The organism is uncultured Alteromonas sp., assembly GCF_963976965.1.
Lineage (GTDB): Bacteria > Pseudomonadota > Gammaproteobacteria > Enterobacterales > Alteromonadaceae > Alteromonas > Alteromonas naphthalenivorans.
On sequence record NZ_CAXBMP010000005.1, the window covers coordinates 115343 to 173013 of the forward strand.

Here is a 57671-nt window from a genome sequence, read left to right on the forward strand (position 1 = left end):
ACTTGCATGAAGTCTTGTTAGGTGAGCTTACCGAGCAGCTATCGTTTACCTCCGACGTTTTCAACAACACATTAAATTTAAGTGATGACACGGGTGCTTTACTCGACGCGCTATCGGTACGCGCGGCATCGGTATCAAAACTAGAACCTATTGCAGCTAACTTACCTTGGCTTTATGACGAGTTGATGCAAGTCGTGAACTCTCCGGCTTTTAGAAGACGAGACTCCAAAGGTAGGGTAATCGTGGTGGAAACTTTCAGAACGGCACTTAGCTTCTTAGGCATTGAGAATTTACGCCTGCTTATTCCTTCTCTTATTGTAAAACGTGCCATGCCTCAGGTAACCGACCCGTACCCTTGCATTAAACTTAAACTCACTCAGTTTGCGCACGGCACGGCGGTATCCGCTAGGCACCTCGCGCCGCACTATAAGCTTAACCCGGTTCAGGCTTATAGTTTTGGTATGCTCAGTCAATTAGGTCGCTGTGCCATCATCCGCTTGTACTTCAAGTTGTTTGATAAGGTGCAGCTTCACCTATTGACCGAAAGCCAAAAAGACAAAGAGCGCATGCGTCATGAAGCTTTATTAAAGCTGGCACCATCGGCGAATTACCTAATTGCATTACAAGATGAATATGCTGATGCATTATCCGCCGACCTTATTGAAAACATGATGTTGAAACGCTTATTTATTGGTGATGCGATGCGTCAATGTGCCAACAGAGAGCCCTGTGAAGTAGGCTCCATGTCTAAGCTTCTACATCAAGCTCGCACCTATTCGAAGGTAAGAATGCTGCATCAATCACGTATGGTTGAAGTGGCAGAGGTAAAACCAATGATTAAAGAACAAGAATATCCATCAGGTGCATTGGAAAAACTAAGATCTGTTGATATTTTCACCCTTCCTTTATCAAGGGAGGAAGAAAACAGCTAATTTTTTGTGGATATTCATGCAAATTAGCCAAATATCTCCTTTTACCCTCATTTGACCCACGCCAGATCAACGCGCTCTGGCTGTGAGATTACACACCTAATTCACCTTTTAATTACACTATTCCTAAACAATATGGCTTAGTAGTAAATAGTTATTCACTTTTCCTGCAAATTAAGCCAGAGTCCTTGTATATAAAGGGCTGCAGCCATTCACAAACAAGACAACTCCTTAAAAAAATGGCATACTCTCCGGTAATTTCGTTTATTTTTCCGCCTGCTCGAGGTCTATTGTACCGACACGGGCGCTTAAAACAGAGGTAACAAAAATGACAGTAACTCGCGCAACGTTTGATGAAGTGATGGTGCCTAACTACAATCCTGCGGGCATGGTACCCGTACGCGGAGAAGGTTCGCGTGTATGGGATCAAGATGGTGCTGAGTACATCGACTTCGCTGGCGGTATTGCCGTGAACGTACTAGGTCATTGTCACCCTGAACTCGTTAAGGCGCTTAACGAACAAGGCAGTAAGTTGTGGCACTTGAGTAACGTATTCACCAATGAGCCAGCCCTTCGCTTAGCCTCTAAACTGGTCAATGCCACGTTTGCAGAGAAAGTGTACTTTGCTAACTCAGGCGCAGAAGCCAATGAAGCCGCATTAAAATTAGCACGTCGTTTCGCATTAGATAACTACGGTGAAGATAAAAACCAAATTATTGCCTTCAACAAAGGGTTCCACGGCCGTACTTTCTTTACCGTAACCGTTGGCGGACAGGCCGCATATTCAGATGGTTTTGGTCCTAAGCCTGGTGCTGTTGAGCATTGCGACTATAACGATTTAGCCGCTTTCGAAGCATTAATCTCAGACAACACATGTGCCGTTATGATGGAACCCCTTCAAGGCGAAGGCGGAATCATCTCTCCTGATATTGAATTTATCAAAGGCGTGCGTGAGTTGTGTGATAAGCACAATGCCTTGCTCATTTTTGATGAAGTGCAATCGGGTGTTGGCCGTACTGGTCACCTGTATGCCTATATGGGCTTAGATGTGACACCTGACATTTTAACTACCGCAAAATCGTTAGGCGGTGGCTTCCCTATTGGCGCTATGCTAACAACTACTGACATTGCCGCGCATTTAAAAGCAGGTACGCATGGAAGTACCTACGGCGGTAATCCACTAGCCTGCGCTGTAGCTGAAAAAGCCTTTGATATTGTTAACCAGCCTGAAGTACTTGAAGGCGTGCTACACAAAGAAGCCTTGTATCGTGAGCTTTTAACAGCCATCAACGACAAGTACGAGGTATTTTCTGAAGTACGTGGGCAAGGTATGTTGCTTGGCTGCGCGTTAAACGAAAAATACCAAGGCCGCGCTCGCGACTTTATGATGGCCGCAACAAAAGAACACCTTATGTGTTTAATTGCTGGCGCTAACGTTATTCGTTTTGCTCCTTCTTTGGTTATTCCTGATGAAGATATTAAAGAAGGTCTAGCCCGCTTTGAACGTGCCGTTGCCGCTGTTGTGAACGCCGAATAAACGCCAATTTAGCGAGTAGCGAACATGAATATAATTCGCCCTATTACACAAGCTGATTACCAGGCTTTGTACGACATTGCAGTAGAATCAGGTATTGGGTTTACCTCGTTGCCGGTTAACGATGATCTGCTGCATAGAAAAGTCGACCGTGCGCAAGAAGCTTTCACCAAAGCTAACGTGACCCAACCCGGTGATGAGTCGTACCTGTTTGTAATGGAAGATACGACCACCGGCGAAGTAGTGGGCACTTCAGGTATTGAAGCAGCCGTAGGCATTGATGATGCGTTTTACCACTATCACTTGAGTAAAGTGGTACATGCCTCTCGCGAGCTAAACATTCACAATACGGTTGAAATTCTAACCTTCTGTAATGACTACACGGGTGTTACTGAGATATGTACGCTGTTCTTAAGGGAGCAGGCGCGTGGAGGCATCAACGGGCGTTTTTTATCGAAAGTGCGCTTCTTGTTTATGATGGAGCATCGTGAACGCTTCTCTGAAACGATTATTGCCGAAATGCGTGGTGTAAGTGATGAAGAAGGCCGTTCGCCTTTTTGGGAATGGCTTGAAACCCACTTTTTCTCAATGGACTTTCCTACTGCCGACTACTTAACCGGTATTGGTAATAAGGTGTTTATTGCAGAACTGATGCCTAAATATCCTATTTACGTCAATCTATTAAGTAAAGAAGCACAAGCGGTTATTGGTCAGGTTCATGACAAAACCCGCCCTGCCCTGCAACTGCTAGAAGGCGAAGGCTTTAGTTGTCGCGGTTACGTCGATATTTTTGATGCAGGTCCTACGGTAGAGGCCAATCTCAGTCATATCCGAACGGCACAGTCTAGCTTAAAAATGCCAATTGTCATTGATGATGCGGCGGCCGCACAAGGCCAAACCCACTACATCATCAACACCTCTGTTGCAGACTTTCGCGCGGTAGCCACCGAAATAGGGGTTAACGAAGAGCAAAATATTGCCGTGCTTTCACGTCAAGCGGCAGCCGCTCTGAATGTGCAAGAGGGCGACCATGTTCGTCTTGCACCTGTAAAGTTCAGAGACTAATTGAAGGACACTTTTTTATGTTACATACACACTTTATCGACGGTCAATGGGTGACCGGTGAAGGGCACAACCTAGCCTCAATCGACCCCGCTAAAAACCAAGTTATTTGGGAAGGTAAGTCAGCCTCTCCTAGTCAAATTGACTTAGCAGTGAAAGCCGCTCGTGCCGCTGCCCCTGCATGGGGAATGATGACGGTTGAAGAACGTTTAAGCATTATTAAGGTATACGGCGAAAAGCTAGGCGAAGCGAAAGCGCACCTAGCTAAAGTGATGGCAAAAGAAACCGGCAAACCTGAGTGGGAAACGGCCACAGAAGTGGGCGCCATGATGGGTAAAATTGCTATTTCTGAAAAAGCATATTTCGAACGTACCGGCAATGTGGAAAACCCTATGCCTGTAGGTAAAGCCTTCATTCGCCATAAAGCCCATGGTGTTGTAGCCGTATTCGGCCCGTATAATTTCCCTGGTCACTTACCCAATGGTCACATTGTACCTGCGCTTATTGCAGGTAATACCGTGGTATTTAAACCAAGCGACTTGACCCCTATGGTTGCCGAAGAAATGGTTAAACTATGGGAACAAGCAGGCTTACCAGCTGGCGTACTAAATTTAGTACAAGGTGAAGTTGAAACCGGTAAAGCGCTAGCGTCACACAATGGTATTGATGGGTTATTCTTTACCGGAAGTTCACGTACGGGCAAAATTTTACACGAACAGTTTGCGGGTCATCCAGGTAAAATTTTGGCCCTTGAAATGGGCGGAAATAATCCGTTAATAGTGAAAGACGTAGCCGATATTGATGGTGCGGTTCACGATATCGTGCAGTCGGCCTTTATTACGTCGGGACAACGCTGCACCTGTGCACGCCGTTTGTTTTTGCCTGCCAATGCACAAGGTGATGCCACATTAGCCCGTCTTCTTGAAGTCACTAAAAACATCAAAATTGATGACTATGACGCAGAAGATCAGCCTTTCATGGGCGCAATGATTTCAGCCAATGCTGCAGCATCTATGGTTAAAGCGCAGCAAGAACTTGAAGCTCTAGGCGGCAAGGTGTTGTTGCGATTAGAACAGCCTGATCCCCAAAAGGGTTTCGCCACCCCAGGTATTATTGATGTCACTGACATGCTATCTAAATTGCCTGATGAAGAGCACTTCGGCCCATTGCTTAAGGTTATTCGCTACACCGACTTTGATAGTGCAATTGAAGAGGCGAACAATACCAGCTTTGGCTTATCAGCAGGATTGCTAGCTGATAACGAAGAAGACTACCGTTACTTTTTTGCACGTATTCGTGCAGGCATTGTTAACTGGAATCGCCCTATTACGGGTGCAAGCAGTGCAGCACCGTTTGGTGGCATTGGTGAAAGTGGAAACCATCGCGCCAGTGCATTTTATGCCGCCGATTATTGCGCATTCCCTGTCGCCTCGGTAGAGCTTGAAAAAGTGACCTTGCCGGGCAAGTTAAGCCCTGGCCTAACACTTTAAATAAACCAATACAGACAAAGCCGCTATCAATAGCGGCTTTATTTATAGGACACACCCCATGCATAACAATATCGATACGCTCTTTGCCAATATGTGGGACGATTATGTTGCAATTACCCCTTCAGCTCACAAAATTCATGCCCTGCTTGCGGATGAAGAAAGCACAAATAACATTGTTAACGACCATGTTGCTTTTAGAACCTTTGCATTAGATAAAACTGCGCTTGAAAAATTGGCCGCTCACTTTCTTGCCCTCGGATATACCGAAATGGGTAATTATAATTTCGAAGCGAAGAAGCTAACCGCCAAGCATTTCGAACACCCTGATGACACAAAACCAAAAGTCTTCATCAGCGAGTTGAGAGTGAACGAACTGTCCGACAATACGCAGGCCATAATTCAAAAGCTTGTAGCGCAAATGGATGCCAATGTCGTGACTGCTGATAACTTCCTTTATTCAGGCCGTCACTGGGATATCAGCAAAGCCGATTACGATGCTCTGCTCAATGAATCAGAATATGCAGCGTGGTTAGCGGCATGGGGATTTCGCGCTAATCACTTCACAGTTAGCGTGAATCATTTAGGGCAAACTGATGAGCTTTCAGATGTAAACGCGCGCCTTAAAGAAGCCGGTTTTGTGCTAAACACCTCTGGCGGCGAAATAAAAGGCGGGCCTGAGGTCTTCTTAGCGCAGTCGTCTACTATGGCCGATCGGGCTCCTGTGAATTTTTCTGATGAGACCGCTGCCATTCCAAGTTGTTTCTACGAATTTGCTCAGCGCTATAACATGCCTAATGGCAAACGCTACCAAGGCTTTGTGGCAGCTTCCGCAGATAAGATATTTGAAAGCACTAACGCCAGTTAACGTTTTGATGCGTTGAATCGGCGCAGTCTGAACAAAAAAGAATTTAAATGCGATGAATAAAGGGGCGAAAGCCCTTTTATTTTCTGCTAGGGAACGTATCTGACACGTTTGTGTGCCTTGCAAGGAACTGATCATAAGGCATAGGTTTATCGAAATAAAAACCCTGCATGAGGTTCACGTCAGCATTTTCCATAAAGGGTAAGTAAGACTCCTGCTCTACCCCTTCCACCACAATTTCAATCTGCAACCTATTGAGCATGGCCACCAAACCACAGAAAAGCGCATTCGCTTTACTGTTGTTATGGATATCCTTAACCAAGCTCCTGTCCACTTTAACGACTTCAAAATGAAAGTTTCGAAGGTAACTTAAGGAAGAAAAGCCACTGCCAAAATCGTCAAGTGAAAGGCGGAAGCCAACTTCACGCAGACTATTTAGCGCGGCAAGCGCGGCTTTTTCATCACGGATAAAAATAGACTCGGTGAGTTCAAGTTCAATCATGTTGGTTCGCACCGAACTATCATTACAAATTTTCGTGGCTTGGGCGGGGAAATCGGTGTCTAGCATTTGGTTAACACTGATATTAATTGAAAGCGGAATGCTCTCCCCTTGCTGCGCTTCCATCATAGCAATGTAGTCACATGCAGCTTCCAGCGCTTGCACGCCAATCTGGCGGTCAAGGTCGTGCGCTTCAGCGATGGGGATAAATACCAGAGGAGGTACAACACCGTGCAAACCAGATATCCACCTGCAAAGCACTTCTCCGCCTTTCAAATTGCCCTGTAAGTCATACTTGCCTTGAATATAATAATCGAGCAAGTTATTTTCGATAGCTTTACGCAAGTCGTTAACCATACTGACCTGTTGCGACATTCTCTCATAAAGCCCATCCTCATAGACATTCACTTGGCCTTTACCAAGTTTTTTGGCGTGATACATTGCCGCATCTGCGCATTGTACAACGCCTTCAATACTGTCATTGTGTTCGGGAAATTTGGCAATACCGATACTTGCGGACAGTTTCAATTCGACCTTTTTAGTTACCACAACATCTTCTTCGATGAGCCGAATGAGCGCTTCGGATTTCTCCACCGCCCATTCAATATTTTGTCTTGAAAGTACCGCAATAAACTCATCGCCTCCCCACCGCGCCACATCACCAAACGGACCAAATGAAGCGGTTAGCAATGCGGCAACACGCTGAAGCTCAACATCGCCTTTCTCATGACCCGCGGTATCATTAATCGCCTTGAAACCATCAAGGTCGATGAACACGACTAAAAAGTCGCCGTGGCTGTCGAAAAGTTGTTGGAAAATATCACGCAGGGCGCTGCGATTATTTAACCCAGTTAATTCATCGTACAGGGCAAGTTGCTTTAACCGAGCTTCATTGCGTTTGCGTTCACTAATATCCCGCATAGTGGCAATAAGCGATGATGAGGCTTCTAGGTAATTGTCAAACACCGATACGGATATATCAACCGCGGTATTCTCCCCCACTCTGGGTACAATAACAGACTCAAACCTAAGCTGTTTTTTATGCTCCAAGCTATTGGTATTTACCTTTTCACCCTTCAACAAATCATTAAGATTAAGATTGATACAGGCCATTTTATCTGGCGCACCCACCAGCTTCACAAACGCCTCATTGCATTCGTTTATGCTTAAGCTAGGAGATAATACCAACATGGGTTCGCGAGAATTCGCAAAGGCTGATGCCATGAGTTGAAAGGATTGCTCTGCTTCCCTTTGCTGCGTTATATCTCTCGTGGTTCCCACTATTTGTAAGGCTTCACCACTACTACCACGCTTAAGTACACGCCCTCTTAGGCGCACCCACTGCAACTGGCCTTGTATGCTCATACGAAAGGAAAGTTCTATGCGTTCGCGCCCACCATGAAGCGCCATCGACCATTGAAACTGTAAGTTTTCCAAGTCACCTTCATGCACTAACGCCATTAAGTCGATTGGGGTTCCGGACCAGGTAGACTCACTTTCTGAATTAAGTGAAAACGCACGAATATCAATGATGTCGTGGCTCGCCTGCCAATCCCAAAACGACTCTTGCGATGCCCATAATGCGAGTTCTAACTTTTTCTGGGATTGCTGACTGAAAAGGAGTGAATTGTATAGCTCGTCAGCTTTTAGCAACAGCAAGGATTCTGCATTTTCTCTTGCTGTTTTTTCACGCTGAAGCCGCCTTTCTAAGCTTTTTAATTTTTCTTCTAGAGGATCTAGATCGGCGCCCACCGGCTACACAACCTGAATACTAAATTCGTAAGTATGAGGGAATGACATTTGATGAGTTTCGCGTTCTAGCGTGCAATCGAAGTACGCAGCTGCTGCATCCATCAACCCTTCAGCAAGGGGATACAATTCTCGTTCCGAGAAGTAGCGCAAGCGCATACTATTATCGGTTCTAGATATAACGGTAAACCTAGGCAAATCAGCATCTGGATAGAGTTTGCGCACTTGAACATGAATGTCACCATCAAGGTGTTCTAGCAACTGTAAAATGTCTTTCGTGTCTGCAAGTACATTGCCATGTACTGCCGCTAGCTTACCAAAAAGATAAACCCCAAAATCGTACAGCAGTTCATTAACCGACTTACCGGTTTTCGCGGTAAGGATAGTTAATATTTTCTGCATTTCTTCAAAAGGGTAATAGCCGACCGCAGTATAGGCTCCATCATTTGTTAACTCAGCTTCAACAATCACTTCGTCAGCAAATTCAGGCGATACCTTTTCTTCTAGCATGTCTATGAGCGAAGTAAATACAATCCCTAACATACGGTCTCCTTATACAGTTAATAATAGTGTAGTTCAGTCACACCCAACGACAACCATTGTTTAGGAAATATCATTCTCTTGGGCGTCTGAACTATCGTCACTTGAAGCGCTTTGATTTTGCACCACTTCAACACTATCCACCCGCTGTAAACCTCGAGGTAACTTGTTTCCTCTTCGTCCTCGCTCTCCATAATAGTGTTCTAAATCTGAAGCAGACAAGGTCATATTACGTTTACCCGCGGTCACTTTTAATGAAGCGCCATCAGGCACTACCGCCAATACAGTCACAAACTCTTCGCGGGATTGCGCTTTGGCACCAGGAATATTAATCAGCTTATTCCCTTTTCCTTTACCTAGGCTTGGCAAGTCTTTAAGTGGGAACAGCAACATACGCCCCTCGTTCGAGATGGTTAAACACCAATCTGACTCAGGGTTAGTGACAGGTTTAGGCTTCATTACCTTGGCGGCCTTTGGCAAAGAAAGATATGCTTTCCCCGCCTTATTTTTGCTCACCATATCTTTGAATGTGCCTACGAAGCCGTAGCCAGCATCGGAGCCAACCAAAAACTTAGCCTCGTCGGATGCCATAATAACGTGTTCAAACGACTCACCACCTACCAAGGCAAAACGCCCTGTCAGCGGTTCCCCCTGACTCCGCGCCGATGGCAATCCATGGGCATCACAGGAGAAAGTACGTCCCGAGGTATCCATGAATACCGCAGGTTGATTACTTTTCCCTTCTGCACTTGATAGATAGCCATCACCCGCTTTGTAGCTTAATCCCTCTGCATCAATGTCATGACCTTTGGCGCAACGTGCCCACCCTTTTTCTGATAACACCACGGTAACTGATTCAGCTGGCACGAGTTCTTTTTCAGACAATGCTTTCGCTTCGCCACGCTCAACAATGGGTGAACGTCTATCATCACCATACTTTTCAGCATCGGCGAGAATTTCTTTCTTGATCAGGGTTTTTAAGCGGCGATCTGAGCCTAGCAAGGTTTGCAGTTTGTCACGCTCTGCAGCCAACTCGTCTTGCTCGCCCTTAATTTTCATTTCTTCAAGCTTGGCTAAATGACGAAGCTTTAATTCTAGTATTGCTTCTGCCTGCTTATCGCTAAGCGAGAACCGCGAGATTAACTCTTGCTTGGGTTTTTCGTAGGTACGGATAATCTCGATAACTTCATCGATATTCAAAAAGGCAATGAGCAAGCCTTCTAAAATATGTAAACGAGCCAGCACTTTGTCTAATCGGTACTGAAGACGACGGGTAACGGTCTCTTTTCGGTAAACCAACCATTCAGATAGGATAGTTCGAAGATCTTTAACCTTAGGACGACCATCCAAACCAATCATGTTTAGGTTTACGCGATAGTTCTTTTCTAAATCGGTAGTCGCAAACAAATGCTGCATTAACTGGGCAGTATCGATACGGTTTGAACGCGGCGTAATAATTAATCGGGTAGGGTTTTCGTGATCTGACTCGTCGCGTAAATCGCTAACCATTGGCAGCTTTTTAGCCTGCATCTGCCCTGCGATTTGCTCTAAAATTTTACCACCTGATGCCTGGTGAGGCAGCGCAGTAACAACAATATCGCCATTTTCTTCGTGGAACACCGCACGCATTTTAATTGAGCCGCGGCCGGTTTCGTAAAGTTTACGAATATCAGCTTTAGGCGTAATAACTTCAGCTTCGGTAGGATAATCTGGCCCATTAACGTGCTCTAGCACATCGCTAAGCTCTGCTTTGCTGTTGTCGAGCAACATGGCACAGGCATAAGCCAATTCACGCACATTATGTGGTGGAATATCTGTTGCCATACCCACAGCAATACCGGTAACGCCATTAAGCAAGATATGCGGCAAACGAGCGGGTAGCACACAAGGCTCTTCTAATGTGCCATCGAAATTGGGGGTCCAATCGACGGTGCCTTGACCTAATTCATCCAATAAAACTTCTGAAAAACGAGAAAGTTTAGCCTCGGTATATCGCATGGCAGCGAAAGATTTAGGGTCGTCTGGCGCTCCCCAGTTTCCTTGCCCATCTACCAAGGGGTAGCGATAAGAAAAGGGCTGCGCCATCAATACCATGGCTTCATAACACGCGGAATCTCCATGAGGATGAAACTTACCTAATACATCCCCTACCGTTCTAGCTGATTTTTTGTACTTAGCATTAGCGCTCAGTCCCAAGTCAGACATGGCGTATATAATGCGTCGTTGTACGGGCTTTAGGCCGTCAGCAATATGAGGTAGGGCACGGTCCATGATGACGTACATGGAATAGTTTAAGTAAGCGTCTTCGGTAAAGCGCCTTAAAGGCAGTTGTTCTACACCGTCGCGGTTAATAATAATCTCGTCGCTCATGATAATTTTTTCGTTTTGTTATTTTCACAATACAGCGTTAATGCCAAGCATTTAGTTTATTTAAACAGGTAGCAGCGTTAACGAACGGCGTGTTTATGTGGAAGTGTTTACCCACAAAATAGGACTTTTTATTAAGCCTTCAATGTTTCTATTGTGGGGCAAACTAGGGGCTAGTGCAATAATCACTATTAGGTTAACTCAGTATAGCGATAGACGTAAATGCCTCAATCTTTTGTACAATTGTCCGCCAGAGTGGTTTAATAAGAATAGAAGAAGATTAAGAAGCTATTCAGGATGTATTTGTTTCGAATTTTTACACTGCTGTGCGCATTACTTTGGCTTATCGCCCCTCAATCAACACACGCTCAGCATATTGAGCAACTTTTCGATGAAGATGCTTCTTTAGACCTCTCCGACTCCCTGTACTATTTATACGAAACCAATCTGCCACTCACAATAAACGATGTGAGTAGACGGCGCAGCGACTTTCGAATGCATCCCTATAGTAATCCCAATTTTGGATTCAGAGATAAAGGAATGTGGTTATTAACGTCATTTTCCAACGTGTCAAACCAAGAGAACTGGGTATTTTCTATCAATTTTAGCCAACTCGACAAAGTCGATTTCTATTTGGTTAAAAATGGAGAAGTATTGCAGCAAAGCCATCAGGGGAAATCTCAAAAAGAGCAAATTTTTCGCATTCCTACATTACGGGTAAAGCTTGCCAACGCTGAACGGGTAGATTTATTCATACGTGTTGAAAGCCAATCATCAAGTCTTATTACGCCACTACGAGTGCAACCTGAGCCAGTTCATAGCAGTTCGTTCCAAATGAACAGCCTAATGTGGGGTTTGTTTTACGGGGGGTTGCTGATACTGGCGGTCTATAACCTTGTGCTGTATTTCGGGGTTCGCGAGCGCAGTCTTATTGCCTACGTGGGCTATATATGCGCCGTTATTCTTTGGCAATTTATTTGGGGCGGCCATATCCACCTGCTGTTTTCAGGGGGAATACCCTATTGGCTTGTTGGCCACACTGAACTGATATTTGTGATCATAGGTATCTCATCCGGTTTTTTTACCGTGAGCTTTCTTGAGACCAAAAAGAACGCCAAGGCTGCACATCCTGTCATTGTTTTGTTATTGGCAGTACAAATGGTTATTGGGGTAGTTTGTTTTCTGGGGGTGCTTCCTTCTATCTGGAAGAATAACTTGGTTTATGGTGTAGGTCTAATCGCAATTTGTAGTTATATATTTGCCGGTATTGAAGCCTTCATTAACCGCTTCCAACCTGCCCGATACTTTATATTTGCTTGGGGTATGCTGGCCTCTGGTGCCATTATTGGCATGCTAAGTTTAATTGGCGTACTCCCCTCAAACGACTTCACCACTTACTGTTTCCAAGTGGGTGTATTTTTAGAATCTGGGCTGTTTTCTTTCGCGCTAATGGAAAAAAGTAGAAGCCAACTTGAGCATGAGGTTGAGCAAGCCACCGATGATTTACGCAATAATATGGAGCTCATTGAAGAGCAAAACGCACGCTTAGATATTGCCCGTAAAGACGCAATTAAAGCCAGTAATGTGAAATCGCAATTTCTTGCCAATATGAGCCATGAAATACGTACGCCTCTTAACGGTATTCTAGGGTTTAGCCGAGAACTCACCCATGCCTCTTTGCCGTCTGATCAACAAGAGCAAGTGCGAATTATCAATACTGCCGCTGATAACTTGCTGACTATAGTGAACGATGTTTTAGACTTCTCTAAGATTGAAGCCGGTAAGCTGCAAATCAACAACCAACCATTTTCACCCAATACTTTATTGGAAGAAATGGTGACAATTATGGCGAAGTCTTCCCATTCTAAAAAGTTAGAATTTGTTTTCGACCTAGCGCCCTTGCCAGAAAAGTTAATAGGTGATGTGTTCAGAATAAAGCAAATTTTGAACAACCTGCTTGGCAACGCCTTAAAATTCACCCCTTCCGGTACGATTACCCTAGCAGTTAAAGGCCGCCCGCTTTTGCACGGAATTCATGAAATTGAAATCACCGTTGAAGATACGGGTATCGGTATAAACCGGCAGGACAGAAAGAAACTCTTTAATGCGTTTTCTCAAGTAGATGACTCGATAAACCGAAACTACCAAGGGACAGGATTAGGCTTGGTAATTAGTCGAGAGCTAGTTCGACTCATGCGAGGCGACTTAACCCTCAAAAGTACGCCAAGACAAGGTTCCACCTTCGTGGTTACCCTTAGAACCAATCACTTAAGCCAGAAATATGCATTGAGTGCTGATACCGAGTGGCATGGAAAACATGTGGTTATCTTCGACCCCATTCCGGCTACACGCCGTGCCAGCGCCTCTATGTTGAAGCAACTGGGTGCTAACGTTACCACGGTTGAATCCATTGATTACCTTTCCAGACTATCGCTACAGTCATCTTCCACTGATTTCTTTATGGCAACCGTGCCGGTATCAAAAATGGACAAGCGGGATGAGTTCTTAAGCCGCTTTGTACAGTTTAATGCCACTAAGCGCGTGCTTTGGTATTCAGGCCCAGAGCCTTTTACTCAATACCCAAGTTTATCTCAGCACTTTCATACTCAAATACGCATGCCAATGACGCTAAGTAAGCTCGATGGCTTAGTGAATAATAAGAAAGCGGTACCAAGAAATCCGCTTCAAGATAAGTTGAACTCCCTTCCACCGGCAAGAATTCTAGCCGTGGATGATATGGATATGAACCTCAAGTTACTGCATACCTGGCTTGATAACTCACCTATATCATTAGTGACCACAACCAGTGGCGAAGACGCGGTTAATCAGTGCCAAACCCAAGAGTTCGACTTGATATTAATGGATGTTCAAATGCCTATTATGGATGGGCTTCAAGCGTCTCGAGCGATAAGAAAAACGACGCTGAACATGGGCACACCTATTATTGCGGTAACCGCCCATGCCTTTAAAGAAGAGCAAGAAAGATTACTCGCTTCGGGCATGGATGACTATTTGCCCAAACCCATTGAGATAGGTTCTCTGGTAGACCTTATTCGTTCGTGGTGCCATGCAGCTGAGCCTGGGCACATATTACTTCCTTCCTTAGACTGGCAGCTTGCGCTAAAACGCGCACACCAGAACCATGAAGCAGCAAAAGAATTACTTGAAGACTTTATTACTATGGCGCCGGACATGCTGATGACCTTGAAGGCGCTGTGGAATAAAAAAGATTACGCAGAGCTTAAACTCGAAATTCATAAGTTACACGGAGCATGCTGTTATATAGGCGCCCCGCGATTGCAAAGCTTAGCAGATGAGCTCGAAAGCGCCCTTAAACTAGGGCAACATTTTCTAGTTGCTGAGAATCTGCCGCTGTTACTTGATGAAATTGAGCGAGTCTGCTCTGAAGGGCAGACGCGCACAGGCTAGCTTAACATGGGTTATTGAACCTTATTGGTTCTGCGGGCGGCTTGGCATTGAGAAATAAGCGCAGCAAATTCTTCTGGGGTTCTATCTATGTCAGAGGTAGCAATAAACACGTCATAGCCTAGGCGCTTGCGAAGCTCTGCCATACGGTTTGCCAACATGGCTTTTACCCCAGTGAGTACTGTGCCATTGTTTAAGGTGAAATGATTGTCATCGAACATAGACTCTTCGTAGCAACTTCCCGTTGCACACCCTTCATTGGTGTTATGCAGCAACAAAGGTCGCTGCTCCATAAGCAAATGGGTGGCTAAACGTGGCGATATACTGGTTAGAAACTCGGTATAGTCTTTTAATTTAAACCCCACGGTTTCAAGCCCTACATGCTCTAATCCTTGTCGTACTCTCGGGCAGTCTGCCCGCTGTAAGTTTTCCCAATGTATCCGCCAGCTGCCTAAACGGTGGCGATAGGTAATTACTTCTGTGGTCATTTCTAGGCTGAATTCAGGTTCTCGAATTTTAAAGTAGCCCACCAATAAAGTAACTAATGCGGCACTGGTGATCAAAATACCCGCAAGGAAAAGCCAATCAGGGAGCAATACAAACCAAAGCGCTGCAAACACTAGCCCTGCGCAACCAATAACGATACTGGTTATACCGTTACTTTTTGACGCGGCTCGAATAAGAATAGGTTCAGGGTTATTGCCAGACATACAGGTACACAACCAACATAATTAAGGCCCACAGCACATAAAGTCGAATACGCTGGCAGACGGCACAGTCTGTCTTCCACCAGCTAAAATGGCGTGTTGGCGCATTTTGTTTATTCTGATTTTTACGCATAAACAGGCAAACAGATTAATAATTAATACAGTTTACCTGTTTATAACGCGTGTTGTTAGGCCAGATGTCGATAGCGGTAGCGCTGAAATGCTGCTACCACGGTGGGGGTAAACACTAACGATAATATGACAGAGAAGCCCACGCCACCGGCCAGCACGACAGCAAGAGGCGGCCAGAAGCTTCCTTCACTGAAGAGCAATAACGGGATTAACCCACCCACCGTGGTAAAGGTGGTGGAAAGTATGTGTCGACTACACCCCATGGTTTCTTGCACGATTGCAGCGATATTTCCATGTTTAGCCTCTGCGTTTGCATTTATCGCCGCAATAACCACGATGGAGCCATTTATCGCAACCCCGATTAACCCAGCAGAGCCTAATAGGGGGTTAAAGCCAATCGGTAAGCCTGATAACCATAAACTAAACATGCCAAGCCCTACTGACAGTATCGCTACCAATACAATCACCCCCGCCATACGCAAGCTCGTAAAGGTTAGAATGAGAGTAGTCAGCATGAGTACAAGGAGCACCGGTGCATAAGTCCCTAGCTGCCCCATTGCCCGCTGCTGTTCATCTGCATCACCTGCAAGGTGAATACGATACCCTTCTGGCAACACTAAGCTGTCGTTTAGCTTCTGTCTTAACGTGTTACTGGCATCAACGGGGGGCACATTCGGCAAAAGGTAAGCCTGAATACGATTGACCCGCTCGCCATCTTGTCGAGTAATGCTGCTGATAGACGGTGCTAGTGTTAACGAAGCCACTGCACCTAACGACGACCAGTTTATAGCGCTATTTGCCGAATTGTCTCCTGCCACCGGAATAGGCATGGAGTTTATGCCCGCCACATCTTGTCGGAAACTATCTGATAATCTTACGCGCACAGGAATTTCTTCCGTGCTTTCCAAAACTGAACCACCAGCAAGCCCTGAAAAGTTAATTTGCATCTGACTCGCTAAATCGGAAAGGCTCAAGCCAAGGTAGGACAATGTATCGCTTGAGGCATCAACATTAAGTTCTGGCTCACCCATGGTGATACTGGCTGTAGATTGGGAAATACCGGGTACTGATGACATTAAAAATCGAACTTGCTGACCTAATTCATTCAATATGTCTAAATCGGGCCCGAAAATTTCTACTTCTACCGGCGCAGCAATAGGCGGACCTTGTCCAAATGCACGCACCACAATTTGAACTTCAGGGAAGGTATCATCAAGATGATGTTGCAAACGTCCAATTAATTTGGCCGCCTCTTCTACCGTATGCGTTGTTAAAACGGCATTGGAAAAGTTGGGTAAATTATCACGTGTCATGATTTGGTTGTAATACACTGAAGGAGCAGAACCTCCTACTAACCATGTCACTTGTTTAACCCCTTCGTTTTCGCGAATAACACTGTCGACTTTGTGGGTGTAAGCGAGTGTGTTGCCTATGCTACTGCCCTCTTTCGTCCACATATAAACTTCGAACTGGTCTCTATCAGCGCTGGGGAAAAATACGTTTGCCAACGTACCTGAAAGTACAAAACCCGAGATACAAAACACAAGCACTAAAGGTAAGACTAAAATCGGTCGTGCAATCCACGCGGCTAAATGTACGCGAAACGCTTGGCTTAATTTAGGGGCTTGTAACCCCACTTGCCACCAATGTTTATTCGCCATATTTTCAGCCTGTTCACCTTTAGGGAGAAAGCGAGCGGCTAATGCTGCAATTACTGTCAGCGATATAAACAACGAGCCGATTAGTGCCATCACCACGCTTATAGCAATAGGCCCAACAAAATCCCCAATGTTACCGTTTAGCAGAAAAATAGGCATGAAGCCCAATATGGTGGTAAGTGTAGAGGCCAGTAAGGGCGCAAAAAGGTGAGAGACACTTTTGGCCATTGCACCAACCCGAGTGGCTGATGGGTCTTGTAAATTGATCCTAATTTCATCGGTAATAACAATGGCGTTATCGATTAATAGTCCAATGGCGATGATCATGCCGAAGATGGACATTTGGTGAATTTGCTCGTTGTAAAAGTTAAGAGAGAACAACGCAAATGACGCACATAACGGAAGCGCTAACCCCACTATCCACGATGCTTTAAACCCCATAAAGAGTAATATAACTAACATGACTACCGCACAACCCATTAATAGGTTGCCTGATAGTTCGGCTAAGCGATTGCCGGTATATTTATTCTGCTCAAAAGCAATGTCGGCTGTTACCGTGCCTTTAAATTCCCGATTGAAACTATCAACCACGGTTAGCGCATCGTTGGTCCACACATCGGCACGTAGCGAGGTTTGCATACGGGCAGCAACGAAGATAACTTCCTCTCCATCAAGCACACCAATGTCAGAACGAGGGGTCACATACCCATGGGATACCGTTGCAACGTCTTCTACACGTAAATAACGACCATCTTGATTCGCCAGCGGGATAGCAGACACCATCGCCACCCCATCCAACCCTTTCGCGACTGTGAAGCGTAAATTTGTGCTTTCAGTGTCCAGCACACCTGCAGGAAGTTTAGGATCGGCGTTACTAATGATATTGCTGACTTGCCCAAGGTTTAGGCCGGTTGCCGCGAGTTTATCTGGGGAGATACTTACGCTAATTTCTTCTTCGGGGGCACCATAAATACGTACCAACTCGGTGCCGTGTACATTACGAAGTCTATCGGTGAGTTCTTCCGCTAACCGCCCCGTAAGGGTAAGTGATGTGGTATCAGGGTGCGACGCTTTTAATGCTAACAATAATGTAAATGCAGTGGCACCGCGCTTTTCATCGAATATAGGCGAACCTGCGCCTTCTGGAAAACCTGCTGATGCTTCGCCTATAGCGTCTCGTATTTCACTGAATAACTGTTCGTTACTGCTGCTATCAATCCAATCTTGGGTTTCAATATTAATGACTGAAATACCAGCTCTTGAGGTAGATTTAACTTCCTTTATTTCAAAGATTTCACGTAGCTTATCTTCTATTACATCACTGACAAGCGCTTCCACCCGCTCAGCCGAAGCCCCTGGGTAGGACGTGATCACAAGGGCATTTCGGGTATCAATTCTAGGGTCTTCTAAGCGCGGTAAATTACCTAGCGCAGACATGCCCGCAACGAGCAATATCACTAAGCTTAAAACGAGTAAGTGAGGTCGTCGATAGAATAAGGTATACCATGGGTACTTTTTATCGGTATCAAATAGCATAGGGTTCATCGCGTTACTCCATCAGCGCTATTCACATCACCCTCACTCAATTTAACCGCTTGCCCTGGCGACAGCTTATGCGTTCCACTTGTTACTAAGCGGTCGCCTTCACTTAATGCGCCGCGTACAAAGGCACGCTCACCGTCGGTATAAATAACTTCAACGGTTCTACTTTCAAGGTTAAGCGTCTCTTGTTCTGTCACTACGAACACGCGCCATAGCCCTCGTAAACCATTGCTAAGCGCACTAGCAGGTATCCAACTGCCGTTGCTATCGCCGTGACGTTGCCCTATCAAGGTGGCAAGATCGCCCGGTCGTAAGCCAGCATTACTCGATAAATTAACCAGAATATCAACAGTACGGGTTTGTCTGTTGCGTACAGGAGAAAGTTGGCTCACCGTTGCTTCAATATTTAACGCATCAACATTAAGGGCTACCTTTTCACCTACACGAAATAAAGAGATCATATCCGCTGGCACCGCAAAGCGGGCTTGTAAAGGGGCATCGCTGGTAAGACTAAGCAAAGCAGCCCCTGCAGCGACAACACTACCTTCATCAAAGTAACGCGCACTGATTGTGCCTGAAAAAGGCGCGAGCAATTCTGTTTTAGCTTGCTCTACATCTAGACTGTCAATGCTTGCTTCAATTTCTTTTACCTGTGCGCTCGCAGCAGCCGTATTGGCTTTCACTTCATCTAAACGTTGCGACGATTCTAGTTTTTTCTCCACCAGCACAGTCACCCGTTTTTCACTGAGCTCTGCTAACGTTAAATCTGCACGGGTACGTTCTAACGTTGCATTTAATTCCACAAGACGCGCAGACAACCTGTCATTGTCTAGCTTGGCGAGTACATCACCTTTTTGAACCGTATCGCCTTCATCAGCGAAAATTGCTATGACTTGACCACTGGTATCAAAAGACACATCCGCCGCTTTGGGAGATTCAATGAGTCCATAAATTTTCACCGGCATTTCAAAACCGTTTTGTACCGTAACGCGCTTAGTTGAAACCGCAGTAAGTGGATGCTCGGCAAGTTTTTGTGTCGCGCCATTTAGCCCGGCAGCAAACAGCAGAAGCGTTAAACCAACAACGAAGATAGCGATAGCAGCACACAGTGCTGTCGATGCCCCTTTTCCTTGTTCAGTAGACTCAATTGTCATTTCATTTTCCTTGCTTCTGCAGGCTTATTTGCCTAGGCATATTTGGTAAACTATTTTTACTATGCTAGATTATAAATACTAGACCGTCTAGTTTGATATTAAAATTTGAGTGAGATTCCATTGCCTGAACAAAAAAACAAACGACAAGGCCGCCCCAAAAGCGAAGAAAAACATAACCTTATTCTTCATTCAGCGTCGTGTTTATTTATCGAAAATGGTTTCGCTAATACCTCAATGGATAATATTGCTAAGGCGTCTGGGGTATCAAAACAAACGGTTTATTCTCACTTCGATAATAAAGATGCCTTGTTTAAGGCCGCTATTACGAAGAAATGCCAATCTTACCAACTAGATACCAATCAATTGATGCAAGGCACGAATGCTAACCTTCCGCTAAACCATTATTTAAAGCAGGTAGGTACGCAGTTCATCAGGTTGATACAAGATCCAGTGGCGGTTGCTGTTTTCCGATTGGTCATTGGTGAAGCGCAAAGCACACCTCATGTGGCAAAACTATTTTATGATGCTGGACCTGGTGCATCGATAGAGGCCTTCTCTGAAGTCTTCTTCTTTTATGGTAAAGGCGCGCTAACGAAAGCTAACAGTGTGCAGTTGGCCATAGACTTTTGCTCGTTGTTACAAAGCGACTTTCACAACAAATTGCTGTGCGGTGTTCAAGAGGCAATGCTTAATGAAGCAATTGGCGCTCATGTAGAAATTGCTGTCGAGAAAACCTTACTGCTATTTAATACTTATTGTACAAATAAAGACGAATAACTCAGCATCTAGACGGCGACGAAGGATTACTTATTTCCTCGTTTGTTATACACTAAAGCCGTTTTCGTTGATGATTGAGTGACACATGTCTGACTTTACCGGTAATCATATTCTTTCGGTTAATCAATTCGATCGTGAGGCTATTGAGAAAGTATTCTCAGTTGCTGATTCCATGCAGCCCTATGCGAAACGCCAAAAGCGCACTACTGTGCTTGAAGGCGCCATCCTTGGTAATTTATTTTTCGAACCTAGCACCCGGACTCGCGTCAGTTTCGGCACCGCGTTTAACCTTTTAGGTGGTGAAGTGCGTGAAACCACCGGCATGGCCAGTTCAGCCTTAGCGAAAGGCGAATCACTTTATGATACCGCCCGTGTACTGAGCGGTTACTCAGATATTATTGCCATGCGTCACCCTGCTGCGGGATCGGTAGCCGAGTTTGCAGAAGGCAGTCGTGTTCCAGTGATTAACGGTGGTGACGGTGCTAATGAACACCCCACTCAAGCCTTACTCGATTTATTTACCATTAAACGTGAATTGGAATACCATGGCCATGGTATTGATGGTTTACATATCGCAATGATTGGCGACCTTCGTTACGGTAGAACCGTACACTCGTTGTCTCGCCTTTTATGCTTATTCAAAAATGTGCGCTTCACGCTAATATCGCCTAAAGAATTAGCCATGCCACAGCCAATTATCGATGCGATTGAAAATGCGGGGCATCAGCTTAATATAACGGAAACATTTGAAGGCAGTTTAGATGCCGACATTTGTTATCAAACCCGTATTCAGGAAGAGCGTTTTCCTTCTCAAGAAGAAGCCAATAAATACCGTGGGAAGTTCCGTTTAAACCACTCTATTTATACTCGCCATTTTCAGTCTAAAACTGTCATTATGCATCCACTTCCTCGAGATTCTCGTATAGAGGCTAACGAGCTAGATAACGACCTAAATTTAAATCCAAACCTTGCCATATTCAGACAAACCGACAACGGCGTTCTCGTACGCATGGCGTTATTTGCGCTTACGTTAGGCGTTGAAGAGTTATTGACTAAATATGAACGTGAAGTGGTATGGTTCAGCAACAAGAGCAATGAATTACATGCAAAAATCTGAAGTCCTTTTTACCCGCGCCCAAAAAACCATTCCTGGCGGTGTTAATTCACCCGTTCGCGCTTTTAAAGCCGTTGGCGGAACACCTCGTTTTATTACCAAGGCTGATGGCCCTTACATGTGGGACGCCGATGGTAAACAGTATATCGATTACGTGCAATCGTGGGGCCCCATGGTATTGGGTCATAATAATCCACAAATTCGACAAGCGGTCATCGATGCCTCTGAATTCGGTCTTTCATTCGGTGCACCTACCGAAGCTGAAATCATTATGGCTGAAACGGTAAGTAAATTGGTGCCGTCAATGGAAATGGTACGCATGGTAAATTCAGGCACTGAAGCCACCATGTCCGCTATTCGTTTATCTCGCGGCTACACGGGTCGCAATAAAATCGTTAAATTTGAAGGCTGTTATCACGGACATGCCGACTCGTTGCTAGTAAAAGCAGGGTCAGGGGCATTGACCATGGGAGTGCCGAGTTCTCCTGGTGTACCTGCTAACGTGGCCGAGCACACCTTAACGGTTGAATATAACAGTATAGAAAGTGTAAAGAATGTATTTAAGGCTCACGGAAACGACATTGCCTGTATAATTGTTGAGCCAGTTGCTGGTAATATGAACTGCATTCCACCTGTTGAAGGCTTTTTAGAAGGTCTTCGTGATGTGTGTGACGAATACGGTAGCCTTCTGATATTTGATGAAGTGATGACAGGTTTTCGGGTATCACGCGGTGGAGCACAAGAACGTTACGGCATAAAGCCAGACCTAACTTGCTTAGGTAAAGTGATTGGCGGCGGAATGCCGGTAGGTTGTTTCGGGGGTAGACGAGACATTCTTACTCATATTGCGCCTACCGGCCCGGTTTATCAGGCCGGTACCTTGTCAGGTAATCCCGTAGCCATGGCTGCAGGTTTAGCTGCCATGCAACAGATTCAGGAAGAAGGCCTTTACGAAGGCATCTTTGAAAATACCCAAGCACTTGCTGATGGCATGCAAGCCCTTGCCAACAAGCACGGTATTAAACTAAGTACTAATGTTGCCGGCAGTATGTTTGGGATATTCTTCACGGACATTGAGCGCGTGACTAATTATCAGCAGGCCATTAACTGCAATACAGAGCAGTTCAACAAATTTTATCACGGCATGTTGGAGCAAGGTGTTTACTTGGCACCTGCCTCATACGAAGCTGGATTTGTATCTAAAGCGCATGATAAGGACATCATTGCGAAAACTTTAGAAGCCGCTGACAAGGTGTTTGCAATGCTTAAATAATAACAATGGATAGGTATTTTGACGTCGACGGATTGGTTACTACTAAGTGTATTATTTTTAGTTTTTGCTTACAGTGTTGTCGTTACCGCTGTGCTGGTAAAGTATCGCCGGCACAGACTTAATAGACTTATTTACCGACAGCGACGTAAAGCAAAGTTAAAATCAGATTCCTCAGCCGAACAGCATAATCAACACGTTGCTGATGAAGCGTTAAGATTATCTCAAGCCTTTCAAAAATTTGTTCCTCAACAGTTTATCGACCATATCACTAAAACCGGCTCAGGCCATATTGAGCTTGGTTATGCCGATGAGCAGGATGTAGCTATCCTTTTCTGCGACATTCGCGGTTTTACCGGCTTATAAGGAAAAATGCGCCCACAGGAGCTTATGGGGTTTCTCAACTCGTATTTCTTGCGTATGAATAAACCAATTCACGAGAACGGCGGGTTTATTGATAAATTTATCAGCGATGCCATGATGGCATTGTTTGATCATCAAGGTGGTACCCCGCAAGATAAAGCTATTGACGCAATTAACGCTGCGATGGAATTACGCAAAACCCTCGATTTTTACAATATTCGTCGTAAGCGTAAGGCCTTTGTTCCCATTAATGTGGGTGTGGGAATACACTATGGGCCTGTGGTAATGGGAACGGTAGGTTCTATGACAGAATGAATACCACTTTTATTGGCGACAGCGTTAATATTGCTTGTCGTTTAGAAGCACTAGCGCCAAAGTACGGTGCTGACATTATTGTCAGTGCACAAGTACTTGAAGGAATGGGGGACAAGTTCCCTGTTAAAACGCGGCTTCTTGACTGGGTTCGGGTAAAAGGGCGCAAAGCCGCAATCCAAATTTATGAGGTGCTTAGCCATTTGCCACATCAACAGCAGGAAGAACGGTTTTCGGTTCAATTTAAAATTGCCGCTGTCCTAGCCTGTAGAATAGATAAAGAGTGGGAGTTGGCTATAGCGCAATTTGAAGCGGCGTTGGCTATTTTTCCTCAAGACTCCTTGGCGAAGCACCATATTGATGTGTGTCGTATATATCAAAACATGCTGCTGCCAGATGACTGGGATGGCGCCTTAACTATTCAGTAGAGCCTCACCGACCCTATTCAGATTCTATATTTTTCGCCTGTTCACGAATAAAGGTAACGGATGGGGCAAAAAAGGCAGCGCCCGTTTCTGCGTTAGTGAAATCTAACCAGCGGTCATAATCTCCATCACCATTGCCGTATATTTGGCTATGCAGCATGGCCTTAAAAGGCCGAGCGCTGGCTGAACAACTCACGAACATTAGCCCTTGCGACACCATATCACCATACGGCATACCTTGTTTAATCAGCCCTGCCTTACCACTTTCAGTGGTAATTATATTGGCGCGAACACTATGAGAAGATTCAGACTGTTCAGCACTCACCAAGTTATGCTGCTGAGTAGTCCCCATCACCTGTTCTTGCTGCCGTGATGAAAGACTGTGCCAACGGCGTAAGTCATGCTTGTAGCGCTGTACGTGTAGATAACTTCCACCGCTAAAATCAGGATCGTTTTCATTTACGATGGCAACCTCTCTGCGCTTCATTCCACGAGGGTTATCTGCGGCATACAAGTACCCGGTAAGATCCCGTCCATCAAGGTAACGAAAACCACGAATTTGCTCTACCATTTCTACGTGTAATCGGAGTAAATCCATGACCTCGATGCCGATAGCATGGCAAATATCTAAACGGTCAGCCCTAATTTGAATAAACAAATCACAGGGCATAGTAGGCGCACTTCTATCTTCACATTGCATATCCGGGAAAGGCATCAATTCTACTGGAATTAAGCCTGGGTACACTTCAGTCCAATAGCCAGTTCCAATAGCCACAACACCGGTCACCATAGCTTCGTAATGCTCAGACTCAAAGTGTTCGAATATATCTAACACGCGGGCAAGCTTCGCCCTTACCGCTTCACTATCGTCATCAATAACGTTAAGCAGTAAATATTGCGCATGTAAATTAGGTTCTGCGCAAATCCCTTTTTGTGGTTGTGTCATGGGCACTCTTATTGTTATTTAACCATGGCGAACAATGATACGAGTGTGTATTAATAACCCGCAGCTTGTCCATCTTTTCGGCTTTCAGAAGCCCCAAAGTAAACGTTGCGCTTATCATCCCACATAATTGCCTGATAGCCCCCAAAAGCACCAACAACGCGACGCAATGTGTGACCTCGCTCCATCAACTCTCGCTGTACTGTCTCATCAAATCCTGATTCAAGGCTAATATAGCCGCCATCAAGCATTAATTTACCTGTTGGCGAACTAGAGCCACTGTGCAAAATACGCGGAGCATCACCCGCTTCTTGTAGATTCATACCAAAATCGAGCATGTTCACAATGATTTGCGCATGCATTTGAGGCTGAGTACCTCCGCCCATTACACCGAAGCTTAAAAATGGTGCACCATTACGAGTTACAAATGCAGGGATAATGGTATGAAATGGGCGCTTTTCAGGCTTAAGTTCGTTGAAATGACCTTCTTCTAAGGTAAACATTTCGCCGCGATTTTGTAGTACAAAACCAAGCCCTGGGGGTGTCATTCCTGACCCCATACCGCGATAGTTACTTTGGATTAGCGATACCATATTACCGTTTTTATCGGCCACCGTTAAATAAACTGTATCGCCATCGTAAATACCTGCGTCTACACGTTCTGCGGCTTTATCGCCGTTAATAAGCTGCTGACGTTCAGTGGCGTAATCTTTGGAAATTAACCACTCAACTGGAATGTCTTTAAATGCGGGGTCAGCATAAAACTTTGCGCGATCTTCAAATGCTAACTTTTTCGCTTCCACAAAGGTATGAATATACTCGGCAGAATTAAAGCCCATGCCTTCAATGTCATAGCGCTCTAATACATTGAGTATTTGTAATGCCGCAATACCCTGCCCATTAGGGGGAAGCTCCCATACATCGTAGCCGCGATAATTTGTTGATACCGGCTCTACCCATTCTGACGTATGCGACGCTAAATCAGCATAAGAAAGGTAACCACCTTGCGATTTCATATAGGCGTCAATATTTTGCGCAATGTCACCCTTATAAAAAGCATCTCGCCCGCCAGTGGCAATTTTTTCGTAGGTTACTGCGAGACCAGGGTTCTTAAAAACATCCCCTTTTTTGGGGACTTTCCCATTAATAAGAAACGTTTCTGCAAACCCATCGTAATGACCTATTCTTTCGTTGTTCATTGCTAAATAATAAGCAACCAGTTCAGAAACAGGAAAGCCATTTTTGGCATATTCAATGGCCGGCGTGAGCAACGCTGTCATAGGTAACTTGCCAAACTTTTCATGTAGCATAAACCAGCCATCTACGGCCCCAGGCACAGACACAGGCAGTGGCCCAAATTTAGGTATTTGCGCTAAACCTCTATCGTTAAACACTTGTTTGGTCAGCAACTTTGGAGAGCGGCCCGATGCGTTCAACCCAACTAACTTGTTTTCTTTAGCATCCCATACTATTGCGAATAGATCGCCGCCTACACCTGCCCCCGTAGGTTCAACAAGCCCCAACATCGCGTTTGCAGCAATGGCGGCGTCTACAGCACTACCGCCTCGTTTAAGAATATCGAGAGCCACTTGGGTAGCAAGAGGCTGGCTTGTCGCAGCCATACCATGTTGAGCAATAACTTCTGAACGACTCGCAAACGGCGCGCCGGTAACCCTATCGTACCCATAAGCCATTTGACTGACACACAGTAGTAACAAACATCGCAACAGCATGATTTACTTTCCTAATAAAAGAACAAACCTAATGTAGCATTATTGCTAACTAAGTAAATTATCAATAGTTTAGCGTTATTTTTAACTTTATGAAAAACGAAAAAAGCCCCGCAGATGCGGGGCTTAAGATTGATGATACAGGCATTATCGTTATTATAAGTAATTTTGCCTGTTCAGACTTCCTTACGTACGGCCGCTGGTAAAGTCAGGATATGCTTCCAGACCACATTCACTCATATCAACGCCGTCGAATTCTTCTTCTTCAGTTACACGAACACCAATAACGGCTTTAATCGCTAACCAAACAACAAGGCTTACTACAAACACCCAAACAAAGATGGTAGCAGCACCAATTAACTGACCAACAATGCTTGATCCGTCGTTAGTGAATGGAACAAGGATAAGACCAAGTAAACCAACTACACCGTGAACAGAGATAGCACCTACTGGATCATCAATTTTAAGTTTATCTAACGCTACAATGCTTAGTACTACTAAGATACCACCAAGACCACCGAATAAGGTTGCTTGCAGTGGAGTAGGCGTTGAAGGCTCTGCAGTAATTGCCACCAAACCAGCTAGTGCACCGTTAAGGGCCATAGTTAGGTCAGCTTTGCCGAACAGAATGCGTGCTAAGATAAGCGCTGCAATACAACCACCAGCTGCTGCGGCGTTAGTATTCATAAATACAATCGCAACCGCGTTTGCACTTTCAACTGTAGCAGTAGCAAGTACTGAACCACCGTTAAAGCCAAACCAACCCATCCATAAAATGAATGTACCTAGCGTAGCAAGTGGAAGGTTAGCACCTGGAATAGCGTTAACTTTACCGTCAGCAGTATATTTGCCTTTACGAGCACCTAGTACTAATACACCAGCTAACGCTGCAGCAGCACCTGCCATGTGAACAATACCAGAACCTGCAAAGTCAGAGAAACCAAGGTCACCAAGGGTGTACATGCCAAATACAGCTTCACCGCCCCACGTCCAAGCACCTTCCATTGGATAGATGAAACCAGTCATCACAACAGCGAATGCTAAGAAAGCCCAAAGCTTCATACGCTCAGCCACTGCACCAGAAACAATAGACATTGCCGTTGCAACGAATACTACTTGGAAGAAGAAATCAGCAGAAGGTGCATACGTTGCCGCATCTTCAGCAACACCTGTTGCGCCGTCACCCATAATTCCACCAAGGAACGGGCTCCACTCGCCGCCACCATACATGATGCCGTAACCGCAAATCATATACATGGTGCTAGCAATGGCAAATAACGCGATATTTTTAGTTAGAATTTCTGTCGTGTTTTTAGCGCGTACCAAACCAGCTTCTAGCATGGCGAAACCTGCCGCCATCCACATAACTAGTGCACCGCAGATTAAGAAGTAAAAGGTATCTAGTGCATACCCGAGTTCAAATGTAATTTCCATTATGCTTTTCTCCGCAAATTAATCGTTGTGGCTTACAACGCGTCTGTGTCTGACTCGCCAGTTCGAATACGTACGGCTTGTTCAAGGTCGTAAACAAATACCTTACCGTCACCAATCTTGCCAGTCTTGGCTGCGCCAACGATGGCTTCTACCAAGCGATCTACCTGGTCGTCCTGAACGGCAATTTCCAGTTTGACTTTAGGTAAGAAATCCACTTGATATTCCGCGCCGCGGTAAAGTTCAGTGTGGCCTTTTTGACGTCCGAAACCTTTCACTTCGGTAACGGTTAGACCGTCAATTCCGATTTCTGAAATGGCTTCACGAACATCATCTAGCTTGAACGGCTTGATGATAGCTGTGACTAGTTTCATGAGTTGCTCCAGTTTTTTTAATGGTTGTTTTGCACATTTCGTGTCTTGTACAGGGAAGTAAACCAAGAGATGTGCCACAAATAATTAACGAATAAAAACAATAAGTTAACTAAAACGTGATGCATTTTGTTTACATTTATCGCACCAGACTGGTGCATAGCGCCATCAATGCCCAACTTTAGAGCGCAGTGAGTTAAATTAACTGAAAATAGCGATGAAATTAGGATGGAACTAATTAGTAATGATGCGGGTCAGTTACTAGGTATGACAATTATCACACCTATTATAGAGCCTGAGTATGTGCCTGAACGTGCGCAGGTTTTTCATGCGAGCAAGAAGGGTAAACTCGCAAAAGGCCTACTTATCTCAACCCTTTTACACCTAATTGGGTTAGTAATAGTGATTTTCTTTACTACGTTTGAAAGCGGTGTAAAACCAGCACACAAGCCTGCCCCCATTAGTGCAACCTTGTATTACCCCCACGTTAGCGTAGAAAAAACCATTACAGAGGCACCTGAACCGGTAGAAGTTATCCCTCCCGTTGTTGAGCCTAACGTACCAGAAAGCCCCAAAGCAAAAGTGACTGACACTGCCGAGCAAATAAAAGCGGTAGAGACTAAGCCAGTAGAAGCTAAACCCGCAGAAGCAAAACCCACAGAAGCAAAACAAGACAAGACTGCACCAAATACAGAAAGCACAATTACAGAAAATAACTCAACTGAAACCCCCTTGCCTGAAGCACCCGCGCCTACGATTTCCAATACCCAAGCTACTATCAACGCCTCGACAAGAAACCAGAAAGCTGGCAGTTTAAACTTGTCTCCACGGGCCAGTGCCTCGCAATTTTTTAATCGAAGAGAGCAAGAAGAAATTGCTGAGGAAGGCTTAAGAGCGGCTGAAGCACATAGGCGGAAAATAGAAAGCCCAGATATTGTTGATACTCGAAAAGGTGAAGAGGACACGTCATATGAAGAACGACCAGTGAAAAAAGTAAATTGCTCCGGCACGACCAACAAAGCGCTTACCGTTTTAAGTGGTTGGACTGGCGGTACGCTTGAATGTAGCAAGGGCAGCGACTACGACCGCTTTATTGAAGCCCGCGTCGCTAAAGAGCCAGTGAAAGACTAGCCGCTTAGACTCTAAGACCCTTTGAGTCCTTCTGATTAATTAGGCATTTGCCGCTTGGCGTAGACGACGCTTCATGATGAGCGCTGGCACAGCATTGCTAATTAGCGCGCCTACCATAATAAGTACAATTGCTATTGAAATGGCGGTGGACAGTGTACTTATTCCAAATAAAAATAGCGCAATACTGGAGATAACAGGTGTAGCAAAGCTTAGGCTCGCCAACAACTGGCGATTACCAAATTTAAGCCCAATATCCCACAAGTAAAACGCGCCACCTACAGGCCCAAGTCCTAGTAATATTGCACTTGCCCAAGCGTTAAATGAAAGGTCCCAATAGCTCGACTCTAGAGCTAGGTGGGAGCCCAGCGCTAGCACTGCTACTGCAATAGATATCCAGCCAATGTCTTCAACATCGCTTTTTGTGCCAGCCATAAACCACGAATAACCCGACCAAATTAAGGCGCAAATAAATGCCAACCCGTAACCCAGTGTAAATTCGCTATTAAACTGAATGCTTTCCCCCCCTGTAACTAAAATTCCGCAACCAATAAAACCTAGTGCACCTCCAATTACAGCAAACAACCGTTGGTGCGCGTTAGCCACTGCAATACCCAGCAGTAACGGCCATAGATAGGCAATAAGACTTGCTTCAATAGGCGGTGCATAACGAAGGGCTAGAAAATAGCAAAAGTGAAATCCGAAGAGACCGCTGGTAGCCACTATCCATTGGGTAAGTGTTAGTTTAGGTAATGTAAATAACGGCTCTCGCTTAATTAATCGCTTTAAAAAAAGCAATAGCGCAGAAACTGAAAAACAAATAAAAAGCAGCTGAAAAGGCGGCACTGACGATGCGTAAACACCCAACACAGCTAATACGCCCCACGAAATGATGGCCACAAGCCCTATAAACGTTGCCATTACTTGCCTATTTTTAAAATTCAAGAAGCCTAAGCATAACTGTAATTGTATATTCTATCTGTGCAGAAAAGGCGGTGTGGTTGATTTAAAAGCCTGATTTTCAGTTAAACTTTGCTGCGTTAATGAATACTGCGCTTTCACATATTTTGCGGGCCATTATTTTTCGGGCAAATACTACGGGAATAAATACTTAGCTTATGAAAGGAACTGATCATAGTTACCTTCCTGGCTATCGACGCTTAAAGTGCGTGGGTGGCATACCCACATGGTGTTTAAACCGACGGGTAAACGCAGACACATCGTCATACCCCACGTTTACCGCCACGGCAATAACAGGCATATCTGTATTGCTCAGTAAGGCCCGTGCTTTCTCCATACGCACATTAATGAGGTATTCCCTTAGCCCCATCCCAGTAGCGGCTATAAAGCGCTTTTTAAATTGTGTTGCGCCCACACAGGCAATTTTAGCAAGGGACGTGATAGTGTGTGGGTAGGCGACATCTTGGTGAATGCAAGAAAGCACTGGGATTATACGCTTATCAGTGGCGACACCGCGTTGCTGCTGGGCTAAAAGTGCCGAGAACAAACTTAACATGGCGTCATTCTCATCATCAGTGATGTGATGCGTTAATTGCACTTCCACATACGCTAAAAACGCCTGCATGGGTGTGCTTATTTGAAAAATGGGAGCGCCTTTAGCGGGGTCAGAGGCATTAGCGGATAAGGAGCCTTTAACGGATAAGGAGCCTTCAGCGGGTAAAGAGCCTTCTTCAAATAAATTGCCGCCAGCAATATTGTCCGGCACCGATTGCAAGTCCGCTACAATGAACTTCGCCTGCTCATCAGCAGTAAAGCCATGAATGGCACCAGGTGCTATACAAATCCCCTCTCCTACTCCAACGCACCCACTGAAAGTATTAAGCGATATATCGATATGCCCGTTAAGTGGCAATACTAACTGGTAATAGTCATGAGCGTGCATACACATAGTGCGAGTATAAGAACGAATAGATAATGACGGCTTCACGATACCTCACAGTCATACATAGTGCTTTAAGCTTACGTGCCTCTTATAAAAGTCATTAGGGCGCAAAAACTCAATACGTTAAAAATTAGCTATTACTTTTTATACCTTAACATTGCCAACCTATGACAGTGCAACGTATGCTGCATTTTTGGTTTTTGAAAGGAATGTGACGTGGCCGCTGCGAACTTATTAGCCCTTCTCGATGATATCGCAACATTAATGGATGACATTGCTGTTATGTCGAAGGTGGCAGCAAAGAAAACTGCTGGTGTTTTGGGGGATGATTTGGCGCTTAACGCTAACCAAGTACAGGGCGTGAAAGCTGACAGGGAATTACCCGTTGTGTGGGCCGTAGCAAAAGGCTCATTGCTAAATAAAGTTATATTGGTTCCTGCCGCCCTTCTTATTAGCGCTTTTGTGCCCTCGTTAATCACCGTACTTCTTGTACTAGGCGGACTCTATTTGTGCTTTGAAGGGGCTGAAAAGCTGCTTCATAAATATTTACCTCATGATGATGAGTCAGCAGAACGTGAAGCCAGAATAAACGCCCTTGCTGATGAAAAAGTGGATATGGTCGCGTTTGAAAAAGAGAAAATTAAAGGCGCTATTCGTACCGACTTTATTCTTTCAGCGGAAATCATTGTGATTGCACTAGGGAGTGTAACGGATGCCACTTTTACCACTCAAGTAGGTGTATTGGTGGCGCTTAGCATTGCTATCACATTAGGGGTATACGGGCTGGTTGCTGGTATTGTCAAAATGGATGATGTAGGGCTGTATTTACTGCGTAAATCACTCACGGGTACCATGAACACCCTCCAACGCTTCTTTGGCCGTGCACTGTTAATAGCCGCGCCCATTTTGATGAAAACCCTTGCAATAGTTGGCACCATTGCCATGTTTTTGGTGGGCGGCGGCATTCTTACTCACAACATTGGTTTTCTGCATCACGCCGCAGTGTGGTTCAGCGAACTCGCGCCATCAATAACGACCGTAATGGCGATTGCTGCCGATGGTCTTGCAGGTCTAGTCGCTGGCGCCGTTTTAGCCATCATCTTCACCCTAGCTTCTCGCTTACGCAAAAACTAAATGGTGTGTTTAAGGGGTAGAATCACTGCCCCTTACGTTTATTTAGCCAAATATGTATCTACTTACCTTATCCATATTCTCTGCTTTGCTGTGTCCCGCTTTAATTTTCATTTCCCACAATGATCAGCGTTAGTTATTTTGACCAAAACACATCCACAAACTAACTAAATATTAGTTAATTCGTTAATTTCGAAAACCTACCTTAAAAACAATAAAAATAAAAAATTATAATAATCATTAACTTAACTAATTATAAAAAGATGGCACATCCCTCGCTATAAACTAATTGTTAATTGATAACGACTTAATAAATAACTGCCAAGCAGTCCGATTTAGTGCAGTGACTTACTTTTACTCATAGGAGATGAACCATGTTTACCAACAAAAAATTACTTACTGCGCTGATTCTAAGTACTGCATTTACAGCCACCACTGCAATGGCGGATGAACCAACAAGTAACCTACTGTCGCAAACCGATTATTTAGTGGCTAGTGCAATGACTGATGTAAAACAAGATATGACGATAGGCATCACGTATGACGTATTAACGGCCAGTCATACTTTTGAACCGGATGCGGCAGAAGCCAGCACTTTAATTGCAGATATTACGATTACGCCAATGAAAAGTGATGAGTTTCAAAACGATAACGACGCGTAAGGAGGCAGGTATGCTAACCGCTAGCGCATTATTTATGTTGGTCTTGGCACCCGTAGCAGCATTTGCACTTAGCGCTGTAGTGTTTTCAACAGCGCGATATATGTTAGACCAGTTTTAGTACTAATTTTAAAGTTTAGCCTACTCCCTGGGGCTTTTTCAGGAGGCAATAAAAAGCATATTGAGTTGGATGCTTTTTACTGCCTACCTGTTTTTTTATCCAAATATTCTTTCCCACCAGCTTTTCTTTTCGCCTTCTTTTTCTCCATCAGGCTTCACTGCTTTACCAGAACAATCTTGTTGCGCAGGCGGTAACGCATCTAGAATAGCAGGTACACTCATGCTTCCGGCACAACCGGCAATCACTACCGCGCCGGTCTTCGCGTCAAAGTGCGCAATACCCAAACCATCTGGAAAGCGGCGAGATAAAGACTTAGGTGACTGAGACTTCATATAATTAATAAACACCGGTAAGGCACCACTGGCACCGGTTAAATTTACTGGCAAGTTATCATCATTGCCGACCCACACAGTCACCACGTTGTTACGGTCAAAGCCGCTGAACCAACTATCACGATAATCGTCAGTAGTACCGGTTTTACCCGCCATATTCACGTTACCAAAGTTGGCACCTATTTGTTTTGCGGTTCCATCTATCGTGACTTTGTAAAGTGCATAGTTCAGTAAGTAAGTAGCAGCTTCATCGGTTCGCTGCGCATAAAATTCGGCCTTTTTCCATAACAGTGCATTGTCAGCGGTTACGACTGAGCTCACTGTATGAAGGGGAACATAGCGCCCGCCGTTCGATAATGTTTGGTACATTTGGTTGGTAACAAACGGCGTTAACTCTACCGCCCCTAACGTAAGAGAAGGCACTAAATTGACCTGAGAGGTAACGCCTAGTCGTGCAATCGTGTCAGCAATAACATCCAGCCCCACTTGCATGCCTAAATTAACGGTAGGCACATTCAAAGATTCAACCAATCCTTGAATAAGCGGCACTTGCCCTCTGAATTCTTTATCGTAATTTAACGGTGACCATTGCTGCCCATTACGGCTTTCTAGCGTAATAGGCTCATCTTCAAGTGGCGTGGCTAAATTAAACTGGGTTGGATCTTCAAGGGCTGATAAATACACCGCAGGTTTAATTAATGAACCGATTGGACGCTTCGCTCCTAACGCTCGGTTAAACCCTTTAAATGAGTAGTCTTTACCGCCAACAATGGCGCGCACTTCGCCTTTGGCACTGTCGGTCACAACCATCGCGCCTTGAAGGGGATTTTTCCTGTTCGTTTGTAAACTGGCAATCGTACCAGAGAGGGCTTTTTCTGCCCGGCGCTGAGCCACGATATCTAACGTGGTAAACACTTTTACGCCCGAGTCACGCAAGCTTGAATCGGCTAGAATATCTGCAAGCTCTCGTCTTACCTGCTCCATAAAAGCAGGATGTTTGCCGCTGGCCAAACTAGCGCCACTGGCCAAACCTAACGGCATATTAATCGCCCGCTCATATTGACTGCGGTCAATTTCATTTTCGTCAAATAACATACGCAACACTAAGTCTCGGCGCTCTTTAACGCGCTCAGGGTGTTTACGTGGATTATAATAAGAAGGGCCTTTGATAATAGCCACAAGCGTTGCTATTTCAGTTGTGCTCAGTTCATTCGCTGGGCGGTCAAAGTAGAAGTAACTAGCCAGCCCGAAACCGTGCACCGCCATGTCTCCATTTTGCCCTAAGAAGACTTCATTTAAATAGGCTTGAATGATTTCCGACTTGGAATACCTGGCGTCTATGATCACCGCCATAATGGCTTCTTTCGCTTTACGCACAATCGAGCGTTCACGGGTTAGAAACATATTTTTGACTAATTGCTGGGTAAGCGTGCTACCACCTTGTACGGTTCTGCCCGCCGCAATATTTGCTAGTAGCGCCCGTAATATAGATAAAGGCGCTACACCGTGGTGATTATAAAAATTGCGATCTTCCACCAGCGTTAACGCTTTTGGCAGCATATCGGGAATAGTATCCAGTGTGACCAACATTCTGTCTTCCTGACTACCGCTGACCATGCGCGTAACCAACCATGGCTCAAGTTTTACAGTGCCAAATGGGCGAGTTTGCGTTCTGTCTTGAATCAGACTAATCCGACTGCCTTGCCAGGTTATCTCTAAATGGCGAAGCCCTTCTGCGCCTTCAGGAAAATGGAAAGCGCGGCGCTGAATATTTAAAATGCCATTTCGATAACTGTACTCACCGCTACCATCTGCTTCATTAACTTTGCGATATCCCAACAAGGTTAATTCATCTATCACTTCAGTGGGAGTAATTTCCTGCCCTTTACTCAGTTCTAGAGGACGGGCAAAAATCTGTGCTGGAACTTCCCATTTATTGCCTGAAAATTCATGTTTAATTTGCGCATCTAAGTAAAAGGCGTAGGCGCCAAGTACCACAACGCCTATCAGAAATAAGCGCAAGAAGAGCTTCATTATTGAAAAAGATTTAGGTTTGGATGCCGCTTTCGATTGTTTTTTTGCCACTTTTTTTGCCACTGAGAATGCCATGATATGAAGCTGAAAAAATTGTGCAGCTTTCTGAACACAATTTCCAGCGAATGCTGAAGAATTTTGTAGCAGCATATAAACAACTGCGTGCTGCACACTCTGAAGTTAGCGAACACTACCACTGCTCCCCCTCGGCAACAACTACAAAAATAGCGTCACGCTAAAATCAATCGTTTCAATGTTACCAACCGTAGTAATGTTGAATGCTTACACTCAAGGAGAAATTATGACATCTGAAAATAAGGCGAGCTCTATTGCCAATATGGAAGGGTTACAATCGGCTATCGTAGCGGGAGAAAAGGCCAGAGTGAAAGAGCTGTTAGAGGGTCGTTCGTTAGATGAACTTCAAAAAGGGTATTTAATCGAGCTTGCTGAATTAAACAACGATGGCGACATTGTTGGTATTTTAAAACAAGCGCCTACAGCATAACGTCGCAAGGTAGGTTTACATATTGTTACGTATCATCTGCCATAAACCTTAGCGCATCATTGAATTATACTCGCGTTTACCAGTCACATTGAGATAGCATGTGTACTCGCAATACAGGAATTGAATTATGGGTTTAAAGGGTAAAGGGAAGCAGTGGGTCACTGCAGCATCAATGATGTCAGCACTGCTATCAGGACTTTGCAGCACTACTGCAATGGCCGATGAGGCGTTTTCCGTGTGTACCTCTCAACTTGCCAACAAAGCACTTGAGCAAGGTGTCAGTCAAGACACTGTCGATACCATTTTCCCCTCATTAGTATACCAAGCTCGTGTTATAGAGCTTGATAGAAGCCAACCAGAATTCGTGCAAACGTTTCCGGGCTACTTTAGTAAACGTGTAACCGATTGGCGCACGAATAAGGGCAAGGAAATGTACGAAAAGCACAAGGACTTGTTGCACAAATTAAGTGACAAGTACGGTGTGCCGCCGCACTATTTGCTTGCCTTTTGGGGGCTTGAAACTAACTTTGGTAATTACAAAGGCAAAATGCCTGTTCTTGATTCATTAGCCACGCTTGCTTGCGATCCCCGAAGAAGCAAATACTTTACCCAAGAGCTTTTGGTTGCAGTGAAATTATTTGAGCGTGAGTCACTCACCCGTGAGGAAATGGTAGGTTCTTGGGCTGGCGCTATGGGTCATACCCAATTTATGCCGTCAGCTTATACCCATTACGCGGTAGATGGCGACAATGACGGTCAAATTAACTTATGGAATAGTGAAGAAGATGCACTAACCTCTGCGGCCAACTTTCTTGCAAGTTTAGGCTGGCAACGAGGCTTTCGTTGGGGCCGAGAAGTGCAACTTCCTGATAGTTTCGATTATCAACTTTCTGGTTATAAGAACCGCCGTACATTGAGCCAGTGGAGCGAACTAGGCGTGAAACAAGCCGATGCTAGCCCATTAGGCGACGACGATACTAAAGCATACGTGGTGGTTCCTGCAGGACATGCAGGCCCAGCATTTGTGGGTTACCAGAACTTTCGCGTGATCATGCGTTGGAATAATTCAGAGTTTTACGCCATTGCGGTAGGCGTATTAGCCGATAGAATTTCAGGAGCATCCGGGATTATTGCTCCCCTACCTGATTTACCCGCTTACAGCCGCAACGATATTATTGGCTTACAGAAAAAACTGAATGACCGCGGCTTCGATGTTGGTACGCCCGATGGAATAATTGGCCCTGCTACTCGCGAAGGTATTCGCAACTATCAAATAGCAAACGATATGATTGCTGATGGCTTCCCGGGCCTTAATGTGATGCAGTCTTTGAACTTAGTTGATAAGAGTGCTTAGCCGCTTTTAAAAGGCTTTACTTGCCCCGTTAGCCCATCGCCCTCTTTGTTTTGGCGGTGGGTTTAGCGGTAGCTGGTTCATCTGGCCAAAAGTGCTTGGGGTAGCGTCCTTTCATTTCTTTTTGAATCGCTAAATAACTGCCTGTCCAGAACCCCGCTAAATCTTTAGTGGTTTGAAGTGGTCGTCCTGCTGGCGACAATAGCTCATAAACAATATTGGTTCTGCCACCCGCCACCGTCAGTGGGGCAGTTTGGCTGTACATCTCTTGCATTCTAACCGCTAACACCACATCACCGTTATCGCGATACTCAAGTGCAGCATCACGCCCTGTGGGTATCGGTAAATGAGTTGGTAATAGTGAAGCAAGGGCGTCTTGCTGCGGCCAACTAAGTGCATTATTTAGCGTATTTTTCCATGGCAACTTTTGTAGTTTCGCCAAAGACTCACATCGACTTAAAGGCTCAATTAATGCCTCTTTTGCATTGTGCATTAATGCCGGCAAAGACTGAGGCCACGGGTCTGGTTTATCGAACGCCTGCGGCTGAGGTAAATTCAACGAAGCAGCAAGTTTAAGTCTGTTCCACCATTGCCAGTCACCTTCAGTGAGTGGCCACTCACTTACTGGAATGTTCTCTAAATATTCAAACCATGCATAAGCAGTCTGTTTTTTCCAAAAGCGATTATCTTGTTGTTTCTCTTGCCCTGATACGGGCTCACTGGCTAAGTCGATGGCATAAAAACCGGTAATCACCCGTGCTTCCATAGCCTTTTTTGCCACGTTGTAACGTACTTGCTTTTTGCTAGTAAACTCATTTGGGAACACGGCACGAAGCAGGGCTTCATTAATTGGCTGGACTAACCTGAACTTCACCGTATTTCCGGTTTGCTGACCATGTAAAACGGCCAACCACTGTTCAGGGGAATGCTGCTCTAATTCGCCCCCCTTGCCACTGGCGAGCTTATATCCACTTTGCTGAGGCTTTCCTTGCATATTTCCTTGCGTGGCCCCTCGTTTAGCCCCTCGTATAGCACCTTGTGTATCCCCTTGTCCGTTTTGCTTTCCATTTGCTTTTCCGTTGGCCTTATCAGATGCTTGCCCCCGATAAAACGCCACCCGCTGAGGAAAGGCAATGGCAATACAAAGCGCCAATGCTTCTTCGTCTATGACGTTAATGTCCAAATCGTTCGCCGTAAGACCAACATATCTTGTATATTTAGATGCTTGCTGATGAAGCTGTTTGCGCGCTTGACCATCAAGATTCAACAGCGCATCAATGACATAGGTTTGTGTAAACTGTCCAGCTAGGTTTTCGGCCAATGCCACCACAAAAGGCGCAGCACATTTAAGTTTCCTTTGCAGTGTAGGCTCTACCCCTTCAACACCTTGCTCGCAGCGTATTAACAAATTCGCCAAATTCGGATGGCAGGGTATGTCGGACAGTTTACGCCCATAGGAGGTAATTATTGGGTTGTCATCAAGATCTCTAAGAGCATCTATGGCGGTTAAGTTATTACTAGCCACCTTCAGCTGTGCATTAGTTGGCTGGGTTAACATCGCCAACGATGAGGGCGTAGCGCCCCATTGCAAGGCATCGAGCAATAAGGACGACACATCTTCTCGTAATACTTGCGGAGCATTATGCTGCGCCATACGTTCAAAACTACTTTGGCTACATAGCCGGTAGCAATCACCCGCGCTAACGCGTCCCGCTCGCCCAGCCCGTTGAATAGCCGATGCTCGGGATATACGCTGTTGCATTAACTGGGTAAAACCACTGGAAGGGTTATATTGCGCTTGATTCTCCCACATACTGTCTACCACCACCTTAACCCCTTCTATGGTTAAGCTGGTTTCGGCAATATTGGTGGCAAGAATAATTTTACGTCGTCCTTGTGGGTCAGGGTTGATAGCGGATTGTTGGGCTTCTTTGCTCATCGCCCCAAAAAGCGTGTGCAATGCCACATCATATTTATCTTCCAGCGTAGAAAGTCGTTGTGCCACCCCTCGAATGGCTCCGCTTCCTGGCAAGAAGACCAGTACATCACCTTGGTGTTGAGAAAATGCTCGGGTAGTCATTTCTGCGGTGGCGCTAACCACCTCATGGGCGAGCACATCTTTGCTGTAATGCATAGTAACGGGGAAAGTTCGCCCTTTTGCATCGAGGTTAATGGCAGGCACAGCCCCGTGATTATCCATTAATGCAGTAAGCGGCTCTACATCAAGGGTGGCCGACATAACGACTAGGCGGAGATCTTCTCGCAAGCCAGCTTGTACGTCGAGGGCTAGCGCTAAACCGAAGTCGCTATGAATGCTGCGCTCATGAAACTCATCAAATATAATGGCCGATACCCCAGCAAGTTCAGGGTCAGACTGAATCATTCTGGCGAGTATACCTTCGGTAATGAGTTCAAGGCGGGTGTTCTTTCCTACCTTACTTTCACCTTTAATACGGTAACCTACTGTGTCGCCCACTTTTTCATTAAGTATGCCTGCCAGATAATTCGCCAAATTCCGTACGACTACGCGGCGAGGCTGCATCAACAACACTTTACCCTGTGGTATCGCGCTTATTAGAGAAAGTGGTAGCACCGTAGACTTACCTGCACCCGGCGGTGCACCTATGATAAGGTTGTTTTCGCCAATCGCCTTGTTAACCGGTTCAATAAGCTGGGCTGCGGGTAAATGTAATAACGGCTGTAACATAAAGGTTTGCAATACCTAGATAAACTTCTCACACTATTGTACTTGAATTTACCTGCAGCAGAAGTTTTGCATTACGTTAAAACAAGCACGGCTAGACTAAGCACAGCTAAATAGAGACACCTGACGATATGTCCATTTGGGTTTAAACAATTTTTCTATTAACTAGGGCGTGTTGACTTCATTACACGTAGATAGAGGAGTGGGTATGCGTTGTTTCATTGGTTTAGATTTACATTCAACAGAAAAATTAGCCCTTGATAGTTGGCGGCAACAAGCCCTCCCAGAGGTGACAGCCCGCAACATGTTCAACCTTTCTGAGGGCCGAGCCCACAATGAAGGTAGAGGGAACGAAGGCAGGCGGGGCAAGGGTAAAGAGAGCAAAGGTAAAAGACGTGACTCAGGCGCATCCCAACCTTATGCGGTTAACGCAGCCAATTACCATATGACCTTAAGTTTTCTCGGCCACATTACTCACCGACAGCATGAGGCGTTAGTCGCCGAACTAGATACGCTAATACATGCACCATTTTCACTAACCTTAGACACTACTGGTATTTGGAACGGCCCTAAGATTCTCTTTGCCGCACCACAATCACCGCCAGCAGAGCTCATGGCCTTAGCAAAATCTACCCGCAAGGCCGCCAGAGCAGCAGCTATAGAGGTTGATGGTAAAGGGTTTTCGCCCCATGTTACCGTTATTCGAAAAGCCACGGCGGCGCTTCCTGTGCCTTTGTATACACCTCATGTAGAGATGCATGCCTCGGCGTTCCACCTTTTTGAATCTGTCTCTACACCGCAAGGGGTTACATACCCCGTTAGGCAAAGTTGGAATTTAAAGCACAATATGTCAGTGCGTGAGAAGCTACGCCGAGGAATTAATGATGAGTAGTTGGTTAACGATCATTCATCGGGTGATATTATTTATAGCAAAATAGCCTATTTCAGTTAGGCTTTTTAAGCCCAAAAACCTTTACATCACTGGCGTAGCTGGGTAAAAAGGGGGTCTTATTTAGTGAGACCTCAATTCCATGCAACAAACGTTTCGATTAGTAATAGATTGCCCTGACCAAATTGGCTTAGTTGCCAGTGTTTCTCAGTTTTTAGCTAGCCATGGTGCCACCATCGTTGAAGCTAACCATCACACCGATTTACAAACCGGTAGATTCTTTATGCGCCACGAAATTGGTGCCGATTCTATTGGGTTAGATTACGACAGCTTTTTAGCAGAATTTGCGCCTTTGGCGAACGAATTTCAAATGAATTGGAAACTCTCTGATTCGAGTAAGAAGCAGCGCGTTGCCTTACTGGGTAGCGTGGAATCTCACTGTATGGTTGATTTACTGCATCGCTGGCACACCGGTGAGCTTGATTGCGATATTCCGTGCATTATTGGCAACCATCCACAAATGAAGCAATTTGCCGATTGGTATAAAGTGCCGTTTCATTGGGTAGACTTTAAAGCGTTGGGCAAAGAAGCGGCTTTTGCGCAAATCTCAACCTTATTGGAAGAGTATAAAATTGACCTAACAGTGCTTGCCCGCTTCATGCAGATTTTGCCAGATACGCTATGCCAACAACTTCAAGGTAAAGCAATTAACATTCACCATAGTTTCTTACCGAGCTTTGCAGGGGCTAAACCCTACCAACAGGCTTACGATCGCGGTGTTAAGTTAATTGGGGCAACCTGCCATTACGTCACCAAAGACCTAGACGAAGGCCCTATTATTGAGCAAAGCGTTAAGCGTATTAGCCACAGTGATAGCGCGGTTGATATGGTGAGAAAAGGGAAGGACTGTGAAGTAACCGCCCTTGCCCATGGCGTGCGTTATCATTTGGAAGACCGCGTGATTATTCATCGCAATAAAACCGTGGTATTTGCATAAGACACTGTTTTATAAATTCCGCAGCAAGATAAAAAAGCCAGACGAGAGTGACTCGTCTGGCTTTTTTGATTCTGACAAGCATGAACACGTTTACTTTATGACACTGTAACCTACGTACAGGGCTCAATTTCAGCCTTTCGCGCTCACCCTCTTTTGTAGCCTAAATTTGCCCGCTTATCTGGCTTTATAACGACAGCGCAGCAAGTTGCCTACGTAACTTAACGTAATACCACGCATTGGAAATAGCGAATAAGGCTTCGGTAATCGCCAGGCCCCATGTTTGAGTAGCCACGCCGTATACCGTAAAGTTAACCGAGCCAATTATCATGCAAATACGCAGTCCTGCTTCTTTACAGTGTAACTCACCAAAGCGATACACCATGAAAGTCATTACTGGCATAAGTTCTAGTAGCCCAGTCTTACCCGTAAGGGTGTTAATACTTGCCACTAGCACGGTCATCAACGTAAGAATAATATAAGTGGCGTACGCGGGTAAAAGCTTCTGAGTAACAATACGATATGTTGTGCTTAAGCCTGCCACCGTAATAACAACCACCCCACCCCACGCTTGCTCGAAAGCAAGTAAACTGGCTAGCGCCACACACAACCCTAAATTCAAAAATAAAAGCTTGCGCTCTGTATTGGACCAAAACGATCCAATAGCAAACAATACAGGGATTGTATGAAGCAATAATTCAAACACGCCAATGCTCCTTTATAGATAACAAATGAGTCAAAAAATAACCGTTCTTTAATGGCGCGAAGTGTAGTGATTAGCTAAAAACTTTCAATGGTTTTTTTGGGCTTTTCGATGAATGTCATTTAGGTGCTACGACTCGCATTCTCGTTGGTCTAGCGGGTTATTACGTTAAGAGACATTTAAGTTAGTTTTACAATGGCATAGTATTGAATGTGTGAGATTTTAATTAACGCTTCAATCGTTGGTATTGATCTGCTCTACTAGGGCGGGTTGACCTAACGACAAGAAAAATAAAAGAAATCATAATAAGACAGGAAATAATAATGGGAAAATTTAAAACGTCGCTTACCGCGATGGCGGTAGTGCTTGCACTCGGTGCTTGTTCTGAGCAAAAAGCGCCTCAGACAACGTCTGTAGATACTGCTGAAACCCCCGCAATGCAGGAAAACCAACAGTTCGACAATGTACTCCTTCAAGAATTCAAAGGCCCCTATGGTGGCGTTCCGGCTTTCGATAAAATGAAACTGGAAGATTTGAAACCTGCCCTTGAAAAAGCAATGGAACTCAAACTTAAAGAGATTGATGAAATTGCGAATAACCCCGAGCCACCTACGTTTGAAAACGTAATTGTGGCTATGGAACGTTCAGGTAGCGAGCTTAGCCGCGTATTTCGTTACTACGGCATTTGGAGTGCGAATAAATCAAGTCCTGAATTTCGTGCAATCCAAGTAGAAATGTCACCCAAGTTGTCAGCATTTTCTACCAAAATCACACAAAACGAAAAGTTATTCGAACGTGTTAAAGCGGTTTATGAGTCAGAAGAACTATCGACATTAACCGAAGAAGAACAGCGCATTACTTGGATGACTTATAACGACTTCGCCCGCAATGGCGCGACGTTGGACAGCGAAGCGAAAAAGCGTTATGCCGCCATTAACGAAGAGTTAGCAACCCTCTATACGTCGTTCTCAAATAACGTACTGGCGGATGAAGAGAACTACGTAACCTATATTACTGAAGACCAATTAGGTGGCTTGCCTGAATCTTTCGTAAAAGGCGCTAAATCTGCCGCCCAGAGCCGTGGTGAGCCGGATAAATATGCAATAACAAACACCCGTTCTTCAATGGATCCGTTCCTAACCTACTCTACTAACCGTGAATTACGCGAAAAAGTATGGAACACCTATTACAGCCGTGGCGATAACGCTGATGAGTTCGACAATAACGAAACCATTAAGCGCATTTTAACCTTACGTGATGAGCGCGTTGAATTACTCGGGTATGAAAACTATGCCCAGTGGCGCTTAGAAGACCGTATGGCAAAGAACCCTGAAAACGCCATGGATCTTATGATGAAGGTTTGGCCCGCTGCCATTGCACGTGTTGAACAAGAAGTGGCCGATATGCAAGCCATTGCTGACGCTGAAGGCGCTGATATCACTATTGCCCCGTGGGACTATCGTTTTTATGCCGAGAAAGTTCGCCAAGCCAAGTACGACCTAGACTCAAACGAAGTGAAGCAATACCTGCAGCTAGATAAACTGCGCGATGCTATGTTCTACGTTGCTGGTCGTTTGTTTAATTTCAACTTTACCCCAGTGGAAGAAGGTAAAGTGCCTGTATTCCACGAAGACGTTAAAGTATGGGAAGTGACCGATAAAGATTCCGGTGAACACATTGGTTTATGGTACTTAGATCCGTTTTCTCGCAAAGGTAAACGCTCTGGTGCATGGGCCACAACCTATCGCTCGTCAACAACCTTCGACGGCAAAAAGACGGTGTTGTCTTCTAACAACTCTAACTTCGTAAAAGGGGCTGAAGGCGAACCCACTCTCATTTCATTTGATGATGCAGAAACCTATTTCCACGAATTTGGTCATGCACTGCATTTCTTATCTGCTGATGTGAAATACCCTTCTTCACACTCAGGCGTACGTGATTACACTGAGTTCCAGTCGCAACTATTAGAGCGCTGGTTAACCACCGACGAAGTTATTAATCAATTCTTAGTACACTATGAAACGGGTGAACCTATTCCTGCTGAACTTGTTGCTAAGATTAAGAAGGCATCAACCTTTAATGAAGGCTTCAAAACCACTGAATATATGGCTTCTGCTATCATGGATTTGAAGTACCATACCACTGATCCAGCGACTATTGAGCCCGATACCTTTGAACGTGAAGAGCTTACAAAACTCGGTATGCCCGAAGAGATTGTTATGCGTCACCGCACACCTCACTTTGGTCACGTGTTCTCGGGTGAAGGTTATGCCGCCGCGTATTATGGTTATATGTGGGCAGAAGTGCTGACCGCTGATGCATCAGAAGCCTTTATGGAAGCACCGGGTGGATTTTACGACGAAGAAGTGGGCAATCGCTTAGTGAAGTACCTCTTTTCGGTTCGTAATGCGATGGATCCAGCTGAAGCTTATCGTAAATTCCGTGGCCGCGATGCCAAAGTTGACGCATTAATGCGCGACAGAGGTTTTCCAATCCCCGAAGATAAAAGCAAAGACAAAAGCGAAAATTAATCGTTAAACCTACCTAAACAAGCCGCGAAGTTGAGAAATTCACCTCATTTCGCGGCTTTTTCTTGACCTTTCGGTCAATTTAACTTCAAAATCAATTTATCGGTTTTATACGTCGATAGTATAATACTTCGCGTTTTTCTGCCGATACAAAAACATAATAAAAATAAAGCTAGTGCGAACTACCTCTCCTCGTGTTTCATCACGTGATTAATAACCTGCAACTAAGCAGTAAAGTAGACGCTAACAGTAATAACCCAACGCCCAAGACGTGACTGTGCCTGCAGTGCAGCGTCGTTATTTCAGCAGTCCACATATGGTCGGAAGTTATGACTTTGAGTATTAAACAAAAATTAATTATTTCACTAATGGTCGCCGTGTTGGCAGCCTCAATCTTGGTAGGCTCAATTAGCCAATGGATAGCCCGAGATTTAGTAAAAGAAAACATGGAACAGCTTCAACTTCCTTCACTGTTGAAGCAAATTGGCAATCAGGTCGATAGAGAAGCCAGTGTGATGCTTTCTGTTGCCCATGGTATTGCATCCAATCCTGACATTTTAGCTTGGTCAGCCGCTGGCGCTGATAGTTCAGGTGAAAAGCGACTTATCGCTTATCTGAACGATATCGTGAATTTCAACGACTTAACCGTAGCCTCTTTCGTCGATAGAAAAACCACTAAGTATTGGAATCAAGACGGTTTTTTACGAGTGCTGAAAAACGATGAATTCGATGGATGGTTCTTTGCTTACCGTGATAGTGGTACGCCAATTTCACTTAGCTTGTATAACGAACCTGGCCAAGGTTATAGATTGTTCGCTAACTTCCAACAAACCGCAGGCCGAGGCATGTCTGGAGTTGCGAAGTCTGTTGACGAGCTATTAGATATTATTAACGCGGTAAAAATTGCTCAAACCGGCTTCGTGTATTTAGTTGATGGCGAGGGCACTATTATTGCCCACCCTGATACTAGCCTTTTAGGAAAATCCAAACTAAGCGCCATTAGTGGCACAAATGCTTCGCGGACTTTACTGCAACAACGTGATTTTGCGATGGCAACCAGTGAAGTAAACGCCGATGACGTCCTTTTTGCTAGTACGTATGTAGAAAAATCCGGTTGGTACGTGGTGGCGCAAGTACCCGAGCAAGAGCTTTATGCCTCATTAAATGCAGGCAGTCGTCAGATCATTTTATGGTCTATTGCCATCGCGGGCCTGTTTGCGCTGCTTGGAATTTGGCTGGCATCGTCTCTCACCAAACCTATCGAATCTCTAGCTGATATTTTCCAGCAACTTGATAAAGGACAAGGCGATTTACGTTCAAGAATTGACGTACCAGAACAAAAAGAAACCGCTCGACTGGTTGAAGGCTTCAATAGTTTTATCGATCATCTTCACAGTACTATTGCATCGGTAGCTAAAACTAGCCAAGCCCTTAAAGCCTCAGCTCAAGAAGTGGCCAGCCAATCTCAGCAAAATGAACGTTCTACTCGTAGTCAGCGAGACCAAACCATGCAGGCCGCAACAGCGTTAACTGAAATGGGCAGCACGGTCACTGAAGTCGCACAGTCTGCTACTTATGCTGCGCAAAATGCGAATCGTGCGACTGAAAGCTCGCAAGAAGGCCGCCTATTTACTCAAAAAGCGGTGCACGCAATATCGAACCTTTCTTCCCAAGTAGAAAGTGTGTCTGAGGTTATCCAGTCTCTTGATGAGCACACTGCGGCTATCGGCGGCATACTTGATACAATTCGCAGCATTTCAGAGCAAACTAATTTACTTGCGTTGAATGCAGCGATAGAAGCCGCTCGGGCTGGCGATCATGGCAGAGGCTTCTCGGTTGTGGCCGATGAAGTTCGCACACTGGCTCAGCGTGCAGCTGCCGCCACCGATGAGATACAGATCAAGATTGATAAGTTCCAACTCGACTCCAAAACGGCAGTTTCTCAAATGCAAGATAGCAAAGCTCAAACCAAAGACGTGGTTGGCGCTACCGATGATATCGATAAACTTTTGCAGAAAATTGCCGAGGAAATCGTGCTGATTAATGATGTGAATACCCAAGTGGCCACCGCTACAGAGCAACAAGCGACCGTCGTTGAAGATATTAGCCGGAGTATTAATGAGATAAGTTCATCGAGTGATGAAACCCTTAATGCCACACATGTGTTAGTAGGCGTTAGCGAGAAGCTAGACGAACTAGCAAACGAACTGGCTCAAGAGGTTAGTCAGTTTAAGTTATGAGATTAGTTTTATTTCAATACTGCTTGGCTAGAACGCAATAGCGTATTGCAGTTTAACTTGGTTGTCGTGGGCTTTGCTCCACGGCAACTGGATTGTTGCGCTGTCCGACTTCCATGACTCTCTAGAAGCCGCAACCGTGAGCGTGTGTCTTTCTTCCATTAGAGGAACTTCAAAATACACACTAGCCGTCGTACTAGTAGGGAGTTGAATCACTTCGGCAACGGGAATGGAAATTTCATGTTCAGGACGAATTTTGTGGCTTAACCCAACCCGGTAACTTCCTTTATCCCACCAACTCACCACCTCAAATTCATGGCTTTTAACCCGCTGAGCGAGTACCCCATAATCGAGTAAGCCTTTGTTATAGTGAACAATGGCTTCCACATTGAAGCGTTTAGTGAATTGCTGATTGACCACTAACTGATATTGCTTCTGCTTACAGCCTTTAAATCTAATTTTGTTTTTAGATAACGCGATGGAAAAAGTATCATCCAAACTTACATATTCACTCAACCACTGTTCAGCATCTTCTATCGCTGAGGCAGAGACAGATATCGATACCCATGCACTTTGAAGCGCTGTAAGCATCACTATAAGCTGAGAGAATCTACGCATTAAACCGGTTACCTAATATGCAAAAGCAGAGTAGAACCTTATATAACCACGAAGTGTAAAACGTGGGAATTAGCCATTATGCCAACTCCCGTCAAGTGATTAAAATATAGACTAATTTATTTTTGAATGATTTTAACTTCGGTAAGCGATGCCTTGCGATGCCCAGCAGCTTCTTCTGAAAACCAGTAATTGCCGTTGTCATCAACACATACACCCTCTACTTGTTTATAAGCAGGTAACGGCCAGATATTAATAGGAACAAACTGATTATCAACCTGGGCCATGAAAGTATCAAAGTTCCCAAAGGGGTCAGATTTATAGCCCACAATGACGTATAGATTACGAGCGGCATCGTAATCTGCGCCAGTAATAACACCCGGTAAACCTTCGATATGCGCAAACGCGGTTAGTGTCTGGGGCTCTGTAGATTCATTAACTTCATACACTTTAGCCACACCGGTACGCCAGCTTTTCGAGAACAGTATTAACTTTCCGTTGGCATACGTCATGGCCTCTGAATCAAAGTCATGGGCATAAGGCATGTTGCTACTTGGATTGTTGCCTTCATAGGCTACTGTCATTGTGACTATATCGTTAAGGTCATTTTTATTGACCTTATATATAGTAAGACTCTCACGACGGCCCTTGTTGTTGCCAACATCCGCAACATACCAATGCGTTGAACTTGCTGTAACCGCTTCCCAATCGATATTGTCTAACGCCATTCTATCGGTTTTAATCACCTTGCCTTCATAAGATAGATGAAACAATTCCGGTTTGTTTCCAGAGTCGTTCAAACTAACGAGCGTTGAGGCATTACAAAACAGCCCCGACGTCTCTTCTAATACGTCAGGAAGCACCGTTAACTTACCCACAGATATTTTAGTCTGAGCTTCAGGGTATGAAGCAGCACAACCAGTAAGTAACGAGAGCGAAAAAAACGTAGCAACTGCTACAGGTAAAAATGAGTGATTAAGCAACGTAGATAGTCCGTTGATAAGGCGCTCTTTGGCGCGTAATTAATGAAGTCTTAAAATACTATGCTTCCCCTTCCACGACAACGTTGAATATAAGCGAATTGATCCCTTATAGGCTAAACTCTGTTTTAATTACATGGCGCTTATACGAAAGTCTCTGTCGGCTTGTAGATAAGTTGCTATATGATGGAACCGCATAACAAGATGAGTATGGCTACATACTCACAATTATATAAATAAGGGAACACGCATTGTCAGATCCACTCATGTCTTTGGTTGCCGTTGGCTTATTGTCGATTAGCTGCCAATATCTCGCGTACAAAGTTCGTTTACCTGCCATCTTACCGCTTTTAATTGTAGGTATTGTGGTTGGCCCTGTATTTGGCGTGCTTGACGCAGACGCGCTTTTTGGCGACCTTTTGTTCCCAGTTGTATCGCTTTCCGTTGCTATTATTCTGTTCGAAGGTTCCCTTACCCTTAAGTTTGGTGATATTGCTGGTCATGGCAATATGGTTCGCAACCTATGTAGTGTGGGTGTGTTAGTTACCTGGGTTATTGCCGCTGTGGCGGCTCATTACAGCCTAGACTTGTCGTGGCAACTCTCTTTTTTATTCGGCGCTATCGTGACGGTAACCGGCCCCACCGTGATAGTGCCCATGCTGCGTACTGTGCGGCCTAAATCTAATTTGGCAAGTATCCTACGGTGGGAAGGCATTGTCATCGACCCCATTGGTGCCCTGCTGGCCGTACTCGTCTTTGAGTTTATCGTCGCCTCTCAAGGCAATGCTATTTCCCACACTTTTATCACCTTTGGAAAAACCATCGGAATTGGTTTCCTGCTTGGTTTTAGTTCAGGTTATTTGCTAGGGCTTTCTATCCGCAAAGATTGGATCCCGCATTACTTATTAAACACCGCGGTTTTAACCATTATTCTCGGCGTGTTTGCAGCGTCAAACTATGTTGCACATGAATCTGGACTATTGGCCGTTACCATTACCGGCATGGTATTAGCCAACATGAAGAACGTGGAAGTAGAAGACATTTTAGAGTTCAAAGAAACCTTAAGTGTGCTGCTCATCTCAGGCTTATTCATATTACTTGCTACCCGTCTTAGCCTTCAATCTATTGCGGATGTGGGCTGGGGAGCACTTATTGTCCTTGGCGCAATCATGTTCATCGCTCGTCCGTTATCGGTAGCAACGTCTTCTATTGGTACTGGTCTTAAACTTAATGAGTTGGCCTTGCTGAGCTGGATTGCACCTCGCGGTATTGTGGCCGCAGCCGTATCTGCATTGTTTTCTTTAAAGCTTGAAGAAATTGGCTACGAGGGTGCTGGCATTATCGTGCCTATGGTCTTTCTTGTGATTATTGCTACCGTCGTTGTACAAAGCCTTACTTCTCGAAGTGTCGCACAATTGCTGAAAGTTCGAGCCCCTGCCCCTACCGCTTACCTAGTATTCGGTGGCAGTAAGTTTAACCGTATGCTTGCTGATGAAATGATTAAGCAAGAGTTGAGCGTTACCGTTGCAGATACCAACTGGGATGCCATTCGTGAAGCCCGAATGATGGATATTCCTGTGTATTTTGGTAACCCCATGTCAGATCACGCAGCTCGTCATCTTGATATTGCCAGTTTTGGTACGGTGTTGATTATGTCACCTTACAAACAGCTCAATCCTCCCATCGCGTATCATTTTGAAAATACCATGGGCAAAGACAAAGTGTGGGCACTGACAAGTAACGAACAATCTACCCGTCCAAGTCACCAAGTCAGTGAACAATACGCCAAACGTCTTACCTTATTTGATGAAGGGGTGACTTATGGGTATTTGGCATCAGCGATTGCTCGTAACGCCAGTATTAAAACAACACGGCTTTCTGATGAGTTTACCTTCGCGCAATATAATGAAAAATATGGTGATAGAGCCACACCATTAATAGCCATAGATGTTGAAGGAAAAAGCTTCACGTTCGTGAATGGGAACAGCATTCATCCAAAGGCTGGGTGGCGAGTAATAAGTTTGATTTTACCTGAAGGTGAAGCAGTGTAAGAAGATGCTTGTGGGTTAAGATGGCACCCTGCCTAAGCAGGGTGCATCTCCCTGGAGAACGCGTAATCCAGTGCTTCTTCATGAGAAGCATAATTGTTTATATTTTACCGTAACTACGCTGTCGGCGTTATAAAAGCAAAGAGTAGACCACTTTGCATTTTCGAAATATTTTCAATAGCTTACGCATTTCTTAATGAAATGGCAGGCTTCCAAAGGGGGGCAAAGAAAAACCTTGGTGCAATGTGCGCACAACTTTGGTGAGCTAAAATTAACCAATTGATATTTATAAGTAAGGTTAACCTACATTACGTTTTATAACCGCTAGCGTTTTATCCAATGCACCACTGTTTTCCTCTAAAACTTTCCGGCCGGCTTTTCCAGCTTCCTCACGTTTCATCGGGGCATTAATCCAAGCTTCACATTGCTGAGCAATTTCTTGTGCGTTCGCTATTTTTGTAAGCGCCCCACGCTCTTCCAAATACTCACAAATTACTGGGTTGTTATAGGTATGCGGCCCCATCATGATGGGAATAGAAAAGGCGGCTGGCTCTAACGCGTTATGCCCACCGCGATTTGCAATCGATCCCCCTACAAATGCAAAACTAGCAACGCTATAAGCACTGTTCAATTTGCCCATTTCATCAAGCAAAATAACTTTCGTCTCTGGCGATATAGCATCAATATTACTTGTTCGAACGTATGCAAGTTCGTTTTGCTCTAACAGCTTAGCAACGGTATCAAACCGCTCTGGGTGACGAGGTACTAATAGCAAGCGAAGATTATTACCTGCGGTTGACGAGCCAAGTATCTTCATGGCATCAATCATGGCTTGCTCTTCAAGATCGTGGGTACTGCCAGCAACTAATATTGGGCCGTCTGTTGGTGAAAGGCCCATGAACCCTATACTTAGATGCGATGTAGTCGCAGCTTGGTCAAACTTAATATTATTAGTTTGGGTCATACGTGCTTCAGGCATACCTAGTGCAAGGTAATTATTGTAATCACGCTGACCTTGAGTACATATATGAGAAAGTTTGTTTAGCATGGGTTTAAACAGTTTACCTATTTTCATGTAGCGCTTAGCTGACCTATCTGTCATACGAGCATTAATCACCATTATCGGTATGTGGCGCTTCCAGCAAGCATGGATAAAGTTAGGCCATAATTCGACTTCGGTAATAAGCACCGCTTTAGGTTTAATGCGCTTTATCATGGCAGCCATTGCCGTATGTAAGTCATAGGGCAAGTAAAAATGGTGTACCGTATTACCAAAAATATCCCGCACCCTTGCCGAGCCTGTGGGCGTAGTCGTGGTCACCGTAATCTGGGTATCTGGCTCAGCCTGAATGATGCGCTTTATTAAGCAAGATGCCGCCACCACTTCACCAACCGAAACACAGTGAAACAGGTAACCGTTAGTTTTTTGGGGCTTAGCAACAAAACCGAATCGCTCGAACCGGCGTTGGTTATATTCTTTATTTCTTGTCGCACCGCGGCGCATTAGCTGGATAAATGCGAAAGGGATAATGCAAAATAATACACAGGAGTAAAGCCAGCGACACACATCTTCTAGTAATGTAGGTCTGTATTCGGCTTCTTTACCGCCTCTTATCATTAGTAATTCCTATTGTTATTCTTTGGTAGCCTGACTGGCTCACTACACAATAAATGAAATGCGTAGCGCTATGCTAGGTCGTCATCAAACTGACGTTATTATGTGTTTTACTCACCCATTATAACTCGTCTACATGTAAGTTTTATGTGCTCTACTGCAACCCAGCCGAACGTACTTTTAATCAGGCTTAGCGCTATTGGTGACATTGTAATGGCCTCAGGGCTTCCGTCCAGCATTAAAGCGGCTCTTCCTAATGCTCGAGTTACCTGGTTAGTTGAAAAACCGTATGCAGGACTAGTACAACACCACCCTTTCGTTGACGACATTATCGTGTGGCCGAAAAGCGAATGGAAAGCGTTTGGTAAGAAGCGCGCCTATTGGTCTTTGCTCAAATCGGTGTTGGCATTTAGGCGACAACTCCACGATAAAGGTTTTACCCACGCCATTGATGCCCAAGGCTTACTTAAAAGTGCCTTTTTAGCCTATCTCAGTGGTGCAGGTGTCCGAATTGGTTTTAATAGTAAAGAGCAAAGCCAACGTTTCTTAACCGACACAATAGATAAACCAATATCAAACCAAATCAGTAGCGAGTATCGATATTTAGCAAAGCATATGGGAGCGCATTCTTACGAACTACATATTGAAATGGGGGAAGCTGCAACACAAAAGCTTCAGGGCACGCTAGGTGCCCTGTCGGTAAATGGCGATTATATCGTACTTGCCCCTTTTACTACTCGCCCGCAAAAGCACTGGCCAATTAATCATTGGAGGCAACTTATCACGCTTATCCGTCAGCACAGTGATATCTCCATCGTTATTCTAGGCGGCCCATCAGATAGCTGTGATGCAGAGGCACTGACCTTCAATGAAGGTGATGTTTATTCATTAGCGGGGCATGTATCGGTAGCTGAATCAGCCGTGGCGGTGAAGCAGTCTAAAGCTTTTATTGGCGTTGATACTGGCCTAACACACATGGCGGTTACTTTTCTTCGCCCTACAGTTGCGCTTTTTGGGTCTACCTGTCCGTATACATATACTGATAATGCTAACACTCATGTATTATATAAAAAGCTAGTCTGTGCGCCATGTAAGCGTAAACCAACGTGCAATGGTACATTTGACTGTATGGCGTTAATTCGCCCAGAAGAAGTTTTTACCACTGTGAAGGAATACCTGTGAGCTTAAAGATTTTGCATATAGAGTTGGGTAGAAACTTGTATGGCGGCGCTAAACAAGTTGTTTACTTGTTAGATTCACTGAACCGCCAGTTTGATTACGAAAACCACCTAATATGCCCAGAAGATAGTAAAATTGCGTCGCTGTCCCTTTCAGGCTGCCAAACGCATACTATTGCTTATCGCGGAGAAACAGACTTATTTGCCGTGAAACGCATGGTTAACATCGCCCGTAAAATTAATGCCGATGTCATTCATGTACATAGTCGTCGTGGGGCAGATGTTTTCGGCGCCATGGTAGCGAAGATCACGGGTATTCCCGCTATATGCACACGACGAGTAGATAACCCAGAATCACTGTTTGCCACTTATAAATACAGTCAGTTTGCGGCTGTAGCGAGCATTTCTGAGGGTGTGTTTAATGTGGTAAGTCATCACTGTGAAGCAGTGAAACACCAACCGGTTATTCACTCGTCCGTAGATTTTAAAGAGTTTTCGAAGCCTGGTGACAAAGCGTGGCTAAGTGAAACCTTCTCCATTCCTTCAGATCATACCGTTATTGCTAACTTTGCTCAGCTTATATCTCGTAAAGGCCAAGCTGATATTATTTTAGCCATGGAAAAAGTGGTTCAAAATAACCCTAAAGTGAGTTGTTTACTTTTTGGCAAAGGAAATCTTAAAGAAAGCTACGAAGCACTTATCGACCGGCATTTACTTACCGAACACGTTCACCTGTGTGGCTTTACCGATGAAGTCAGTAAAATTCTTCCCAGTGTTGATATTGTGGTTCACCCCGCTTATGCAGAGGGTTTAGGCGTTATTCTTCTTCAAGCGGGAGCCTGTAAGCGTGCGGTGGTATCGACACCGGTAGGCGGTATTCCCGAAATTATTGAGCATAATGAAACAGGATTAATGGTGACGCCAGGGAATATAGATGAAATAGCCGATGCGCTGATTACACTGGTAAATGATAAGCAAACCCGAGAGACCTTAGGCAATCAGTTGTATCAACATGTAAAAGGGCATTTCAGTACCAAGGAAATGGCGGCTAGTTATAGCGAGTTGTATTTGACCGTCACACAGCCATCTTAATTTTGCATTGTTAAATTTTAGACAATAAAAAAGCCGCTCAAGAGCGGCTTTTTCAATCGTAAGAAAAGTTAGCGATTAAACGCCAGCTTTTTCTACAACGCTAACCAATGTCCAATTTTTGCTTTTAGACAATGGACGACATTCACTAATAGTGACTACGTCGCCTTGGTTACATACGTTTTCTTCATCGTGGGCGTGAAGTTTAGTAGAACGTTTGATGAACTTCCCGTAGATAGGGTGTTTTACAAAACGCTCAACAACAACAGTAATGGTTTTATCCATCTTGTTGCTAACCACACGACCTTGCACTGTACGAACTTTTTGTTCAGTCATTACGCATCAGCCTTTTGAGTCAGAATGGTTTTAACACGCGCGATGTTACGACGTACAGTTCTCAATTGATCAGTCTTTTCAAGTTGACCAGTTGAGTGCTGCATGCGCAAGTTGAACTGTTCGCGTAGCAGGTTAATCAACTCTGCGTTCAGCTCTTCTACGCTTTTTTCTTTCAGTTCAGTCGCTTTCATTACATCACCGTCCGAGTTACAAAGGTTGTCTTAAATGGCAGTTTAGCCGCTGCCAATTCAAACGCTTCGCGTGCTAGAGATTCAGGAACACCTTCCATCTCATAAAGAACACGTCCAGGTTGAATTTGGCATACCCAGTACTCAACGTTACCTTTACCTTTACCTTGACGCACTTCAAGAGGCTTCTCAGTAATTGGCTTGTCAGGGAAAACTCGAATCCAAATTTTACCTTGACGCTTAACGTGACGAGTCATAGCACGACGCGCTGCTTCGATTTGGCGAGCGGTCATACGACCACGGCCAACTGCTTTCAGGCCATAAGTACCGAAGCTTACCTTGCTCCCCGCAATGGCAAGACCACGGTTACGACCTTTATGCATTTTACGAAATTTCGTACGCTTTGGTTGTAACATGATTTAGCCCTCACGCTTAGAGTTGCGGCCTTTCTTCTTAGGTTGAGCAGGCGGAGCTTGCTCTTGAGTTGTAGGCAAACCGCCCAGAACTTCACCTTTGAAGATCCATACCTTCACACCAATAATACCGTAGGTAGTTGCAGCTTCTGAAGTTGCGTAATCGATATCTGCACGGAAAGTGTGCAGAGGTACGCGACCTTCACGGTACCATTCAGAACGAGCAATTTCTGCTCCGCCCAAACGGCCGCTTACTTCAACTTTAATACCCTTAGCACCAAGACGCATTGCGTTTTGTACCGCGCGCTTCATAGCACGACGGAACATTACACGACGTTCTAGCTGGCTAGAGATACTGTCGGCAACCAGTTGTCCGTCAAGCTCAGGCTTGCGAACTTCTGCAATGTTAATCTGAGCTGGCACACCGGCTAGCTTAGAAACATAGGCGCGAAGCTTCTCTACATCTTCACCTTTTTTACCGATTACAACGCCTGGACGAGCAGTGTGAATAGTCACACGGATGCTCTTAGCAGGACGCTCGATCACGATTTTAGAAAGTGAAGCGCTTTTAAGCTGTTTAGTCAGATACTTACGTACCTGATGATCGTTATACAGGTTATCCGCATAGTCACCAGTATTAGCGTACCAGGTAGAAGTCCATGGTTTACTGATACCCAGGCGTATACCTGTAGGATGTACCTTCTGTCCCATTATCTACTCCTAGTTATCCGCTACAACCACAGTGATGTGACTGCTACGCTTAAAGATACGATCTGCACGGCCTTTGGCACGTGGCTTGATACGTTTCATAGTTGGACCTTCGTCAACGAAAACTTTGGCAACGACTAATTCGTCGATGTCAGCGCCTTCATTGTGTTCTGCATTTGCAATCGCAGATTCCAAAACTTTCTTAACCAGCGCTGCGCTTTTCTTCGGGCTGTACGTAAGTAGCTCAAGAGCTTTCTCAACGTGCATACCGCGAATTTGATCCGCTACCAAGCGTGCTTTTTGAGCAGACGAGCGGGCAAAACGGTGTTTAGCTAATGCTTCCATTTATCCTACCCCTTATCGTTTGCTTTTCTTATCCGCGACATGGCCGCGGTAAGTACGCGTTGGCGCAAATTCGCCCAACTTGTGGCCGACCATTTCATCGCTGATGATGACTGGAACGTGCTGGCGACCGTTATGGACCGCAATGGTCAACCCAATCATATCTGGGATGATCATAGAACGACGAGACCAAGTCTTAATTGGTTTACGTTCGTTCTTTTCCACTGCAGCCTCTACCTTCTTCAGCAAGTGAAGGTCAATAAATGGACCCTTCTTGAGAGAACGTGGCATGGTGAATCCTCGCTGTTACTTATTACGACGACGTACGATAAGTTTATCGGTACGCTTGTTACTTCGGGTTTTCTTACCTTTAGTAGGAACACCCCAAGGAGATACTGGATGACGACCACCCGACGTGCGTCCTTCACCACCACCGTGTGGGTGGTCTACTGGGTTCATGGCAACACCACGAACTGTAGGACGAACACCACGCCAGCGGGTTGCACCGGCTTTACCCAGTGAACGCAGCATGTGCTCTGCATTGCCTACTTCA

Annotated in this window: 49 protein-coding genes (2 of these 49 running past the window's edge); 24 read left to right on the forward strand and 25 right to left on the reverse strand. The window is 45.0% G+C overall.

Annotation, left to right across the window (positions count from 1 at the left end; translation table 11 throughout):
* The 5 genes from AAC006_RS06000 to AAC006_RS06020 all read left to right on the forward strand — a co-directional run.
* A protein-coding gene (locus AAC006_RS06000; protein WP_288388478.1) for an HDOD domain-containing protein crosses the window boundary here: on the forward strand, window positions 1-932 show its 3' portion. It extends 235 nt beyond the left edge of the window; 932 of the gene's 1167 nt are visible here — the last part of the coding sequence; its start codon lies off the left edge, out of view; the stop codon is at window positions 930-932.
* A 325-nt stretch (window positions 933-1257) separates the two neighbouring features.
* Complete coding sequence (locus tag AAC006_RS06005; RefSeq protein WP_126872952.1) at window positions 1258-2466, forward strand: aspartate aminotransferase family protein; 1209 nt, start codon at window positions 1258-1260, stop codon at window positions 2464-2466.
* A gap of 24 nt (window positions 2467-2490) precedes the next feature.
* Window positions 2491-3528 carry an arginine N-succinyltransferase gene (astA, locus tag AAC006_RS06010; protein WP_126872953.1) on the forward strand — a complete coding sequence of 346 codons (1038 nt, stop codon included), beginning with the start codon at window positions 2491-2493 and terminating at the stop codon, window positions 3526-3528.
* A 17-nt stretch (window positions 3529-3545) separates the two neighbouring features.
* Window positions 3546-5015, forward strand: a complete 1470-nt coding sequence (astD, locus tag AAC006_RS06015; protein WP_126872954.1) for a succinylglutamate-semialdehyde dehydrogenase — start codon at window positions 3546-3548, stop codon at window positions 5013-5015.
* Window positions 5016-5073: 58 nt separating this feature from the next.
* The gene (locus AAC006_RS06020; RefSeq protein WP_126872955.1) at window positions 5074-5880 is read left to right on the forward strand and encodes a DUF1338 domain-containing protein; all 807 of its coding nucleotides are present in this window, start codon (window positions 5074-5076) and stop codon (window positions 5878-5880) included.
* Between the two features lie 76 nt (window positions 5881-5956).
* On the opposite strand, the gene AAC006_RS06025 is transcribed toward AAC006_RS06020, so the two are convergent.
* The 3 genes from AAC006_RS06025 to parC are packed head-to-tail and all read right to left on the reverse strand — an operon-like array spanning window position 5957 to window position 11035.
* Window positions 5957-8128, reverse strand: coding sequence for a bifunctional diguanylate cyclase/phosphodiesterase (locus AAC006_RS06025; RefSeq protein WP_126872956.1), 2172 nt, complete (start codon window positions 8126-8128; stop codon window positions 5957-5959).
* 3 nt (window positions 8129-8131) lie between these two features.
* Window positions 8132-8668, reverse strand: coding sequence for a heme NO-binding domain-containing protein (locus tag AAC006_RS06030; protein WP_126872957.1), 537 nt, complete (start codon window positions 8666-8668; stop codon window positions 8132-8134).
* Window positions 8669-8728: 60 nt separating this feature from the next.
* Window positions 8729-11035: a DNA topoisomerase IV subunit A gene (gene parC, locus AAC006_RS06035; RefSeq protein WP_126872958.1), complete on the reverse strand. Its 2307-nt coding sequence runs from the start codon at window positions 11033-11035 to the stop codon at window positions 8729-8731.
* 294 nt (window positions 11036-11329) lie between these two features.
* On the opposite strand from parC, the gene AAC006_RS06040 reads away from it, so the two are divergent.
* Window positions 11330-14461 carry a 7TM diverse intracellular signaling domain-containing protein gene (locus AAC006_RS06040; RefSeq protein WP_339890910.1) on the forward strand — a complete coding sequence of 1044 codons (3132 nt, stop codon included), beginning with the start codon at window positions 11330-11332 and terminating at the stop codon, window positions 14459-14461.
* A gap of 11 nt (window positions 14462-14472) precedes the next feature.
* Here the strand turns inward: AAC006_RS06040 and AAC006_RS06045 are convergent, their stop codons facing one another.
* From AAC006_RS06045 to AAC006_RS06055, 3 genes are all read right to left on the reverse strand, one after another.
* Entirely contained in the window at window positions 14473-15168 is a 696-nt protein-coding gene (locus tag AAC006_RS06045; RefSeq protein ID WP_013785685.1) for a DUF2982 domain-containing protein, read from the reverse strand.
* Window positions 15169-15353: 185 nt separating this feature from the next.
* Window positions 15354-18500 (reverse strand): efflux RND transporter permease subunit, encoded by a 3147-nt coding sequence (locus AAC006_RS06050; RefSeq protein ID WP_208805935.1) that lies wholly within the window; start codon window positions 18498-18500, stop codon window positions 15354-15356.
* The gene (locus tag AAC006_RS06055) at window positions 18497-19651 is read right to left on the reverse strand and encodes an efflux RND transporter periplasmic adaptor subunit (protein ID WP_288388481.1); all 1155 of its coding nucleotides are present in this window, start codon (window positions 19649-19651) and stop codon (window positions 18497-18499) included. The genes AAC006_RS06050 and AAC006_RS06055 overlap by 4 nt, the downstream gene beginning before the upstream one ends.
* A gap of 120 nt (window positions 19652-19771) precedes the next feature.
* Here AAC006_RS06055 and AAC006_RS06060 point away from each other — a divergent pair, with 120 nt between their 5' ends.
* The 6 genes from AAC006_RS06060 to AAC006_RS06085 all read left to right on the forward strand — a co-directional run bounded on the left by AAC006_RS06060 (window position 19772) and on the right by AAC006_RS06085 (window position 23915).
* Complete coding sequence (locus AAC006_RS06060; RefSeq protein ID WP_339890912.1) at window positions 19772-20428, forward strand: TetR/AcrR family transcriptional regulator; 657 nt, start codon at window positions 19772-19774, stop codon at window positions 20426-20428.
* An 85-nt stretch (window positions 20429-20513) separates the two neighbouring features.
* Window positions 20514-21545: an aspartate carbamoyltransferase gene (locus AAC006_RS06065; protein WP_013785689.1), complete on the forward strand. Its 1032-nt coding sequence runs from the start codon at window positions 20514-20516 to the stop codon at window positions 21543-21545.
* Window positions 21532-22815 carry a glutamate-1-semialdehyde 2,1-aminomutase gene (hemL, locus tag AAC006_RS06070; protein ID WP_013785690.1) on the forward strand — a complete coding sequence of 428 codons (1284 nt, stop codon included), beginning with the start codon at window positions 21532-21534 and terminating at the stop codon, window positions 22813-22815. Before AAC006_RS06065 ends, hemL begins: the two co-directional genes overlap by 14 nt.
* An 18-nt stretch (window positions 22816-22833) precedes the next feature.
* Entirely contained in the window at window positions 22834-23178 is a 345-nt protein-coding gene (locus tag AAC006_RS06075; protein ID WP_339890914.1) for a hypothetical protein, read from the forward strand.
* Window positions 23179-23232: 54 nt separating this feature from the next.
* The gene (locus AAC006_RS06080) at window positions 23233-23490 is read left to right on the forward strand and encodes an adenylate/guanylate cyclase domain-containing protein (protein ID WP_339890915.1); all 258 of its coding nucleotides are present in this window, start codon (window positions 23233-23235) and stop codon (window positions 23488-23490) included.
* A complete protein-coding gene (locus AAC006_RS06085; protein WP_339890916.1) occupies window positions 23487-23915 on the forward strand; it encodes a hypothetical protein in 429 nt (142 codons plus the stop codon). Before AAC006_RS06080 ends, AAC006_RS06085 begins: the two co-directional genes overlap by 4 nt.
* 13 nt (window positions 23916-23928) lie before the next feature.
* Here the strand turns inward: AAC006_RS06085 and AAC006_RS06090 are convergent, their stop codons facing one another.
* The 4 genes from AAC006_RS06090 to glnK form a co-directional block, all read right to left on the reverse strand.
* Window positions 23929-24858, reverse strand: a complete 930-nt coding sequence (locus AAC006_RS06090) for a Dyp-type peroxidase (protein WP_013785692.1) — start codon at window positions 24856-24858, stop codon at window positions 23929-23931.
* Window positions 24859-24908: 50 nt separating this feature from the next.
* Window positions 24909-26588: a gamma-glutamyltransferase gene (gene ggt, locus AAC006_RS06095; protein WP_339890918.1), complete on the reverse strand. Its 1680-nt coding sequence runs from the start codon at window positions 26586-26588 to the stop codon at window positions 24909-24911.
* 183 nt (window positions 26589-26771) lie between these two features.
* Entirely contained in the window at window positions 26772-28019 is a 1248-nt protein-coding gene (locus tag AAC006_RS06100) for an ammonium transporter (protein WP_339890919.1), read from the reverse strand.
* Between the two features lie 32 nt (window positions 28020-28051).
* Complete coding sequence (glnK, locus tag AAC006_RS06105) at window positions 28052-28390, reverse strand: P-II family nitrogen regulator (protein WP_013785695.1); 339 nt, start codon at window positions 28388-28390, stop codon at window positions 28052-28054.
* 225 nt (window positions 28391-28615) lie between these two features.
* Here glnK and AAC006_RS06110 point away from each other — a divergent pair, with 225 nt between their 5' ends.
* Complete coding sequence (locus AAC006_RS06110; RefSeq protein WP_338454742.1) at window positions 28616-29518, forward strand: hypothetical protein; 903 nt, start codon at window positions 28616-28618, stop codon at window positions 29516-29518.
* A gap of 39 nt (window positions 29519-29557) precedes the next feature.
* Here AAC006_RS06110 and AAC006_RS06115 read toward each other — a convergent pair whose 3' ends face one another.
* Together AAC006_RS06115 and AAC006_RS06120 are read right to left on the reverse strand one after the other, a co-directional pair.
* Window positions 29558-30436 carry an EamA family transporter gene (locus AAC006_RS06115; RefSeq protein WP_013785697.1) on the reverse strand — a complete coding sequence of 293 codons (879 nt, stop codon included), beginning with the start codon at window positions 30434-30436 and terminating at the stop codon, window positions 29558-29560.
* Between the two features lie 229 nt (window positions 30437-30665).
* Window positions 30666-31463, reverse strand: coding sequence for an AraC family transcriptional regulator (locus AAC006_RS06120; protein WP_126872968.1), 798 nt, complete (start codon window positions 31461-31463; stop codon window positions 30666-30668).
* A gap of 171 nt (window positions 31464-31634) precedes the next feature.
* On the opposite strand from AAC006_RS06120, the gene AAC006_RS06125 reads away from it, so the two are divergent.
* Window positions 31635-32552 (forward strand): DUF808 domain-containing protein, encoded by a 918-nt coding sequence (locus AAC006_RS06125; RefSeq protein ID WP_013785699.1) that lies wholly within the window; start codon window positions 31635-31637, stop codon window positions 32550-32552.
* Window positions 32553-32923: 371 nt separating this feature from the next.
* Window positions 32924-33211 (forward strand): hypothetical protein, encoded by a 288-nt coding sequence (locus AAC006_RS06130; protein WP_208805931.1) that lies wholly within the window; start codon window positions 32924-32926, stop codon window positions 33209-33211.
* Between the two features lie 213 nt (window positions 33212-33424).
* Here the strand turns inward: AAC006_RS06130 and mrcB are convergent, their stop codons facing one another.
* Entirely contained in the window at window positions 33425-35695 is a 2271-nt protein-coding gene (gene mrcB / locus AAC006_RS06135; RefSeq protein WP_338454761.1) for a penicillin-binding protein 1B, read from the reverse strand.
* Window positions 35696-35996: 301 nt separating this feature from the next.
* On the opposite strand from mrcB, the gene AAC006_RS06140 reads away from it, so the two are divergent.
* Together AAC006_RS06140 and AAC006_RS06145 are read left to right on the forward strand one after the other, a co-directional pair.
* A complete protein-coding gene (locus tag AAC006_RS06140; protein ID WP_013785703.1) occupies window positions 35997-36200 on the forward strand; it encodes a hypothetical protein in 204 nt (67 codons plus the stop codon).
* A gap of 127 nt (window positions 36201-36327) precedes the next feature.
* Window positions 36328-37554, forward strand: a complete 1227-nt coding sequence (locus AAC006_RS06145) for a lytic murein transglycosylase (protein WP_256770188.1) — start codon at window positions 36328-36330, stop codon at window positions 37552-37554.
* Window positions 37555-37582: 28 nt separating this feature from the next.
* Here the strand turns inward: AAC006_RS06145 and AAC006_RS06150 are convergent, their stop codons facing one another.
* Window positions 37583-40258, reverse strand: a complete 2676-nt coding sequence (locus tag AAC006_RS06150; RefSeq protein ID WP_339890920.1) for an ATP-dependent helicase C-terminal domain-containing protein — start codon at window positions 40256-40258, stop codon at window positions 37583-37585.
* 205 nt (window positions 40259-40463) lie between these two features.
* On the opposite strand from AAC006_RS06150, the gene thpR reads away from it, so the two are divergent.
* Together thpR and purU are read left to right on the forward strand one after the other, a co-directional pair.
* Window positions 40464-41147 (forward strand): RNA 2',3'-cyclic phosphodiesterase, encoded by a 684-nt coding sequence (thpR, locus tag AAC006_RS06155; protein ID WP_013785715.1) that lies wholly within the window; start codon window positions 40464-40466, stop codon window positions 41145-41147.
* Window positions 41148-41286: 139 nt separating this feature from the next.
* A complete protein-coding gene (gene purU / locus AAC006_RS06160; protein ID WP_013785716.1) occupies window positions 41287-42141 on the forward strand; it encodes a formyltetrahydrofolate deformylase in 855 nt (284 codons plus the stop codon).
* 184 nt (window positions 42142-42325) lie between these two features.
* Here purU and AAC006_RS06165 read toward each other — a convergent pair whose 3' ends face one another.
* Window positions 42326-42844 (reverse strand): YgjV family protein, encoded by a 519-nt coding sequence (locus AAC006_RS06165; RefSeq protein WP_339890921.1) that lies wholly within the window; start codon window positions 42842-42844, stop codon window positions 42326-42328.
* Window positions 42845-43164: 320 nt separating this feature from the next.
* On the opposite strand from AAC006_RS06165, the gene AAC006_RS06170 reads away from it, so the two are divergent.
* On the forward strand, window positions 43165-45372 hold the full coding sequence (locus AAC006_RS06170) for a M3 family metallopeptidase (protein ID WP_339890922.1): 2208 nt from the start codon (window positions 43165-43167) through the stop codon (window positions 45370-45372).
* A 326-nt stretch (window positions 45373-45698) separates the two neighbouring features.
* The gene (locus AAC006_RS06175; protein ID WP_126872976.1) at window positions 45699-47609 is read left to right on the forward strand and encodes a methyl-accepting chemotaxis protein; all 1911 of its coding nucleotides are present in this window, start codon (window positions 45699-45701) and stop codon (window positions 47607-47609) included.
* Between the two features lie 27 nt (window positions 47610-47636).
* Here AAC006_RS06175 and AAC006_RS06180 read toward each other — a convergent pair whose 3' ends face one another.
* On the reverse strand, window positions 47637-48224 hold the full coding sequence (locus tag AAC006_RS06180) for a hypothetical protein (protein WP_013785720.1): 588 nt from the start codon (window positions 48222-48224) through the stop codon (window positions 47637-47639).
* Window positions 48225-48340: 116 nt separating this feature from the next.
* On the reverse strand, window positions 48341-49204 hold the full coding sequence (locus tag AAC006_RS06185) for a hypothetical protein (RefSeq protein WP_126872977.1): 864 nt from the start codon (window positions 49202-49204) through the stop codon (window positions 48341-48343).
* A gap of 248 nt (window positions 49205-49452) precedes the next feature.
* Here AAC006_RS06185 and AAC006_RS06190 point away from each other — a divergent pair, with 248 nt between their 5' ends.
* On the forward strand, window positions 49453-51252 hold the full coding sequence (locus tag AAC006_RS06190) for a sodium:proton antiporter (RefSeq protein ID WP_126872978.1): 1800 nt from the start codon (window positions 49453-49455) through the stop codon (window positions 51250-51252).
* A gap of 295 nt (window positions 51253-51547) precedes the next feature.
* On the opposite strand, the gene AAC006_RS06195 is transcribed toward AAC006_RS06190, so the two are convergent.
* Window positions 51548-52867, reverse strand: coding sequence for a 3-deoxy-D-manno-octulosonic acid transferase (locus AAC006_RS06195; RefSeq protein WP_208806156.1), 1320 nt, complete (start codon window positions 52865-52867; stop codon window positions 51548-51550).
* A gap of 144 nt (window positions 52868-53011) precedes the next feature.
* Here AAC006_RS06195 and AAC006_RS06200 point away from each other — a divergent pair, with 144 nt between their 5' ends.
* Both AAC006_RS06200 and AAC006_RS06205 read left to right on the forward strand, forming a co-directional pair.
* A complete protein-coding gene (locus tag AAC006_RS06200; RefSeq protein ID WP_208806155.1) occupies window positions 53012-54046 on the forward strand; it encodes a glycosyltransferase family 9 protein in 1035 nt (344 codons plus the stop codon).
* Window positions 54043-55134, forward strand: coding sequence for a glycosyltransferase family 4 protein (locus tag AAC006_RS06205; protein ID WP_208806154.1), 1092 nt, complete (start codon window positions 54043-54045; stop codon window positions 55132-55134). Before AAC006_RS06200 ends, AAC006_RS06205 begins: the two co-directional genes overlap by 4 nt.
* A 75-nt stretch (window positions 55135-55209) precedes the next feature.
* Here the strand turns inward: AAC006_RS06205 and rpsQ are convergent, their stop codons facing one another.
* The 7 genes in view from rpsQ to rplB are tightly spaced (at most 15 nt apart) and all read right to left on the reverse strand, a layout consistent with a single transcriptional unit that may run on beyond the window.
* Window positions 55210-55467, reverse strand: coding sequence for a 30S ribosomal protein S17 (rpsQ, locus tag AAC006_RS06210; RefSeq protein ID WP_013785726.1), 258 nt, complete (start codon window positions 55465-55467; stop codon window positions 55210-55212).
* A complete protein-coding gene (gene rpmC / locus AAC006_RS06215) occupies window positions 55467-55658 on the reverse strand; it encodes a 50S ribosomal protein L29 (protein ID WP_013785727.1) in 192 nt (63 codons plus the stop codon). Before rpmC ends, rpsQ begins: the two co-directional genes overlap by 1 nt.
* Window positions 55658-56071: a 50S ribosomal protein L16 gene (rplP, locus tag AAC006_RS06220; protein ID WP_013785728.1), complete on the reverse strand. Its 414-nt coding sequence runs from the start codon at window positions 56069-56071 to the stop codon at window positions 55658-55660. The genes rpmC and rplP overlap by 1 nt, the downstream gene beginning before the upstream one ends.
* Window positions 56072-56074: 3 nt before the next feature.
* Window positions 56075-56779, reverse strand: a complete 705-nt coding sequence (gene rpsC / locus AAC006_RS06225) for a 30S ribosomal protein S3 (RefSeq protein WP_013785729.1) — start codon at window positions 56777-56779, stop codon at window positions 56075-56077.
* 9 nt (window positions 56780-56788) lie between these two features.
* On the reverse strand, window positions 56789-57121 hold the full coding sequence (gene rplV, locus AAC006_RS06230; protein ID WP_013785730.1) for a 50S ribosomal protein L22: 333 nt from the start codon (window positions 57119-57121) through the stop codon (window positions 56789-56791).
* Window positions 57122-57133: 12 nt separating this feature from the next.
* A complete protein-coding gene (gene rpsS, locus AAC006_RS06235) occupies window positions 57134-57409 on the reverse strand; it encodes a 30S ribosomal protein S19 (protein ID WP_013785731.1) in 276 nt (91 codons plus the stop codon).
* 15 nt (window positions 57410-57424) lie between these two features.
* Window positions 57425-57671 carry the 3' portion of a 50S ribosomal protein L2 gene (rplB, locus tag AAC006_RS06240; RefSeq protein ID WP_013785732.1) on the reverse strand. The gene runs 578 nt beyond the window's last position, so only the last 247 of its 825 coding nucleotides appear in the window; its start codon lies beyond the right edge, outside the window; its stop codon occupies window positions 57425-57427.

What these genes read in the sequence shown, in the direction of transcription:
- AAC006_RS06005 (WP_126872952.1), top strand. Translation starts at nt 1,258, where the DNA reads ATGACAGTAACTCGCGCAACGTTTGATGAAGTGATGGTGCCTAACTAC.
- astA (WP_126872953.1), top strand. Translation starts at nt 2,491, where the DNA reads ATGAATATAATTCGCCCTATTACACAAGCTGATTACCAGGCTTTGTAC.
- astD (WP_126872954.1), top strand. Translation starts at nt 3,546, where the DNA reads ATGTTACATACACACTTTATCGACGGTCAATGGGTGACCGGTGAAGGG.
- AAC006_RS06020 (WP_126872955.1), top strand. Translation starts at nt 5,074, where the DNA reads ATGCATAACAATATCGATACGCTCTTTGCCAATATGTGGGACGATTAT.
- AAC006_RS06030 (WP_126872957.1), bottom strand. Translation starts at nt 8,668, where the DNA reads ATGTTAGGGATTGTATTTACTTCGCTCATAGACATGCTAGAAGAAAAG.
- parC (WP_126872958.1), bottom strand. Translation starts at nt 11,035, where the DNA reads ATGAGCGACGAGATTATTATTAACCGCGACGGTGTAGAACAACTGCCT.
- AAC006_RS06040 (WP_339890910.1), top strand. Translation starts at nt 11,330, where the DNA reads ATGTATTTGTTTCGAATTTTTACACTGCTGTGCGCATTACTTTGGCTT.
- AAC006_RS06045 (WP_013785685.1), bottom strand. Translation starts at nt 15,168, where the DNA reads ATGTCTGGCAATAACCCTGAACCTATTCTTATTCGAGCCGCGTCAAAA.
- AAC006_RS06050 (WP_208805935.1), bottom strand. Translation starts at nt 18,500, where the DNA reads ATGAACCCTATGCTATTTGATACCGATAAAAAGTACCCATGGTATACC.
- AAC006_RS06055 (WP_288388481.1), bottom strand. Translation starts at nt 19,651, where the DNA reads ATGACAATTGAGTCTACTGAACAAGGAAAAGGGGCATCGACAGCACTG.
- AAC006_RS06065 (WP_013785689.1), top strand. Translation starts at nt 20,514, where the DNA reads ATGTCTGACTTTACCGGTAATCATATTCTTTCGGTTAATCAATTCGAT.
- hemL (WP_013785690.1), top strand. Translation starts at nt 21,532, where the DNA reads ATGCAAAAATCTGAAGTCCTTTTTACCCGCGCCCAAAAAACCATTCCT.
- AAC006_RS06080 (WP_339890915.1), top strand. Translation starts at nt 23,233, where the DNA reads ATGAATAAACCAATTCACGAGAACGGCGGGTTTATTGATAAATTTATC.
- AAC006_RS06085 (WP_339890916.1), top strand. Translation starts at nt 23,487, where the DNA reads ATGAATACCACTTTTATTGGCGACAGCGTTAATATTGCTTGTCGTTTA.
- AAC006_RS06090 (WP_013785692.1), bottom strand. Translation starts at nt 24,858, where the DNA reads ATGACACAACCACAAAAAGGGATTTGCGCAGAACCTAATTTACATGCG.
- ggt (WP_339890918.1), bottom strand. Translation starts at nt 26,588, where the DNA reads ATGCTGTTGCGATGTTTGTTACTACTGTGTGTCAGTCAAATGGCTTAT.
- AAC006_RS06100 (WP_339890919.1), bottom strand. Translation starts at nt 28,019, where the DNA reads ATGGAAATTACATTTGAACTCGGGTATGCACTAGATACCTTTTACTTC.
- glnK (WP_013785695.1), bottom strand. Translation starts at nt 28,390, where the DNA reads ATGAAACTAGTCACAGCTATCATCAAGCCGTTCAAGCTAGATGATGTT.
- AAC006_RS06110 (WP_338454742.1), top strand. Translation starts at nt 28,616, where the DNA reads ATGGAACTAATTAGTAATGATGCGGGTCAGTTACTAGGTATGACAATT.
- AAC006_RS06115 (WP_013785697.1), bottom strand. Translation starts at nt 30,436, where the DNA reads ATGGCAACGTTTATAGGGCTTGTGGCCATCATTTCGTGGGGCGTATTA.
- AAC006_RS06130 (WP_208805931.1), top strand. Translation starts at nt 32,924, where the DNA reads ATGTTTACCAACAAAAAATTACTTACTGCGCTGATTCTAAGTACTGCA.
- mrcB (WP_338454761.1), bottom strand. Translation starts at nt 35,695, where the DNA reads ATGAAGCTCTTCTTGCGCTTATTTCTGATAGGCGTTGTGGTACTTGGC.
- AAC006_RS06140 (WP_013785703.1), top strand. Translation starts at nt 35,997, where the DNA reads ATGACATCTGAAAATAAGGCGAGCTCTATTGCCAATATGGAAGGGTTA.
- AAC006_RS06145 (WP_256770188.1), top strand. Translation starts at nt 36,328, where the DNA reads ATGGGTTTAAAGGGTAAAGGGAAGCAGTGGGTCACTGCAGCATCAATG.
- AAC006_RS06150 (WP_339890920.1), bottom strand. Translation starts at nt 40,258, where the DNA reads ATGTTACAGCCGTTATTACATTTACCCGCAGCCCAGCTTATTGAACCG.
- thpR (WP_013785715.1), top strand. Translation starts at nt 40,464, where the DNA reads ATGCGTTGTTTCATTGGTTTAGATTTACATTCAACAGAAAAATTAGCC.
- purU (WP_013785716.1), top strand. Translation starts at nt 41,287, where the DNA reads ATGCAACAAACGTTTCGATTAGTAATAGATTGCCCTGACCAAATTGGC.
- AAC006_RS06170 (WP_339890922.1), top strand. Translation starts at nt 43,165, where the DNA reads ATGGGAAAATTTAAAACGTCGCTTACCGCGATGGCGGTAGTGCTTGCA.
- AAC006_RS06175 (WP_126872976.1), top strand. Translation starts at nt 45,699, where the DNA reads ATGACTTTGAGTATTAAACAAAAATTAATTATTTCACTAATGGTCGCC.
- AAC006_RS06180 (WP_013785720.1), bottom strand. Translation starts at nt 48,224, where the DNA reads ATGCGTAGATTCTCTCAGCTTATAGTGATGCTTACAGCGCTTCAAAGT.
- AAC006_RS06195 (WP_208806156.1), bottom strand. Translation starts at nt 52,867, where the DNA reads ATGATAAGAGGCGGTAAAGAAGCCGAATACAGACCTACATTACTAGAA.
- AAC006_RS06200 (WP_208806155.1), top strand. Translation starts at nt 53,012, where the DNA reads ATGTGCTCTACTGCAACCCAGCCGAACGTACTTTTAATCAGGCTTAGC.
- rpsQ (WP_013785726.1), bottom strand. Translation starts at nt 55,467, where the DNA reads ATGACTGAACAAAAAGTTCGTACAGTGCAAGGTCGTGTGGTTAGCAAC.
- rpmC (WP_013785727.1), bottom strand. Translation starts at nt 55,658, where the DNA reads ATGAAAGCGACTGAACTGAAAGAAAAAAGCGTAGAAGAGCTGAACGCA.
- rplP (WP_013785728.1), bottom strand. Translation starts at nt 56,071, where the DNA reads ATGTTACAACCAAAGCGTACGAAATTTCGTAAAATGCATAAAGGTCGT.
- rpsC (WP_013785729.1), bottom strand. Translation starts at nt 56,779, where the DNA reads ATGGGACAGAAGGTACATCCTACAGGTATACGCCTGGGTATCAGTAAA.
- rplV (WP_013785730.1), bottom strand. Translation starts at nt 57,121, where the DNA reads ATGGAAGCATTAGCTAAACACCGTTTTGCCCGCTCGTCTGCTCAAAAA.
- rpsS (WP_013785731.1), bottom strand. Translation starts at nt 57,409, where the DNA reads ATGCCACGTTCTCTCAAGAAGGGTCCATTTATTGACCTTCACTTGCTG.